At 60.1% G+C, this 55,630-nt stretch carries 60 protein-coding genes (2 of these 60 only partly in view); 47 read left to right on the top strand and 13 right to left on the bottom strand.

Going from position 1 to position 55,630, the window contains the following annotated elements; genetic code table 11:
- The 33 genes from rpoC to rplQ form a co-directional block, all read left to right on the top strand.
- Positions 1-3,823: the 3' portion of a DNA-directed RNA polymerase subunit beta' gene (gene rpoC, locus DKK67_RS20085; RefSeq protein WP_111498317.1), read on the top strand. It extends 392 nt beyond the left edge of the window; 3,823 of the gene's 4,215 nt are visible here — the last part of the coding sequence; its start codon lies beyond the left edge, outside the window; its stop codon occupies positions 3,821-3,823.
- Between the two features lie 140 nt (positions 3,824-3,963).
- Positions 3,964-4,338: a 30S ribosomal protein S12 gene (gene rpsL, locus DKK67_RS20080; protein ID WP_004580739.1), complete on the top strand. Its 375-nt coding sequence runs from the start codon at positions 3,964-3,966 to the stop codon at positions 4,336-4,338.
- A gap of 110 nt (positions 4,339-4,448) precedes the next feature.
- Complete coding sequence (gene rpsG / locus DKK67_RS20075) at positions 4,449-4,919, top strand: 30S ribosomal protein S7 (protein WP_111498316.1); 471 nt, start codon at positions 4,449-4,451, stop codon at positions 4,917-4,919.
- A gap of 18 nt (positions 4,920-4,937) precedes the next feature.
- Positions 4,938-7,043 (top strand): elongation factor G, encoded by a 2,106-nt coding sequence (fusA, locus tag DKK67_RS20070; protein WP_111498315.1) that lies wholly within the window; start codon positions 4,938-4,940, stop codon positions 7,041-7,043.
- Between the two features lie 33 nt (positions 7,044-7,076).
- Complete coding sequence (gene tuf / locus DKK67_RS20065; protein WP_111498314.1) at positions 7,077-8,273, top strand: elongation factor Tu; 1,197 nt, start codon at positions 7,077-7,079, stop codon at positions 8,271-8,273.
- A gap of 189 nt (positions 8,274-8,462) precedes the next feature.
- Positions 8,463-8,774 (top strand): 30S ribosomal protein S10, encoded by a 312-nt coding sequence (rpsJ, locus tag DKK67_RS20060; RefSeq protein ID WP_004580743.1) that lies wholly within the window; start codon positions 8,463-8,465, stop codon positions 8,772-8,774.
- Positions 8,775-8,849: 75 nt separating this feature from the next.
- A complete protein-coding gene (gene rplC, locus DKK67_RS20055) occupies positions 8,850-9,488 on the top strand; it encodes a 50S ribosomal protein L3 (RefSeq protein ID WP_111498313.1) in 639 nt (212 codons plus the stop codon).
- Between the two features lie 11 nt (positions 9,489-9,499).
- Positions 9,500-10,105 carry a 50S ribosomal protein L4 gene (rplD, locus tag DKK67_RS20050; protein WP_111498312.1) on the top strand — a complete coding sequence of 202 codons (606 nt, stop codon included), beginning with the start codon at positions 9,500-9,502 and terminating at the stop codon, positions 10,103-10,105.
- On the top strand, positions 10,102-10,395 hold the full coding sequence (rplW, locus tag DKK67_RS20045; RefSeq protein ID WP_111498311.1) for a 50S ribosomal protein L23: 294 nt from the start codon (positions 10,102-10,104) through the stop codon (positions 10,393-10,395). Before rplD ends, rplW begins: the two co-directional genes overlap by 4 nt.
- A gap of 17 nt (positions 10,396-10,412) precedes the next feature.
- Positions 10,413-11,240, top strand: a complete 828-nt coding sequence (gene rplB, locus DKK67_RS20040; protein ID WP_111498310.1) for a 50S ribosomal protein L2 — start codon at positions 10,413-10,415, stop codon at positions 11,238-11,240.
- Between the two features lie 23 nt (positions 11,241-11,263).
- Positions 11,264-11,539 (top strand): 30S ribosomal protein S19, encoded by a 276-nt coding sequence (gene rpsS, locus DKK67_RS20035; protein ID WP_111498309.1) that lies wholly within the window; start codon positions 11,264-11,266, stop codon positions 11,537-11,539.
- A 16-nt stretch (positions 11,540-11,555) separates the two neighbouring features.
- Entirely contained in the window at positions 11,556-11,888 is a 333-nt protein-coding gene (rplV, locus tag DKK67_RS20030; RefSeq protein ID WP_111498308.1) for a 50S ribosomal protein L22, read from the top strand.
- 11 nt (positions 11,889-11,899) lie between these two features.
- Complete coding sequence (rpsC, locus tag DKK67_RS20025) at positions 11,900-12,583, top strand: 30S ribosomal protein S3 (protein WP_111498307.1); 684 nt, start codon at positions 11,900-11,902, stop codon at positions 12,581-12,583.
- 12 nt (positions 12,584-12,595) lie between these two features.
- The gene (gene rplP / locus DKK67_RS20020) at positions 12,596-13,009 is read left to right on the top strand and encodes a 50S ribosomal protein L16 (protein WP_004580751.1); all 414 of its coding nucleotides are present in this window, start codon (positions 12,596-12,598) and stop codon (positions 13,007-13,009) included.
- Positions 13,009-13,197: a 50S ribosomal protein L29 gene (gene rpmC / locus DKK67_RS20015; RefSeq protein ID WP_111498306.1), complete on the top strand. Its 189-nt coding sequence runs from the start codon at positions 13,009-13,011 to the stop codon at positions 13,195-13,197. The genes rplP and rpmC overlap by 1 nt, the downstream gene beginning before the upstream one ends.
- Position 13,198: 1 nt before the next feature.
- A complete protein-coding gene (gene rpsQ / locus DKK67_RS20010) occupies positions 13,199-13,465 on the top strand; it encodes a 30S ribosomal protein S17 (RefSeq protein WP_111498305.1) in 267 nt (88 codons plus the stop codon).
- 58 nt (positions 13,466-13,523) lie between these two features.
- Entirely contained in the window at positions 13,524-13,892 is a 369-nt protein-coding gene (rplN, locus tag DKK67_RS20005) for a 50S ribosomal protein L14 (protein WP_111498304.1), read from the top strand.
- Positions 13,893-13,908: 16 nt separating this feature from the next.
- Positions 13,909-14,229, top strand: coding sequence for a 50S ribosomal protein L24 (gene rplX, locus DKK67_RS20000; RefSeq protein ID WP_111498303.1), 321 nt, complete (start codon positions 13,909-13,911; stop codon positions 14,227-14,229).
- Positions 14,230-14,244: 15 nt separating this feature from the next.
- Complete coding sequence (gene rplE / locus DKK67_RS19995) at positions 14,245-14,784, top strand: 50S ribosomal protein L5 (RefSeq protein ID WP_111498302.1); 540 nt, start codon at positions 14,245-14,247, stop codon at positions 14,782-14,784.
- Positions 14,785-14,796: 12 nt separating this feature from the next.
- Positions 14,797-15,102, top strand: a complete 306-nt coding sequence (gene rpsN / locus DKK67_RS19990) for a 30S ribosomal protein S14 (RefSeq protein WP_111498301.1) — start codon at positions 14,797-14,799, stop codon at positions 15,100-15,102.
- Between the two features lie 77 nt (positions 15,103-15,179).
- The gene (gene rpsH, locus DKK67_RS19985; protein ID WP_111498300.1) at positions 15,180-15,572 is read left to right on the top strand and encodes a 30S ribosomal protein S8; all 393 of its coding nucleotides are present in this window, start codon (positions 15,180-15,182) and stop codon (positions 15,570-15,572) included.
- 9 nt (positions 15,573-15,581) lie between these two features.
- Entirely contained in the window at positions 15,582-16,115 is a 534-nt protein-coding gene (rplF, locus tag DKK67_RS19980; protein WP_111498299.1) for a 50S ribosomal protein L6, read from the top strand.
- Between the two features lie 9 nt (positions 16,116-16,124).
- On the top strand, positions 16,125-16,472 hold the full coding sequence (rplR, locus tag DKK67_RS19975) for a 50S ribosomal protein L18 (RefSeq protein ID WP_111498298.1): 348 nt from the start codon (positions 16,125-16,127) through the stop codon (positions 16,470-16,472).
- Between the two features lie 12 nt (positions 16,473-16,484).
- Positions 16,485-16,985, top strand: coding sequence for a 30S ribosomal protein S5 (gene rpsE, locus DKK67_RS19970; protein WP_111498297.1), 501 nt, complete (start codon positions 16,485-16,487; stop codon positions 16,983-16,985).
- 4 nt (positions 16,986-16,989) lie between these two features.
- Positions 16,990-17,175: a 50S ribosomal protein L30 gene (rpmD, locus tag DKK67_RS19965; RefSeq protein WP_111498296.1), complete on the top strand. Its 186-nt coding sequence runs from the start codon at positions 16,990-16,992 to the stop codon at positions 17,173-17,175.
- Position 17,176: 1 nt separating this feature from the next.
- Entirely contained in the window at positions 17,177-17,611 is a 435-nt protein-coding gene (gene rplO, locus DKK67_RS19960) for a 50S ribosomal protein L15 (protein ID WP_111498295.1), read from the top strand.
- A 17-nt stretch (positions 17,612-17,628) separates the two neighbouring features.
- The gene (gene secY, locus DKK67_RS19955; protein WP_111498294.1) at positions 17,629-18,948 is read left to right on the top strand and encodes a preprotein translocase subunit SecY; all 1,320 of its coding nucleotides are present in this window, start codon (positions 17,629-17,631) and stop codon (positions 18,946-18,948) included.
- A 36-nt stretch (positions 18,949-18,984) separates the two neighbouring features.
- Complete coding sequence (rpmJ, locus tag DKK67_RS19950; protein ID WP_111498293.1) at positions 18,985-19,098, top strand: 50S ribosomal protein L36; 114 nt, start codon at positions 18,985-18,987, stop codon at positions 19,096-19,098.
- Between the two features lie 136 nt (positions 19,099-19,234).
- Positions 19,235-19,591, top strand: a complete 357-nt coding sequence (gene rpsM, locus DKK67_RS19945; RefSeq protein WP_111498292.1) for a 30S ribosomal protein S13 — start codon at positions 19,235-19,237, stop codon at positions 19,589-19,591.
- Between the two features lie 13 nt (positions 19,592-19,604).
- Entirely contained in the window at positions 19,605-19,994 is a 390-nt protein-coding gene (rpsK, locus tag DKK67_RS19940) for a 30S ribosomal protein S11 (protein WP_111498291.1), read from the top strand.
- Between the two features lie 18 nt (positions 19,995-20,012).
- The gene (gene rpsD, locus DKK67_RS19935) at positions 20,013-20,633 is read left to right on the top strand and encodes a 30S ribosomal protein S4 (protein WP_111498290.1); all 621 of its coding nucleotides are present in this window, start codon (positions 20,013-20,015) and stop codon (positions 20,631-20,633) included.
- A gap of 36 nt (positions 20,634-20,669) precedes the next feature.
- Positions 20,670-21,674, top strand: a complete 1,005-nt coding sequence (locus DKK67_RS19930; protein ID WP_111498289.1) for a DNA-directed RNA polymerase subunit alpha — start codon at positions 20,670-20,672, stop codon at positions 21,672-21,674.
- Between the two features lie 37 nt (positions 21,675-21,711).
- Entirely contained in the window at positions 21,712-22,101 is a 390-nt protein-coding gene (gene rplQ / locus DKK67_RS19925; protein ID WP_111498288.1) for a 50S ribosomal protein L17, read from the top strand.
- Positions 22,102-22,301: 200 nt separating this feature from the next.
- Here the strand turns inward: rplQ and uvrA are convergent, their stop codons facing one another.
- The 3 genes from uvrA to pomA all read right to left on the bottom strand — a co-directional run bounded on the left by uvrA (position 22,302) and on the right by pomA (position 27,033).
- Positions 22,302-25,169, bottom strand: coding sequence for an excinuclease ABC subunit UvrA (gene uvrA, locus DKK67_RS19920; RefSeq protein ID WP_111498287.1), 2,868 nt, complete (start codon positions 25,167-25,169; stop codon positions 22,302-22,304).
- 140 nt (positions 25,170-25,309) lie between these two features.
- Positions 25,310-26,248 (bottom strand): flagellar motor protein MotB, encoded by a 939-nt coding sequence (locus DKK67_RS19915; protein WP_111498286.1) that lies wholly within the window; start codon positions 26,246-26,248, stop codon positions 25,310-25,312.
- A gap of 11 nt (positions 26,249-26,259) precedes the next feature.
- Positions 26,260-27,033 (bottom strand): flagellar motor protein PomA, encoded by a 774-nt coding sequence (pomA, locus tag DKK67_RS19910; protein WP_111498285.1) that lies wholly within the window; start codon positions 27,031-27,033, stop codon positions 26,260-26,262.
- Positions 27,034-27,341: 308 nt separating this feature from the next.
- Between pomA and DKK67_RS19905 the strand changes: the two genes are divergently transcribed.
- Both DKK67_RS19905 and ssb read left to right on the top strand, forming a co-directional pair.
- Positions 27,342-28,700 (top strand): MFS transporter, encoded by a 1,359-nt coding sequence (locus tag DKK67_RS19905; protein ID WP_111498284.1) that lies wholly within the window; start codon positions 27,342-27,344, stop codon positions 28,698-28,700.
- A 71-nt stretch (positions 28,701-28,771) separates the two neighbouring features.
- Positions 28,772-29,320 (top strand): single-stranded DNA-binding protein, encoded by a 549-nt coding sequence (gene ssb / locus DKK67_RS19900; protein WP_111498283.1) that lies wholly within the window; start codon positions 28,772-28,774, stop codon positions 29,318-29,320.
- Positions 29,321-29,412: 92 nt separating this feature from the next.
- On the opposite strand, the gene ntrC is transcribed toward ssb, so the two are convergent.
- The 4 genes from ntrC to glnA all read right to left on the bottom strand — a co-directional run bounded on the left by ntrC (position 29,413) and on the right by glnA (position 34,496).
- A complete protein-coding gene (gene ntrC, locus DKK67_RS19895) occupies positions 29,413-30,846 on the bottom strand; it encodes a nitrogen regulation protein NR(I) (RefSeq protein WP_111498282.1) in 1,434 nt (477 codons plus the stop codon).
- On the bottom strand, positions 30,843-31,913 hold the full coding sequence (gene glnL / locus DKK67_RS19890) for a nitrogen regulation protein NR(II) (RefSeq protein ID WP_111498281.1): 1,071 nt from the start codon (positions 31,911-31,913) through the stop codon (positions 30,843-30,845). The genes ntrC and glnL overlap by 4 nt, the downstream gene beginning before the upstream one ends.
- A gap of 422 nt (positions 31,914-32,335) precedes the next feature.
- Positions 32,336-32,884 carry a DUF4124 domain-containing protein gene (locus DKK67_RS19885; protein ID WP_111498280.1) on the bottom strand — a complete coding sequence of 183 codons (549 nt, stop codon included), beginning with the start codon at positions 32,882-32,884 and terminating at the stop codon, positions 32,336-32,338.
- 208 nt (positions 32,885-33,092) lie between these two features.
- Positions 33,093-34,496, bottom strand: a complete 1,404-nt coding sequence (gene glnA, locus DKK67_RS19880; RefSeq protein ID WP_111498279.1) for a glutamate--ammonia ligase — start codon at positions 34,494-34,496, stop codon at positions 33,093-33,095.
- A 520-nt stretch (positions 34,497-35,016) separates the two neighbouring features.
- On the opposite strand from glnA, the gene typA reads away from it, so the two are divergent.
- The 5 genes from typA (at position 35,017) to DKK67_RS19855 (ending at position 41,309) form a co-directional block, all read left to right on the top strand.
- Positions 35,017-36,828 (top strand): translational GTPase TypA, encoded by a 1,812-nt coding sequence (gene typA, locus DKK67_RS19875; protein WP_111498278.1) that lies wholly within the window; start codon positions 35,017-35,019, stop codon positions 36,826-36,828.
- Between the two features lie 171 nt (positions 36,829-36,999).
- Entirely contained in the window at positions 37,000-37,971 is a 972-nt protein-coding gene (gene pip / locus DKK67_RS19870; protein WP_111498277.1) for a prolyl aminopeptidase, read from the top strand.
- Between the two features lie 241 nt (positions 37,972-38,212).
- On the top strand, positions 38,213-38,656 hold the full coding sequence (gene dtd / locus DKK67_RS19865; RefSeq protein ID WP_111498276.1) for a D-aminoacyl-tRNA deacylase: 444 nt from the start codon (positions 38,213-38,215) through the stop codon (positions 38,654-38,656).
- Between the two features lie 636 nt (positions 38,657-39,292).
- Positions 39,293-40,312 (top strand): porin, encoded by a 1,020-nt coding sequence (locus DKK67_RS19860; protein WP_111498275.1) that lies wholly within the window; start codon positions 39,293-39,295, stop codon positions 40,310-40,312.
- 139 nt (positions 40,313-40,451) lie between these two features.
- The gene (locus DKK67_RS19855) at positions 40,452-41,309 is read left to right on the top strand and encodes a CYTH domain-containing protein (RefSeq protein WP_111498274.1); all 858 of its coding nucleotides are present in this window, start codon (positions 40,452-40,454) and stop codon (positions 41,307-41,309) included.
- 22 nt (positions 41,310-41,331) lie between these two features.
- Here the strand turns inward: DKK67_RS19855 and DKK67_RS19850 are convergent, their stop codons facing one another.
- Positions 41,332-42,498, bottom strand: a complete 1,167-nt coding sequence (locus DKK67_RS19850; RefSeq protein ID WP_111498273.1) for an ion channel — start codon at positions 42,496-42,498, stop codon at positions 41,332-41,334.
- A gap of 121 nt (positions 42,499-42,619) precedes the next feature.
- On the opposite strand from DKK67_RS19850, the gene glnE reads away from it, so the two are divergent.
- The 3 genes from glnE (at position 42,620) to DKK67_RS19835 (ending at position 47,042) form a co-directional block, all read left to right on the top strand.
- On the top strand, positions 42,620-45,532 hold the full coding sequence (gene glnE / locus DKK67_RS19845) for a bifunctional [glutamate--ammonia ligase]-adenylyl-L-tyrosine phosphorylase/[glutamate--ammonia-ligase] adenylyltransferase (RefSeq protein ID WP_111498272.1): 2,913 nt from the start codon (positions 42,620-42,622) through the stop codon (positions 45,530-45,532).
- 112 nt (positions 45,533-45,644) lie between these two features.
- Positions 45,645-46,571, top strand: coding sequence for a branched-chain amino acid transaminase (locus DKK67_RS19840; protein ID WP_111498271.1), 927 nt, complete (start codon positions 45,645-45,647; stop codon positions 46,569-46,571).
- A gap of 66 nt (positions 46,572-46,637) precedes the next feature.
- The gene (locus DKK67_RS19835) at positions 46,638-47,042 is read left to right on the top strand and encodes a DUF6165 family protein (protein ID WP_111498270.1); all 405 of its coding nucleotides are present in this window, start codon (positions 46,638-46,640) and stop codon (positions 47,040-47,042) included.
- An 82-nt stretch (positions 47,043-47,124) separates the two neighbouring features.
- Here the strand turns inward: DKK67_RS19835 and DKK67_RS19830 are convergent, their stop codons facing one another.
- Entirely contained in the window at positions 47,125-48,186 is a 1,062-nt protein-coding gene (locus tag DKK67_RS19830; protein ID WP_111498269.1) for a glycosyltransferase family 9 protein, read from the bottom strand.
- 171 nt (positions 48,187-48,357) lie between these two features.
- On the opposite strand from DKK67_RS19830, the gene DKK67_RS19825 reads away from it, so the two are divergent.
- The 3 genes from DKK67_RS19825 to DKK67_RS19815 all read left to right on the top strand — a co-directional run bounded on the left by DKK67_RS19825 (position 48,358) and on the right by DKK67_RS19815 (position 51,252).
- Positions 48,358-49,125, top strand: coding sequence for a 3-deoxy-D-manno-octulosonic acid kinase (locus DKK67_RS19825; RefSeq protein WP_111498268.1), 768 nt, complete (start codon positions 48,358-48,360; stop codon positions 49,123-49,125).
- A gap of 28 nt (positions 49,126-49,153) precedes the next feature.
- Positions 49,154-49,837 (top strand): BUD32 family EKC/KEOPS complex subunit, encoded by a 684-nt coding sequence (locus DKK67_RS19820; RefSeq protein ID WP_162628890.1) that lies wholly within the window; start codon positions 49,154-49,156, stop codon positions 49,835-49,837.
- Between the two features lie 62 nt (positions 49,838-49,899).
- On the top strand, positions 49,900-51,252 hold the full coding sequence (locus tag DKK67_RS19815) for an O-antigen ligase family protein (RefSeq protein ID WP_228160723.1): 1,353 nt from the start codon (positions 49,900-49,902) through the stop codon (positions 51,250-51,252).
- Here the strand turns inward: DKK67_RS19815 and DKK67_RS19810 are convergent.
- The 4 genes from DKK67_RS19810 to DKK67_RS19795 all read right to left on the bottom strand — a co-directional run bounded on the left by DKK67_RS19810 (position 51,249) and on the right by DKK67_RS19795 (position 54,522).
- Positions 51,249-52,046, bottom strand: a complete 798-nt coding sequence (locus DKK67_RS19810) for a glycosyltransferase family 25 protein (protein ID WP_111498265.1) — start codon at positions 52,044-52,046, stop codon at positions 51,249-51,251. The two genes, DKK67_RS19815 and DKK67_RS19810, sit on opposite strands and share 4 nt — an antisense overlap.
- Before the next feature lie 43 nt (positions 52,047-52,089).
- A complete protein-coding gene (locus DKK67_RS19805; protein ID WP_111498264.1) occupies positions 52,090-52,773 on the bottom strand; it encodes a sulfotransferase family 2 domain-containing protein in 684 nt (227 codons plus the stop codon).
- Positions 52,770-53,699 (bottom strand): glycosyltransferase family 2 protein, encoded by a 930-nt coding sequence (locus DKK67_RS19800; protein ID WP_111498263.1) that lies wholly within the window; start codon positions 53,697-53,699, stop codon positions 52,770-52,772. Before DKK67_RS19800 ends, DKK67_RS19805 begins: the two co-directional genes overlap by 4 nt.
- Positions 53,700-53,847: 148 nt before the next feature.
- Positions 53,848-54,522 carry a hypothetical protein gene (locus tag DKK67_RS19795; RefSeq protein WP_111498262.1) on the bottom strand — a complete coding sequence of 225 codons (675 nt, stop codon included), beginning with the start codon at positions 54,520-54,522 and terminating at the stop codon, positions 53,848-53,850.
- Between the two features lie 442 nt (positions 54,523-54,964).
- On the opposite strand from DKK67_RS19795, the gene DKK67_RS19790 reads away from it, so the two are divergent.
- A protein-coding gene (locus DKK67_RS19790) for a stealth family protein (protein ID WP_111498261.1) crosses the window boundary here: on the top strand, positions 54,965-55,630 show its 5' portion. 312 nt of this gene lie beyond the right edge of the window; 666 of the gene's 978 nt are visible here — the first part of the coding sequence; the start codon lies at positions 54,965-54,967; its stop codon lies beyond the right edge, outside the window.

Here is a 55,630-nt window from a genome sequence, read left to right as displayed (position 1 = left end):
CCTGCGCGACATCGAGCGGGTTCTGTACTTCGAGTCCTTTATTGTGATCGATCCGGGCATGACCACGCTGGAGCGCGGTCAGCTGCTGAACGACGAGCAGTACTACGAAGCCCTGGAAGAGTTTGGTGACGAGTTCGACGCCCGTATGGGTGCCGAAGCGGTCAAGGCCCTGCTGGAAGACATTGACCTGCAGGCCGAAGTGGATCAACTGCGCGAGGAAATCCCGCAGACCAACTCCGAAACCAAGATCAAGAAGCTGAGTAAACGCCTCAAGCTGCTCGAAGCCTTCCTGTTCTCCGGCAACCGTCCGGGCGACATGATCATGACCGTGCTGCCGGTTCTGCCGCCGGACCTGCGTCCGTTGGTACCGCTGGACGGCGGCCGTTTCGCAACGTCCGACCTGAACGATCTGTACCGTCGCGTGATCAACCGGAACAACCGCCTCAAGCGTCTTCTGGAGCTCAACGCGCCGGACATCATCGTGCGTAACGAGAAGCGGATGCTGCAGGAAGCCGTGGATGCGCTGCTGGACAACGGTCGTCGCGGCCGTGCCATCACCGGCACCAACAAGCGCCCGCTGAAATCCCTGGCTGACATGATCAAGGGTAAGCAGGGTCGTTTCCGTCAGAACCTGCTGGGTAAGCGGGTCGACTACTCCGGCCGTTCCGTCATCGTGGTCGGTCCGTACCTGCGCCTGCACCAGTGCGGCCTGCCCAAGAAGATGGGCCTGGAGCTGTTCAAGCCGTTCATCTTTGCCAAGCTCGAGCACCGTGGACTGGCGACCACCATCAAGGCCGCCAAGAAGATGGTCGAGCGTGAGGAAGCCGTTGTCTGGGACATCCTGGACGAGGTCATCCGCGAGCACCCGATCCTGCTGAACCGGGCGCCGACCCTGCACCGTCTGGGCATCCAGGCATTTGAGCCGGTTCTGATCGAAGGTAAGGCCATCCAGCTGCACCCGCTGGTCTGTGCCGCCTACAACGCCGACTTCGACGGTGACCAGATGGCGGTCCACGTACCGCTGACCCTGGAAGCCCAGCTTGAAGCGCGCGCGCTGATGATGTCCACCAACAACGTGCTGTCTCCGGCGAACGGCGAGCCGATCATCGTACCGTCGCAGGACGTGGTACTGGGTCTGTACTACATGACCCGTGAGCGCAAGACCGCGTTGGGCGAAGGCCGCACGTTTGCTGACACCAAGGAAGTGCATCGCGCCTACGGTGCCGGCAAGGTCGATCTGCAGGCCAAGATCAAGGTCCGGGTCAAGGAAGTGGTGCGTGACGAGGACAGCGGTGAGCTGAACGAAAGTTACAACATCGTTGATACTACCGTCGGCCGAGCGCTGCTGTTTGACATCGTTCCGGATGGCATGCCGTTCGAAATCGTCAACAAGCCGATGGTCAAGAAGGCGATCTCCAACCTGATCAACGTGTGCTACCGCACCGTGGGTCTGAAGGAGTCCGTTATCTTCGCCGACCAACTGATGTACACCGGTTTCCACTACGCGACCGTGTCCGGTACGTCCATTGGTGTGAACGACTTCGAAATTCCGCCCGAGAAGTACGAGATGATCAGTGCGGCCGAGGACGAGGTTCTGGAGATTGAATCCCAGTATGCCTCTGGTCTGCTGACTCAGGGCGAGAAGTACAACAAGGTGATCGACATCTGGTCACGGGCCAACGACAAAGTGTCCAAGGCCATGATGGAGCGCCTGTCCCAGGAAGAGGTGTTCGACGCCGACGGCAACCTGGTCAAGGACGAAGGCGGCGAGCAGGTCTATCAGGAGTCGTTCAACTCCGTCTATATGATGGCGGACTCCGGTGCCCGGGGTTCCGCAGCCCAGATTCGTCAGCTGGCGGGTATGCGGGGTCTGATGGCCAAGCCGGATGGCTCGATCATCGAGACGCCGATCACGGCGAACTTCCGTGAGGGTCTGAACGTACTTCAGTACTTCATCTCGACCCACGGTGCTCGTAAAGGCCTGGCGGATACCGCCCTGAAGACGGCCAACTCCGGTTACCTGACCCGTCGTCTGGTCGACGTATCGCAGGATCTGGTTGTGACCGAGAACGACTGTGGTACGGCCGAAGGCCTGCTGATGACGCCGCACATCGAAGGTGGCGACGTTGTTGTGCCGCTGGGCGACCGTGTCCTGGGTCGAGTGACTGCGCGTGACGTGTTCACGCCGACCGACAAGGAAAACGCGGTAGTGTCCGCAGGCACCCTGCTGGACGAGAAGACCATCGAGATGGTCGAGAAGGCCGGTGTGGATGAGATCTGGGTGCGTTCCGCCATCACCTGTGACACCAAGCACGGCGTCTGCTCCATGTGCTACGGCCGTGATCTGGCCCGTGGTCACCAGGTGAACGTCGGAGAGGCTGTGGGTGTTATCGCGGCCCAGTCCATCGGTGAGCCGGGTACCCAGCTGACCATGCGGACCTTCCACATCGGGGGCGCGGCCAGCCGGGCGTCTGCCGTGGACAACATCCAGGTCAAGCACGGCGGCACGGTTCGTCTGCACAACCTGAAGTCCATCGAGAAGGCCGACGGCACCCTGGTGGTGGTTTCCCGTTCCTCCGCTCTGGCGATCGCCGACGAGCAGGGGCGTGAGCGTGAGTGGTACAAACTGCCGTACGGCGCGATGCTGTCCGTCAAGCAGGGCGACTCGGTTGATGCCGGTGCGGTGGTTGCCAAGTGGGATCCGCACACCCACCCGATCATCGCCGAAGGCGATGGCACGGCGAAGTTCGTAGGTATGGACCAGGGCATCACCGTCCGCACCCAGACCGACGAAATGACCGGCCTGTCCACCGTTCAGGTGATCGACCCGAAAGAGCGTCCGGCAGCGGGTAAGGACATCCGTCCGATGATCCAACTGGTGGACGACAAGGGCGAGGAAATCGTGCTGCCCGGCGGTAGTCCGGCCCAGTACTTCCTGCCGGCCAACGCGCTGGTCACCCTGAGCAACGGCGGTAAGGTCGAGATCGGTGATGTGGTCGCGCGTATTCCGCAGGAAAGCTCCAAGACCCGGGATATCACCGGTGGTCTGCCGCGGGTTGCCGACCTGTTCGAGGCGCGTCGTCCGAAAGAGCCGTCCATTCTGGCGGAAATCTCCGGTACCGTCTCCTTCGGTAAAGAGACCAAAGGTAAGAAGCGCCTGGTGATCACGCCGAAAGACGGCGATCCGTATGAGGTGCTGATTCCCAAGTATCGTCAGCTCAACGTGTTCGAAGGCGAAACGGTTGAGAAGGGTGAGGTGATTGCCGACGGTCCGTCCAACCCGCACGACATTCTGCGTCTGCTGGGCGTGGTCGAGCTGGCCAAGTACATCACCAACGAGATTCAGGACGTCTATCGTCTGCAGGGCGTTGTGATCAACGACAAGCACATCGAGGTGATCGTTCGCCAGATGCTGCGCAAGGTCGAAATCACGGACCCGGGCGATACCACCTTTATCTCCGGCGATACCGTCGAGTACCACCAGGTGGTCGAGGAAAATGCCCGGGTCGATGCAGAGGACAAGGAACCGGCGCGGTTCGAACGTCTGCTGCTGGGTATTACCAAAGCCTCGCTGGCAACGGACTCCTTCATCTCGGCGGCGTCGTTCCAGGAAACAACGCGTGTTCTGACCGAAGGCGCGGTGACAGGCAAGCGCGATTACCTGCGCGGCCTGAAGGAAAACGTTGTTGTAGGTCGCCTGATCCCGGCGGGTACCGGGTTGGCCTATCACAACGAACGCCGCCGCAAGCGTGACGCGACCGAAGGCCAGGGTGTTACGGCTGAAGATGTCGTCGAAGCGCTGAGCGCGGAGCTCAACCGCTAGGCCCGGTAAATACGGACTGGCAGTTGGTTAAAAAGGAAGCAGTCTTCTTGACTGCCCGGGGGCGCAGGCTTACACTTGCGTCCCTTAAATTTGCCCCTCGTGGGCAATGTCAATGATCCAGTATTTTGGAGTTTGCTTACATGGCAACGATTAATCAGTTGGTACGTAAGCCTCGTAAACGCAAAGTGGCGAAAAGCGACGTGCCGGCGCTTCAGAGCTGCCCGCAGCGTCGGGGTGTATGTACTCGTGTATACACCACCACGCCGAAGAAGCCGAACTCAGCACTGCGTAAAGTGTGCCGTGTTCGTCTGACCAACGGTTACGAGGTGTCTTCCTACATCGGTGGTGAAGGCCACAACCTGCAGGAGCACAGTGTTGTGCTGATCCGCGGCGGTCGTGTAAAGGACTTGCCGGGTGTTCGCTATCACACTGTTCGCGGTACTTTGGACACCCAGGGTGTTCAGAACCGTAAGCAGGGCCGTTCCAAGTACGGTACAAAACGACCCAAGTCCTGATTTCCCTAGCGGGTCTTTTATCGTTGCCTATCGACGATAAGAGTAAGGCTGAGTAGCCGGTCGGCTATCTCAGGGGTTCCTGAAGACCTTTTTTCACAGAGGGCTTATCGATGCCTAGAAGAAGAGTTGCAGCAAAACGGGAAATCATTCCTGATCCTAAGTTTGGCAGCCAGCGTCTGGCCAAATTCATCAACCACGTTATGGAAAGCGGCAAGAAAGCCGTAGCCGAGCGCATTGTTTATGGCGCGCTCGATATCGTGGCTGACAAGTCCAAAGAAGAGCCGATCGAGATGTTCGAAAAAGCTCTGGAAAACATCCAGCCGATGGTCGAGGTTAAGTCTCGCCGGGTTGGGGGTGCGACCTACCAGGTACCGGTAGAGGTTCGTCCTTCCCGTCAGAATGCTCTGGCAATGCGGTGGCTGGTTGAGTTCTCGCGCAAGCGTGGCGAAAAATCCATGGCCCAGCGTCTGGCCGGCGAAATTCTGGATGCTGCCGACAGCAAAGGTGCGGCAGTTAAGAAGCGCGAAGACGTTCATCGCATGGCAGAAGCCAACAAGGCGTTCTCTCACTTCCGTTTCTAATAAGCCGAGGTTTTTACTGTGGCACGCAAGACCCCAATTAAGCGCTATCGTAATATCGGGATTTGTGCGCACGTTGATGCGGGCAAAACCACGACCACCGAGCGCGTTCTGTTCTACACCGGTATCTCCCATAAGATCGGTGAGGTGCATGACGGTGCGGCGACCATGGACTGGATGGAGCAGGAGCAGGAGCGTGGTATCACCATCACCTCTGCTGCCACCACCTGTTTCTGGCGCGGTATGGACCAGCAGTACGATGAGCATCGCATCAACATCATCGATACCCCGGGACACGTTGACTTTACCATCGAGGTAGAGCGTTCCCTGCGGGTGCTGGATGGCGCTGTTGTCGTATTCTGCGGCTCTTCCGGTGTTGAGCCCCAGTCCGAAACCGTTTGGCGTCAGGCCAACAAGTACGAAGTTCCGCGCATGGTGTTCGTCAACAAGATGGACCGTGCCGGCGCGAACTTCCTGCGCGTTGTTGACCAGATCAAGAACCGTCTCGGAGCGAATGCGGTTCCCATTCAGCTGCCGATTGGCGCTGAAGACCAGTTCGAAGGCCTGGTTGACCTGATCCGTAACAAGGCCATCTACTGGAACGAAGCCGATGCCGGCGCGACCTATGAAGAGAAGGACGTGCCTGCGGAAATGGCGGACGAAGTCGCCATGTACCGCGAGCAGATGGTTGAAGCGGCTGCCGAGGCCAACGAAGAGTTGATGGAGAAGTACCTGGAAGAGGGTGAGCTGTCCATCGACGATATCAAGAAGGGTCTGCGCCTGCGCACGATTGCCAACGAGATCGTTGTGGCAACCTGTGGTTCTGCATTCAAGAACAAGGGCGTTCAGGCTGTTCTGGACTCTGTCATCGAATTCCTGCCGGCGCCGGACGAAGTCAAGGCGATCCGCGGTGAAATCGACGATGAGGGTACCGAAGACACGCGTCCGGCTAACGACGACGCGCCGTTCTCCGCTCTGGCCTTCAAGATCGCGACGGACCCGTTCGTGGGCACTCTGACGTTCTTCCGGGTTTACTCCGGTAAGCTGGAAAGCGGTAACGCGGTCTACAACTCGGTCAAGCAGAAGAAAGAGCGTGTTGGCCGTATGGTGCAGATGCACTCCAAAGAGCGTAAGGAAATCAAGGAAGTTCTCGCGGGCGATATTGCTGCGGCTATCGGCCTGAAGAGTGTGACCACGGGTGACACTCTGTGCGACGAGAACTCCAAGATTGTTCTGGAGCGCATGGAGTTCCCGGAGCCGGTTATCTCCGTGGCCGTTGAGCCCAAGTCCAAGGCGGATCAGGAAAAGATGAGCGTCGCGCTGGGCAAGCTGGCCCAGGAAGACCCTTCTTTCCGTGTTCGCACAGACGAGGAATCCGGTCAGACCATCATCTCCGGCATGGGTGAGCTGCACCTGGACATCATCGTCGACCGCATGCGTCGCGAGTTCAAAGTGGAAGCGAATATCGGTAAGCCTCAGGTGGCGTACCGTGAGTGCATCCGTAAGGCTGTTGACGTCGAAGGCAAGTTCGTGCGTCAGTCCGGTGGTCGTGGTCAGTACGGGCACGTCCATGTGAAGTTTGAGCCGATGCCGTTGGACGAAGAAGACGGGGATAACTTCGTTTTCGTCAACGAAATCGTTGGGGGTGTGGTTCCCAAGGAATACATTCCGGCGGTTTCCCAGGGCATTGAAGAGCAGATGCAGAACGGTATTATCGCTGGCTATCCGCTGCTGCGGATCAAGGCGACTCTGCATGACGGCTCTTACCACGATGTCGACTCGAACGAGATGGCGTTCAAGATCGCCGGTTCCATGGCGCTGAAAAAGGCCGCGGAACAGGCTAGTCCGGCGCTGCTCGAGCCGATGATGAAGGTTGAAGTCGTTACCCCGGAAGACTACATGGGTGATGTCGTTGGTGACCTGAACCGTCGTCGTGGTCTCGTTCAGGGTATGGAAGACGGCCCGTCGGGCAAGGTCATCCGTGCCGAGGTTCCGTTGTCGGAGATGTTCGGTTACGCCACCGATCTGCGTTCTGCCACGCAGGGTCGTGCGTCCTACGCGATGGAGTTCTCGCGCTACGCAGAAGCTCCTTCGAACATTGCCGAAGCGATCATCAACAAGGGTTGATACCCGGATTAAGAAACAGGAAGAGGTGTAACCGTGTCTAAAGAAAAATTTGAGCGTAGTAAACCGCACGTGAACGTGGGCACCATTGGTCACGTTGACCATGGTAAGACCACGCTGACAGCCGCTCTGACTCGTGTGTGTCACGAAGTATGGGGTACCGGTTCTGCAAGTGCTTTCGACCAGATCGATAACGCACCGGAAGAGAAGGCGCGTGGTATCACCATCGCGACCTCTCACGTTGAGTACGATTCCCCGACGCGTCACTACGCACACGTTGACTGCCCGGGCCACGCCGACTACGTGAAGAACATGATCACCGGTGCGGCGCAGATGGACGGCGCTATCCTGGTTTGCTCCGCAGCTGACGGCCCCATGCCGCAGACTCGCGAGCACATCCTGCTGTCTCGTCAGGTGGGCGTTCCGTTCATCGTTGTGTTCCTGAACAAGGCGGACATGGTCGATGACGAAGAGCTGCTGGAGCTGGTCGAGATGGAAGTTCGTGACCTGCTGAGCCAGTACGACTTCCCGGGCGACGACACTCCGATCGTCACCGGTTCCGCGCTGATGGCGCTGGAAGGCAAGGATGACAACGAAATGGGTACTACCGCTGTCAAGAAGCTGGTAGAAGCCTTGGACGAGTACATCCCTGAGCCGGAGCGTGCGATCGATCAGCCGTTCCTGATGCCGATCGAGGACGTCTTCTCCATCTCCGGTCGGGGTACTGTTGTGACCGGTCGTGTTGAGCGTGGCGTGATCAAGGTTGGTGACGAAGTGGAAATCGTGGGTATTCGCGACACCACCAAGACCACCTGTACCGGCGTTGAGATGTTCCGCAAGCTGCTCGACGAAGGTCGTGCCGGCGAGAACGTTGGTGTTCTGCTGCGTGGTACCAAGCGTGACGACGTTGAGCGTGGTCAGGTTCTGGCGGTACCGGGTTCCATTACCCCGCACACCAAGTTCGAGTCAGAAGTTTACGTTCTGAGCAAGGAAGAGGGTGGTCGTCACACCCCGTTCTTCAAAGGCTACCGTCCGCAGTTCTACTTCCGTACGACTGACGTGACCGGTTCCTGCGAACTGCCGGAAGGTGTAGAGATGGTTATGCCGGGTGACAACGTCAAGCTGGTTGCCACTCTGATTGCTCCGATCGCCATGGAAGAAGGTCTGCGCTTCGCGATTCGTGAAGGCGGCCGTACCGTTGGCGCCGGTGTTGTAGCCAAGATCATCGAGTGATCGATTGATCTGAGCGAAAAAGGGGCTGCCTCGTGCAGCCCCTTTTTCTATGAGGGTAGGTAATTATCCGACTGCCGGGGTAGCAAGGTGCGTGTGCCTGCTTGACAGAGTTGGGCGTTCTGCATACAATGCGGCTCCTTTTTTTAAGGTCGGCTAACAGTAGCTGCTACGAGTGGAGTTTGGTGCAACATGCAAAGCCAAAAAATCAGAATCCGGTTGAAGGCGTTTGATTATCGCCTGATCGACCAGTCCACGCAGGAGATCGTCGATACCGCCAAGCGGACCGGCGCCCAGGTGCGTGGCCCAATTCCTCTGCCGACGCGCAAGGAAAAGTACACCGTATTGATCTCTCCGCACGTCAATAAAGACGCGCGCGATCAGTATGAAATTCGCACGCATAAACGTCTGCTCGACATCGTTGAGCCGACGGAGAAGACAGTCGATGCATTGATGAAGCTTGATCTGGCAGCAGGTGTAGACGTTCAGATCAGCCTCGGCTAACGCGCAACGCGTTGGTCTGTGTAACTGTCCTAAGGCCATAGAGGGTGAGAGCCCCGTACACTTAAGAGGTGAAACATGGCAATTGGTGTGGTCGGCCGCAAGGCCGGTATGACCCGTATTTTTGCGGATGACGGGCGCGCAACGCCCGTAACAGTGATCGAGGTTGAACCCAACCGCATCACTCAACTCAAGACACTCGAATCTGACGGCTATCGCGCAGTCCAGGTGACTGTTGGCGAGCGTCGCGCTTCCCGTGTAACCAAGAGCGAATCCGGTCACTTTGCCAAGGCGGGTGTTGAAGCCGGTCGCGGGCTGTGGGAATTCCGTCTCGCCGATGGCGAAGGCGAAGATCTGCAGGCTGGTGGCGAGCTCGTGGTTTCCGCGTTTGAAGCCGGTCAGATGGTCGACGCTACTGCGACTTCCAAGGGTAAAGGCTTTGCCGGTACCGTTAAGCGCTGGAACTTCTCCACGCAAGACGCGACTCACGGTAACTCCCTGTCGCATCGCGCCCCTGGTTCGATCGGTCAGAACCAGTCTCCGGGTAAAGTTTTTAAAGGCAAGAAGATGGCTGGGCAGATGGGTAATGAGCGGGTGACCACTCAGAACCTGGAAGTGGTCCGCGTCGATGCTGAGCGCAACCTGCTGCTCGTCAAGGGCGCCGTTCCGGGCGCGACTGGCAGCGACGTTGTCATCAAGCCTGCAGTTAAAGCCTGAGGAGCGATGCGATGGAACTGAAAATTACTGGTAGCAGCGAAGGCGTTTCCGTTTCTGACGCTGCTTTCGCAAAAGATTTCAACGAGTCGCTGGTGCATCAGGTTGTTACAGCTTACCTGGCTGGCGGTCGTCAGGGCACTCGTGCCCAGAAGACACGCTCGGAAGTGAGCGGTGGCGGCAAGAAGCCCTGGCGTCAAAAGGGTACCGGTCGTGCCCGTGCGGGTACTATCCGTAGCCCTATCTGGCGTACCGGTGGCGTGACTTTCGCAGCCAAGCCGCAGGATCACGCACAGAAGGTCAATCGTAAGATGTACCGTGCCGCGCTGCGCTCTATCTTTTCAGAGCTGGTGCGTCAGGAACGTCTGGTTATCGTTGACGACGTCACCGTAGAGTCCCCCAAGACCAAGGCGTTCAGCGCCAAGCTGAAGGACCTGGGCGTCTCCAATGCGCTGATCCTGGCTGAGACCGTCGAGCAGAACCTGCACCTGGCTTCTCGCAACATTCCGCACGTTGATGTGCGCGACGTTGCTGGCCTGGATCCGGTGAGCCTGGTCGCTCATGAGAACGTTGTGGTTACCGTGCCGGCTCTGAAGAAGATTGAGGAGATGCTGGGATGAATCAGGAACGTATTTATAAGGTCCTGCTGGGGCCGCATGTTTCCGAGAAGGCCTCCTTGGTCGCCGAAAACAACCAGGTTGTATTTCGAGTCGCGGCTGACGCTACCAAGCCGGAGGTTAAACGCGCTGTTGAGCAACTGTTCAACGTCAAAGTCGAAGGTGTTCAGATCCTGAACCGCAAGGGCAAGTTGAAGCGCACTGTGCGTGGTTTCGGTAAGCGCGATGATCTTCGCAAAGCTTACGTTCGTCTTGCGGAAGGTCAGGAAATCGACTTTGTGGATGTGGAATAAGGTAAAGGGGTCGTAAAATGCCGATCGTCAAAACCAAGCCAACATCGCCCGGCCGCCGTCACGTTGTAAAGACTTACAACCCTGACCTGCACAAAGGCAAGCCTTTCGAGCCGTTGGTTGAATCTCTGAGCCGTACCGGTGGTCGTAACCACTTCGGTCGGATCACTACTCGTCACGTTGGTGGTGGCCACAAGCGTCATTACCGTGTGATCGATTTCAAGCGGACCAAAGATGGTATCCCGGCCGTAGTTGAGCGCCTGGAATACGATCCGAATCGCTCTGCGCACATTGCGCTGCTGAAGTACGCCGATGGCGAGCGTCGTTACATCATCGCTCCCAAGGGCATCGTTGCAGGGCAGGAAGTGCGCTCCGGTATCGACGCGCCGATCAAGTTGGGTAGCACGCTGCCGCTCCGGAACATTCCGGTCGGCTCCGTCATCCACTGCGTCGAACTCAAGCCTGGAAAGGGTGCTCAGCTGGCTCGCAGTGCGGGCGCATCCGTACAGCTGGTTGCTCGTGAAGGTGCGTATGCAACGCTGCGCCTTCGTTCAGGTGAAATGCGTAAGGTGCTTGTTGAGTGCCGTGCCACGCTGGGTGAAGTATCCAACAGCGAGCACACTCTCAAGCAGCTTGGTAAAGCGGGTGCATCACGTTGGCGCGGCAAACGCCCAACAGTACGTGGTGTTGCTATGAACCCAGTTGACCACCCGCATGGTGGTGGTGAAGGGCGTACCTCTGGCGGGCGTCACCCGGTTACTCCGTGGGGTGTTCCGACCAAAGGGCATAAGACTCGTAAGAACAAGCGTACTGACCGAATGATAGTACGTCGTCGTTCAGCCAAGTAAACGACTACATAGAGGTATTTGCTGTGCCACGTTCTTTGAAGAAAGGTCCTTTTATTGACCTGCATCTGTTGAAGAAGGTTGAGGCAGCTCTGGAAGCCAACGACAAGCGGCCGATCAAGACCTGGTCGCGTCGTTCGACGGTTTTCCCGGAGATGGTAGGCCTGACCATTGCCATTCATAACGGCAAGCAACACGTGCCGGTCCATGTCACCGAAGACATGGTTGGCCACAAGCTGGGTGAGTTCGCTGCCACGCGTACTTACCGCGGTCATGCTGCCGACAAGAAAGCAAAACGCTGATTGAGGGTATAGAGAAATGGAAGTAGCGGCTAAGTACAAGGGCGCTCGCCTCTCTGCTCAGAAAGCGCGTCTTGTCGCAGATCAGGTCCGCGGCAAGGCGGTAGAGGACGCCCTGAACATTCTGACTTTCAGCCCGAAAAAGGCGGCGGTGGTTATCAAGAAAGCCTTGGAATCCGCCATTGCCAATGCTGAGCATAACGAAGGTCTGGACATTGACGAGTTGCGGGTCGCCACCATCATGGTGGACGAAGGTCCGACGCTCAAGCGTATCAAGGCTCGAGCCAAGGGGCGCGCTGATCGTATTTTCAAGCGCACCTGTCATATCACCGTCAAGGTCGCCGACAAGTAGGAGATGCTCAGATGGGTCATAAAGTAAATCCAACCGGTATTCGGCTGGGTGTGATTAAAGAGCACAACTCAGTCTGGTATGCCGAAAAAGGGGAATACGCCAAGAACCTGCTTAACGATATCCAGGTTCGTGAATTCCTCGAAAAGCGTCTGGTGAAGGCGTCTGTAAGCAAGATTGTGATCGAGCGCCCTGCTCAGAACGCCCGTATCACGATCCATACCGCCCGCCCGGGGATTGTTATCGGGAAGAAGGGTGAAGATGTTGACCGTCTGCGTCGCGAAGTCAGCGAGATGATGGGCGTGCCTGTGCACATCAACATCGAAGAGGTCCGTAAGCCGGATCTGGATGCCAAACTGGTTGCCCAGAACGTGGCTGGCCAGCTGGAGCGTCGTGTGATGTTCCGTCGCGCCATGAAGCGCGCGGTTCAGAACGCCATGCGCCAGGGCGCAAAAGGTATCAAGATCCAGGTCGGCGGCCGTCTGGGTGGTGCGGAAATCGCACGCTCCGAATGGTATCGCGAAGGCCGTGTTCCGCTGCACACCCTGCGTGCGGACATCGACTACGCAACCTACGAAGCGCAGACCACCTACGGCATCATCGGCGTCAAGGTATGGATCTTCAAGGGCGAGATTCTTGGCGGCATGGAGCAGGTCCGTGCTGAGAAGGATGCCTCTCGCAAGAAAGGTTCTAAGTAAAGGGGCACTCGTATGCTGCAGCCAAAACGCACGAAGTTTCGCAAGGTAATGAAGGGCCGTAACACCGGTCTTGCTCACCGCGGTAACAAGGTGAGCTTCGGTGAGTACGGATTGAAAGCGACAAGCCGCGGGCGTATAACAGCTCGCCAGATTGAGGCGGCTCGTCGGACAATGACCCGGCGCATCAAGCGGGGCGGTAAGATCTGGATCCGGGTTTTCCCGGACAAGCCGATCACCGGTAAGCCGCTGGAAGTTCGTATGGGTAAAGGTAAGGGTTCTGTCGAGTACTGGGTGGCTGAAATTCAGCCCGGTAAGATGCTGTACGAGATGGAAGGCGTTCCTGAGGAAGTCGCGCGTGAAGCGTTCACACTGGCGGCTGCCAAGCTGCCCGTGGCGACAACCTTTGTTACGAGGACGGTGATGTGATGAAAGCAACAGAGCTGCGTGAAAAGTCAGTCGAGGAGCTGAACCAAGAGCTGATCGACCTCCTGAAGGAGCAGTTCAACCTGCGCATGCGTAAGGCGACAGGTCAGCTGAATCAGTCTCACCTCCTCAGCAAGGTTAAGCGCGACATCGCTCGTGTGAAAACAGTATTGAACGAAAAGGCAGAGTGACATGACTGAAGCTACCAAGACTGCCAGAACCCTGAGCGGCAAGGTCGTGAGCAACAAGATGGAGAAGTCCATCGTGGTGCTGGTTGAGCGCCAGGTTAAGCATCCGCTGTACGGCAAGTACATCAAGCGCTCAACCAAGATTCAGGCTCACGACGAGAACAATCAGTGCAACATCGGCGATACCGTTCGGATCGAGGAAACTCGTCCGATCTCCAAGTCCAAAAGCTGGGCTCTGGTGGATATCGTCGAACGCGCATCGAAGGTGTAACTCGCCCGGACGGTGAGTCTTGTCGTAACGGCAAAGTGGTTTCTGCTGGAGAACAACCATGATTCAGACTCAAACAATGCTTGAGGTCGCGGACAACAGTGGTGCCCGTCGGGTGATGTGCATCAAGGTCCTGGGCGGTTCACACCGGCGTTACGCCAGCGTGGGAGACATTATTAAGGTGACCGTAAAGGAAGCCATCCCCCGCGGGAAAGTGCGCAAAGGCCAGGTCCTCAAGGCTGTTGTAGTGCGTACCAGCAAGGGCGTTCGTCGCCCGGACGGTTCGCTTATTCGTTTTGACGGTAACGCGGCCGTACTTCTGAACAACCAGGACGCGCCCATCGGTACCCGGATCTTCGGACCGGTAACCCGTGAGCTGCGTAGCGAAAAGTTCATGAAGATTATTTCACTGGCACCCGAAGTACTGTAAGGACTAGAGGCCGGTTATGAAGAAACTCAAACGAGATGACGAAGTCATCGTTACTACGGGTAAAGACAAGGGTAAGCGCGGCAAGGTCCTCAAGGTCCAGGCCGACGGTAAGGTGCTTGTTTCCGGGATCAACATGATCAAGAAGCACACCAAACCCAACCCGATGGTCGGCACCCCGGGTGGCATCGTCGAGAAAGAAGCACCTATCCAGGCTTCCAACGTGGCTATTTTTAATCCGCAGACCGGCAAGGCCGATCGCGTCGGCTTCCAGAACAAGGAAGACGGCAGTAAGATGCGGATTTTTAAGTCCACGAAAGAAGCAGTCGATAACCAGTAAGTGGTGGTGGTTACGATGCTTAACATGAAAGAGATGTACAAGCAGGACGTGGCGCCCGCGCTGCAAAAGGAGTTCTCCTACGAGAACCCGATGCAGGTGCCGCGTATTGAAAAAATCACCCTGAATATGGGTGTGGGCGAAGCCGTTGGTGACAAGAAGCTGATCGAGAACGCCGTGGCGGATCTCGAGCGTCTGTCCGGCCAAAAGCCGGTAGTTACCAAAGCGCGCAAGTCTGTTGCGGGTTTCAAGATCCGTGAAGGTTGGCCGATTGGCTGCAAGGTAACGCTGCGTGGCGAGCGCATGTGGGATTTCTTTGATCGCCTGGTGCACATTGCGATTCCCCGTGTTCGCGACTTCCGTGGCCTGAACCCGAAGTCATTCGACGGTCGTGGCAACTACAGCATGGGTGTGCGTGAGCAGATCATCTTTCCGGAAATCGACTATGACAAAGTCGACAAAATCCGGGGTCTGGATATCACCATCACCACCAGTGCCGGCACCGACGACGAAGGCCGTGAACTGCTGAAAGCCTTTGGCTTTCCGTTCAAGAAATAAGGAACGAGCGTAATGGCTAAGGTATCGATGAAGAATCGTGAGCTGAAGCGCCAGAAGACTGTTGAGAAATACGCAGTCAAGCGTGCAGAGCTCAAAGCGATTATCAAGAACCCGAACACCAGCGACGAAGAACGTTGGGATGCGCAGATGAAACTGCAGCAGCTTCCCCGTAATGCCAGCCCGGCACGTCTTCGTAACCGCTGCCAGGTGACCGGTCGCCCTCACGGCGTCCTGCGGAAGTTCCAGCTCTCACGCATCAAGCTGCGTGAAGCGGGCATGCGTGGCGACGTTCCGGGTCTGACCAAGTCCAGCTGGTAAGGTAGGCACTTCGGTGCCTGTTGGTAAGCGGTGCGGCAAGCCGCTGCACAACTGAAAAGATCAGGAGCCTCATACCAATGAGTATGCAAGACACGCTTGCGGATATGATTACTCGCATCCGCAATGCACAGATGGCATCAAAAGCTGATGTGACGATGCCGTCTTCCAAGATGAAGGTCTCCGTAGCCCAGGTCCTGAAGGACGAAGGCTACGTCGAAGATTTCTCCGTCTCAGCTGACGCCAAGCCGGAACTCACGGTCAACCTCAAGTATTTCGAGGGCAAGCCGGTTATCGAGTCCATCAAGCGCGTTAGTCGTCCGAGTCTGCGCCAGTACAACGGCGCTGGGGAACTGCCGAAGGTAGCCGGTGGTTTGGGTATCGCCATCGTGTCAACGTCCAAGGGCGTTATGACCGATCGCGCCGCGCGTCAAGCGGGCGTGGGTGGCGAAGTCATCTGCACCGTATTTTAGGAGTTACACATGTCCAGGGTTGCCAATAATCCTGTCGTGCTGCCTTCCGGTGTTGAGGTGAAGCTGAGCGGACAGGATATCAACGTGAAGGGCTCCAAGGGAGCGCTTCAATTCACCATCCACGATGCAGTTGAAGTGAAGCAGGAAGAAAACGTTCTGCGTTTCGCTGCACGTGATGGCGCCAAACAGTCTCGTGCACTTGCCGGTACAACCCGTGCACTGGTGAACAACATGGTCACCGGCGTCAGCAACGGCTTTGAGCGCAAGCTCCAGCTGGTCGGCGTCGGTTACCGTGCCCAGGCACAGGGCAAGAAGCTCAATCTGACACTGGGTTTTTCACACCCGGTTGAGTACGAGCTGCCCGAAGGCGTCACGGCCGAAACACCGTCACCGACGGAAGTCGTGATTCGGGGTATCGATAAGCAACAGGTTGGCCAGGTCGCAGCTGAAATTCGCGGCTATCGTCCGCCCGAGCCTTATAAGGGCAAGGGTGTTCGTTACGCGGATGAGCTGGTCAGACGTAAAGAAGCCAAGAAGAAATAGGGCGAGACTATGAGCGCGAATAACCAAAGATTGCGTCGCGCACGCAAAGTGCGCATGAAGATTCGTGAGCTGGGCGCCAATCGTCTCTGCGTACATCGTACGCCGCGGCATATGTACGCCCAGGTCACCACTGCCGACGGCAGTAAAGTTCTGGCTTCTGCCTCCACGCTGGACAAAGAATTGCGCCAGGGTGCGACCGGCAACGTGGAAGCTGCCAAACAGGTTGGCAAGCTCATCGCAGAGCGTGCCAAGGCAGCCGGCATCGAAGAGGTTGCATTCGACCGTTCCGGCTATCGCTATCACGGACGCATCCAGGCTCTGGCCGATGCGGCGCGTGAAGCTGGCCTGCAATTCTAAGAGGTGGAGAAGATGAGCGTTAACGAACAGAAGGCGCCTGAGCTCCAGGAAAAGCTGGTTCAGGTCAACCGCGTCGCGAAGGTTGTGAAGGGCGGTCGTATTTTCGCTTTCACAGCGCTGACCGTCGTTGGTGATGGTAAAGGTCGTGTTGGTTTCGGTCGCGGCAAGGCGCGTGAAGTGCCGGTCGCTATCCAGAAAGCGATGGAAGCAGCACGTAAGAACATGGTCGATGTGCCGCTGAAGGGCAACACCCTGCAGTACCCGGTTCAGGCCACTCATGGCGGTTCCAAGGTGTACATGCAGCCGGCCTCTGAAGGTACTGGTATCATCGCCGGTGGTGCGATGCGTGCGGTGCTCGAAGTTGCGGGTGTTCAGAACGTCCTGTCCAAGTGTTACGGCTCGACCAATCCGGTCAACGTGGTCCGTTCCACTATCAAGGGTCTGCAGGCCATGAAAGCGCCTGAAGACGTTGCAGCCAAGCGCGGCAAGACCGTGGAAGATATTCTGGGTTGAAGTCATGGCGAACAAGACAATGAAAGTCACACTGACCCGCAGCCCGATCGGCTGCCAGCCCAAGCACAAAGAGTGTGTCAAGGGCCTGGGTCTGCGCAAGATCGGTCACACCGTCGAGGTGGAGGATACTGCTTCCACCCGTGGTATGGTGAACCGCATTAATTACCTGGTACGGGTGGAGGATAACTAAGATGCGTCTTAACGAACTTAGTCCGGAACCCGGTTCACGCCCGGCAGCCAAGCGCGTCGGTCGCGGTATCGGTAGCGGTCTCGGTAAAACCGGCGGCCGTGGTCACAAAGGTCTGAAGTCCCGCTCCGGTGGTTCCGTAGCGCCGGGCTTCGAGGGTGGTCAGCAGCCGCTGGCCCGCCGTCTGCCGAAGTACGGCTTCACTTCGCGTCAGCAACGGTTCGAGGCGGAAATCCGCCTGAACGAGCTGGCCAAGGTTGAAGGCGACGTTGCAGATCTGGCAGCCCTGAAAAAAGCAGACATCATCCGCGAAGAAATTCGCGCCGCCAAGGTGATCCTGTCCGGCGAGCTGACCCGTGCGGTCACCGTCAAGGGACTGAAAGTCACCAAAGGTGCGCGTGAAGCCATTACGGCTGCAGGCGGTAAAATCGAAGAATAAGGCGAGTCGGGGACATAATGGCCAAGACAGCATCAATGCCGGCAGGAGCCGGGAAGGGATTAGCAGAGCTGCGTTCGCGGCTCTGGTTCGTATTCCTGGCGCTACTGGTGTACCGCATCGGTGCCCACATTCCGGTACCGGGTATTAATCCTGATCGCTTGGCAGCACTGTTTGATCAGAACCAGGGCACGATCCTGGGTCTGTTCAATATGTTCTCCGGTGGTGCCCTGGAGCGGATGAGTATCTTCGCTCTGGGCATCATGCCTTACATCTCGGCCTCGATCATCATGCAGCTGATGACTGCTGTCAGTCCGCAGCTGGAGCAGTTGAAGAAAGAGGGCGAAGCCGGACGTCGCAAGATCAGTCAGTACACGCGTTACGGTACGGTTCTGCTGGCCCTGGTTCAGGGTCTTGGTATTTCCGTAGGGCTGGCATCCCAGGGTGTCACCTTCAACGATAGCTTCAGTTTCCACTTTGTGGCCGTCGTGTCCTTCGTGTGTGGTGCCGTCTTCATGATGTGGCTGGGTGAGCAGATCACTGAGCGCGGCATCGGCAACGGCATCTCGCTGCTTATCTTCGCCGGTATCGTGGCCGGTCTGCCCGGCGCGATCGGTCAGACCCTGGAACAGGCCCGCAGCGGCGAAATGAGTCTGCTGGTGGTTCTGGGTATCGCGATCCTCGCGGTGGCCGTGATTGGCTTCGTGGTCTTCATGGAGCGTGGCCAACGCCGGCTGACGATCAATTACGCCAAGCGTCAGCAGGGCCGCCGGGTGTTTGCCCAGCAGTCCAGCCATCTGCCGCTGAAGGTCAATATGGCCGGTGTGATTCCGCCGATTTTCGCGTCGTCCATTCTGCTGTTCCCGGCATCCCTGGGGCAGTGGTTCGGGCAGGGTGAAGGCATGGAGTGGCTGAGCAGTGTTTCCCAGGCGCTCGCGCCGAGCCAGCCGCTGTACATCATTCTGTTCGCGGCAGCCGTGATTTTCTTCTGCTTCTTCTACACCGCGCTGATGTATAACCCGCGGGAAGTGGCAGACAACCTCAAGCGTTCCGGTGCATTTATCCCCGGTATCCGTCCGGGGGAGCAGACTGCCAAGTACATCGATGGTGTGCTGACGCGTCTGACTCTGTTCGGTGCGCTTTACATCACAGCGGTATCCCTCTTCCCTCAGTTCCTGATGGTTGCGGGTAACGTGCCCTTCTACCTGGGCGGTACGTCGCTGCTGATCGTGGTTGTCGTCGTGATGGATTTCATGGCACAGGTTCAGTCTCATCTGATGTCGCATCAGTATGAGTCGCTGATGAAAAAGTCCAATCTCAAGGGCTATGGTCGGGGCTGATCCTGGATCGGTCCCCCGGTAACACTGGAGTCGACAATGAAAGTACGCGCTTCGGTAAAGAAAATTTGCCGTAACTGCAAAGTCATTCGTCGCAATGGCTCGATTCGAGTCATCTGCACGGAGCCTCGTCACAAGCAGCGTCAAGGCTGATATCCCAAGCGATATCACCAGAAACGCAGGGGCGAAATGGTAGTGCTTGATCTTTTTGTGATCAGGGGCTATCATTTCGCGCCGTTTTTGTGGCGGAAAATTCACACAGCAAAGCTTTGAACGCGGAGTAATTTGGATGGCACGTATAGCCGGTGTCAATATACCCGACAACAAACATGCTGTTATCTCACTGACTTACATTTTTGGAGTCGGTAAGACAACAGCTCAGAAGCTTTGCGATGCAGCTGGTGTCCAGCAGGACATCAAGATCAAAGACCTCAGCGATGAGCAGGTTGAGTCACTTCGTACCGAAGTGGGCAAGCTGTCTGTCGAAGGTGATCTGCGTCGTGAAGTTCAGATGAACATTAAGCGTTTGAAGGATCTGGGCTGCTTCCGTGGTCTGCGTCATCGTCATGGGCTTCCGCTCCGTGGCCAGCGCACCAAGACCAACGCTCGCACCCGCAAAGGTCCTCGCAAACCGATTCGCAAGTAACAGGTAGGCAAACATGGCAAAGCCAGGTACACGTACCCGTAAAAAGGTGAAAAAGACGGTTGTTGATGGCGTCGCGCACATCCACGCGTCCTTCAACAACACGATCGTGACCATTTCCGACCGCCAGGGCAATGTCCTGTCATGGGCTACTGCCGGTGGTTCTGGTTTCCGTGGGTCACGCAAGAGCACACCTTTTGCTGCGCAGGTAGCAGCTGAAAGAGCCGGTAACGCGGCTGCTGAATACGGCCTTAAAAACCTGGATGTAGAGGTTAAGGGTCCTGGGCCCGGACGTGAATCCGCTGTACGCGCGCTGAATGGTTGCGGGTACAAGATCACTAACATCACTGATGTGACGCCGATTCCGCATAACGGCTGTCGTCCGCCCAAGAAGCGCCGCGTGTAAGACAGGAGACAGTGAAGTATGGCACGTTACATAGGTCCAAAATGTAAGCTGTCTCGTCGTGAAGGGACAGATCTTTTTCTGAAGAGCGGCGTCCGCGCACTCGACTCCAAGTGCAACATCGAAACCCCTCCGGGGATGCACGGTGCGCGCCGCGGTCGTTTGTCTGAATACGGCGTACAGCTCCGTGAAAAGCAAAAAGTTCGTCGTATCTACGGCGTACTCGAGAAACAGTTCCGGAACTACTACAAGGAAGCTGCGCGCATCAAGGGCGCAACAGGTGAGAACCTGCTCCAGCTTCTGGAAGGTCGTCTGGACAATGTCGTATACCGCATGGGTTTTGGTTCGACCCGTGCAGAAGCCCGTCAGCTTGTGTCTCACAAGGCCATTCTGGTGAATGATAGCGTCGTGAACATTCCGTCCTATCAGGTCAAGCCGGGTGACGTGGTGAGCATTCGCGAGAAAGCGAAAAACCAGCTGCGTGTTAAAGGCGCCCTGGATCTCGCGGGCAATCGCGCCCCTGTAAACTGGGTAGAGGTCGACGCCAACAAGATGTCCGGCGTTTACAAGTCAATCCCTGAGCGGACTGAACTGCCGGCCGACATCAACGAGAACCTCATCGTCGAGCTTTACTCCAAGTAAGGCCTGAGTTAGCAACGAGAGCAGATAGGGGCGTCTATGCAGCGTTCAGTACATGAGTTATTGACACCTCGTACCATCGACGTAAAAGAATTGGGCAAGACGCACGCCAAGGTTACCCTGGAGCCGCTTGAACGCGGCTTCGGTCATACCCTGGGAAGTGCACTTCGCCGCATACTCTTGTCGTCCATGCCGGGCTGCGCCATCACTGAGGCGCAGATCGACGGTGTGCTGCACGAGTACAGCGCGATTGAAGGTGTCCAGGAAGACGTCATCGAGATTCTGCTGAATCTCAAGGGCGTCGCCGTCAAGATGGGCAGCCGTGACGAAGCGGAACTGACCGTCACCAAGAAAGGTCCAGGTGTTGTAACCGCCGCTGACATCCAGCTGGATCACGACATCGAGATCGCCAACCCGGAGCATGTGATCTGTCACCTTAGCGAAAAGGGTGAACTGAACATGCGTCTGAAGGTGGCTCGCGGTCGTGGCTACGAAGCTGCTGACCAGCGTGGTCTGGATGACGACGAGACGCGTGCGATTGGCCGCCTTCAGCTGGACGCTACATACAGCCCCGTGCGTCGTGTTTCCTACGCCGTAGAAAACGCGCGTGTAGAGCAGCGTACGGATCTGGACAAGCTGGTTATTGACCTGGAAACCAACGGTACGATCGATCCCGAAGAAGCGATTCGTCGGGCGGCGACCATTCTCCAGCAGCAACTGGCTGTGTTCGTCGACTTTGATCATGAGAAAGAGCCTGAGCGTGTAGAGGAAGAGGAAGAAGTTGATCCGATCCTGCTGCGCCCGGTAGATGATCTCGAGTTGACTGTGCGTTCAGCAAACTGCCTGAAAGCTGAAAACATTTACTACATCGGCGATCTCATTCAGCGCACCGAAGTTGAGCTGCTGAAGACGCCTAACCTGGGTAAGAAGTCGCTTACCGAGATCAAGGACGTACTGGCCTCTCGCGGTCTGTCCCTGGGTATGCGACTCGACAACTGGCCGCCGGCTAGCCTTCGTGGCGATGACCGGGTTCTGGGCGGTTGATCGCCGTATTGGTAGTTTAAGGTAAGGAATCAGAGCAATGCGTCATCGTAAGAGTGGTCGTAAGTTCAGCCGGACCAGCGCGCATCGCAAGGCCATGTTCCGTAACATGACCGCGTCGCTGGTCGAGCACGAATTGATCAAAACCACTCTGCCCAAAGCGAAGGAACTTCGTCGCGTGGCAGAGCCTTTGATCACACTGTCGAAAACCGATTCAGTCGCTAACCGTCGTCTGGCGTTCGCACGCCTGCGCGACGACGCGGCTGTCGCCAAGCTCTTCAACGAGCTGGGCCCGCGTTACGCCGAGCGTCCGGGCGGCTATCTCCGCATCCTCAAGTGCGGATTCCGGGCCGGTGACAACGCGCCTATGGCTTTCGTGGAACTGGTTGACCGTCCGGTCGATCTGGAAGCGGAAGAGCTGGACGATTAATCGGTCGTTCGGTCAGTAAAAGAACCGGAGCCATAGGCTCCGGTTTTTTTATGTCTGAAGGAAAGTGGCGTGACAGTAGTGAGCAGGCTGCAGGAAGCGACTGGACATCGAGGGATGCCGTCGCAATGCCGGCGGGTAAGACTCCCAGGCGAGTAGGTGCGCGCCTGGCGCGCACCTCTGGAAAGGCTGGTTGGTGACGGTCAGTTGGCGGTCGCGGCTTCGGCCGCCGATGACGAACTCTGTCGGCGCTTGCCAAGCAGCGGCTTGAGGTAGCGACCGGTGTGGGAACGTTTGTTGTCCGCAACTTGCTCCGGGGTGCCCTCGGCGATGATCTCGCCGCCTCCGACACCGCCTTCAGGGCCCAGGTCGACGATCCAGTCGGCGGTCTTGATCACATCCAGGTTGTGTTCGATGACGACGATCGTGTTGCCGTGGGAGCGCAGCCGTTCCAGGACATTCAACAGCTGCTGGATGTCGTAGAAGTGCAGGCCGGTGGTCGGCTCGTCGAGAATGTAGAGCGTCTTGCCGGTGTCTCGCTTGGAGAGCTCCCGCGCCAGCTTGACCCGCTGCGCCTCGCCTCCGGAGAGGGTCACCGCCGACTGCCCGAGGCGGATGTAAGACAGCCCCACATCGATCAGCGTTTGCAGCTTGCGGGCCAGGAAAGGCACCGAGTCGAAGAACTCGCGAGCTTCCTCGACGGTCATCTCCAGCACTTCGTGGATATTCTTGCCCTTGTACTGGATCTCCAGGGTTTCCCGGTTGTAGCGCTTGCCCTTGCACACGTCACAGGGCACGTAGATGTCCGGAAGGAAGTGCATTTCCACCTTGATCACGCCATCGCCCTGGCAGGCTTCGCAGCGCCCGCCCTTGACGTTGAACGAGAAGCGGCCGGGCTTGTAGCCCCTCGAACGCGCTTCCTGGGTGCCGGCGAAGAGCTCGCGGATCGGTGTGAACAGCCCGGTGTAGGTGGCCGGGTTGGAGCGCGGTGTGCGGCCGATCGGACTCTGGTCGATGTCGATGACCTTGTCCAGCTGGTCGAGGCCCTCCAGTTTCTTGTAGGGCCCGTGGGACAGGGTGGTGGCCTTGTTCAGGCGGCTGGCCGCAACCGGATAGAGTGTACCGTTGATCAGCGTCGACTTGCCCGAGCCGGACACGCCGGTGATGCAGGTCATCACGCCCAGCGGCAGATTGAGGTCGGCCGATTTGAGGTTGTTGCCGGTGGCCCCGGTCAGGCGCAGGGTTTTGCCTGAGCCCGTGGCCCGTTGCTCGGGCACGGCAATCTCGCGAGAGCCGCTGAGGTATTGCCCGGTCAGCGATTCTGGCGTGTCGATGATGTCCTGTGGCGTGCCGGCGGCGATAACCTGGCCGCCATGCACGCCGGCGCCGGGGCCGATGTCGATCAGGTGGTCCGCGGCGCGAATGGCATCCTCGTCGTGCTCCACCACGATGACCGTGTTGCCCAGGTTGCGCAGGTGGGTGAGGGTGGCCAGCAGGCGATCGTTGTCGCGCTGGTGCAGGCCGATGGACGGCTCGTCGAGGATGTACATCACGCCCACCAGCCCGGCGCCGATCTGGCTGGCCAGGCGGATGCGCTGTGCCTCGCCGCCGGACAGGGTGTCCGCGCTGCGCTCCAGGGTGAGGTACTCCAGCCCGACGTTAACCAGGAATTCCAGGCGCTGACGGATTTCCTTGAGGATCTTCTCGGCGATTTCCCCGCGACGGCCCGGCAGTGCCAGGTGACCGAAATAGTCGCAGGCTTCCCCCACCGGCAGGGTCGTCACCTCGGGCAGGGTGCGCTCCTCGATGAAAACGTGGCGGGCGCTGCGGCGCAGGCGTGACCCGCCACAGGCCTTGCAGGGCTGCTGACTCAGGTGCTTGGCAAGCTCCTCGCGCATGCTCTGGGATTCGGTTTCCCGATAGCGGCGCTCCAGGTTGGGCAGGACGCCCTCGAACGGATGCGCCTTCTCCATGATATGACCGCGGGAGTTGACGTATTTGAAACTGATCTCTTCCTTGCCGGAACCGTTCAGGACGACGTCCTGGAATGCCTGGGGCAGATCGACGAAAGGCGTGTCCATGTCAACGCCATAGTGTTCCGCGACGCTGTTGAGCAACTGGAAGTAGTAGACCGCGCGGCGGTCCCAGCCGCGGATGGCGCCTTCGGCGAGGGTTGCCTCCGGGTGCTGGACGATCTTGTCCGGGTCGAAGAACTGCCGCACGCCCAGGCCGTCGCAGGTGGGGCAGGCGCCGGCCGGGTTGTTGAACGAGAACAGGCGCGGCTCTAGCTCGCTCAGCGAATAGCCGCACTGGGTACAGGCGTAGAGCGCGGAAAAGGTGTGCTCTTCGCCATCGCCGTCCAGGGGCGCCACCAGGGCGATACCGCTGGCCAGTTCGAGGGCGGTCTCGAAACTTTCCGCAAGGCGCTGTTCCAGGCCGGGTTTGACCTTGAACCGGTCCACCACGACCTCGATGGTGTGCTTTCGCTTCTTGTCCAGCTCCGGCAGATCGTCGATGTCGTAGACGCGGCCGTCCACACGCAGACGAATGAAGCCCTGGGCCCGCATGTTGTCAAAGATCTGCAGGTGCTCGCCCTTACGGTCACGGATGACGGGAGCCAGGATCATCAGCCGGCTGCCTTCTTCCATCGCCAGCACCTGGTCGACCATCTCGCTGACGGTCTGTGCTTCCAGCGGCTGGCCGTGATCCGGGCAGCGGGGTTCGCCGGCTCGGGCGAACAGGAGGCGCAGGTAGTCGTAGATCTCGGTGATGGTGCCGACCGTCGAACGCGGGTTGTGCGACGTTGATTTCTGTTCGATGGAGATGGCCGGGGACAGGCCTTCAATATGGTCCACGTCCGGCTTTTCCATCATCGACAGGAACTGTCGGGCGTAGGTGGAGAGCGATTCCACGTAGCGCCGCTGCCCCTCGGCGTACAGCGTATCGAAGGCCAGCGAGGACTTGCCCGACCCCGACAGGCCTGTGATGACGATGAGTTGGTCCCTGGGGATATCGAGATCGATATTCTTCAGGTTGTGGGTGCGAGCCCCTTTGATCTGGATGGAATCCATGACACTCCTCGAACGGGAATTGGCGAGTCGAGACGGGCCGGGCGGCCCGGAAATTCACCAGTATACCGCGTTGGCTGCCGTGCAACGAAGCCCGACAAACCAACGAGATCATTGGAATGGACTATCGTCCGGAGGGATCACTACCACTCAAGCTGGCCGGCGGCGCCGTCGTCCTGTCCGGCGTCGGCAGGCTCTGGCTCAGGTTCGGCGAAGTCCCCCGTATCGGTATCGTCCATCAGGTCCTGCAAACGCATGCGGGTTTCCTCATGGGATTCCGACAGGTCGATGCTGATTTCTACGCGCCGGTTAAGCGCGCGGTTTTCCGGGCTGGCGTTGGGGACGCGGGGATGGGTATCAGCAAAGCCCTGGACTGTCACGCGACCGGAGTCGATGCCGCCGCCCTGGATCAGTACGTTGGCCACAGCGGCGGCCCGATCGGCGGACAGGTTCCAGTTCGAGTTGTAGCGGGAACTGCTGATGGGGACATCGTCGGTATGGCCTTCGATGGTCAGGTCACCCGGGATACCCTTGAGGACATCCGCCATGCGATACAGCATGTCCTCGAAGCTGTAGGTCAGCTGCGCGGAACCGGAGGGGAAGGAGCCCTTTTCCTCAATCCGGATGACGATGCGGTCGCTGTCCTTGCGCAAGTCCAGCTGGCCGTTGTCCAGCTCGTCCCGAAGTACCTGTTGGAGTTCCTGTAGGTGGCTTTCCACCACTTCCTGCTGGGCCTGCTGGATGCGCGCTTCGGCTTCCGACTGGCTGGTGTTGGTCTCCAGTTCCGGCTCTTCGCGGGTGGTTTGCTGGCGCACCTGGTCCAGTACTGTGGGCTCCGGCTTGCCGGCCGAGAAATGGTCGAAGATCGGGGTGGTGCCCTTGGGGATCTCCAGGGCCGCGACGTCGCGCTGGACCCCGAAGGCCTTGGACAGTTCTTCGGCGATCTGTTTGAACTTGTTGGCGTCGATCTCCGAGAACGACAGCAGCAACACGAAGAAACACATCAGCAGGGACATCAGGTCGGCGAAGGTGACGACCCAGGCCGGGACCCCGGGCTGATCCTCTTCTGGCAGTTCATCCATCGCAGGAACTCCTAGGACGCGGTTTCCGCTTCGCCGTTCTGCTCACGCTTCGAGGGTGGCAGGTAGCTCGACAGCATCTGTTCGATGACGCGCGGGTTGCGGCCTTCCTGGATAGCGATGACGGCATCAATGATCAGCGCCTGCATGCGCGCTTCCTCGGTCATGCGCAGTTCCAGCTTGTCGGCGATGGGGCTGGCGAACATGGTGGCGAGGATGGCGCCGTAGAGCGTCGTGAGCAGGGCCACCGCCATGGCCGGGCCGATGGATTTCGGGTCTTCCATATTGGAGAGCATCTGCACCAGGCCCACAATCGTGCCGATCATGCCCATGGCCGGGCCCACGTCGGCCAGTGCCCGGAACACCTTGGCGCCCATCCGGTTGCGGTCCAGCGTGAGCAGTCGTTCCTTCTGCATGAGTTTTTCGATGGTTTCCGCCGGCTGGCTTTCCAGCAGGAACTGGATGCCCTGTCTGAGGAACGTGGCGCTGACTTCTTTTTCCTCCAGGGCCAGCACGCCCTGTTTGCGGGCAATGTTCGCGATGTCGACGACTTCGTTGATCAGGGCCTCTGTGTCCGGCAGCTTGAAGGAAAAGGCTCTGGAGGCCGCCTTGAACGCACCCAGGAACTGGCCGAAGCTGAACTTGGCCATCACCACGCAGAAGCTGCCCACCAGAACGATGAGGACGGACGGCATGTTGAGGAAGACCTGGCTCGATGCGCCCAGCACGATCGCTGAGCCAATGACCAGCGTGGCGCCGACGAGACCAAAAAGCGTTGCGAAATCCACGGTAAGCCCCTAATTCTGCGTATTTTCGGGTGATGACTCGACCGCTTCGGAAAGCGGCGCTGTAAATGGCAGCAGCGTAGTGCACGCCGGGCTATAGTACGTCGAGAAGCGAACAGACTGAATGCTGTTATGCTTTCCGGACGATCTATTTTGTCAGTAAGCGTAGCTTAACGTAATGGCTCGTTGCGTTTTTCCTGAGCGGTTGACTGAATGACCTGGGCCGTTTGATTTCACCTGCCGGCGGACGGGTTTTTGGTACAATTTCGCGACGTTTCCAAGTCCGATGATTCCAGGTTGATCCTTTCTTTATGAATTCACTCGAAAAACGCTCTATTGCAGCCCTCGCGTCCGTGTATGCCATGCGCATGCTGGGGCTGTTTATGGTGCTGCCGGTCTTCATGCTGCTCGGGGACAAGCTCGAGGCGGCAACGCCGGCTCTGCTGGGGCTGGCCATCGGGGCCTACGGCCTGAGCCAGGCGCTGCTGCAGATTCCCTTCGGCATGCTGTCCGACCGGCTGGGGCGTAAGCGCCTGATCTACATCGGTCTGTTCCTGTTTGCCGCGGGCAGTTTCATCGCCGGTGCGGCGGACAGCGTCTACGGCGTCATCATCGGCCGCGCCCTGCAGGGTGGCGGAGCCATTGCGAGTGTCCTGATGGCGCTGCTCAGTGACCTGACCCGTGAAGAGCACCGCACCAAGGCCATGGCGCTGGTCGGCCTGTCCATCGGTATGGCGTTTTCCGCCTCGTTGTTCCTGGGGCCGTTGCTGGGTTCGGCTATCGGGCTGTCGGGCATCTTTTTCGTGACCGGGGCGTTGGCCCTGGTCGGTATGGTGCTGGTGTTTGGTGTGGTACCCAACCCGGCTGGCCATGCGACTCACCTGGACGCCCAGCCGGCGCGCGAGAAGCTGCGTCAGGTCCTGACCGACGGACGACTATTGCGCCTGGATTTCGGTATCGCCGCGCTGCATCTGGTTCTCACGGCCGCGTTCCTGGTCATTCCGGTACTGCTGCGTGACAAGGTGGGACTGCCGGCCGAGCATCACTGGTGGGTGTATCTGTCGGTGATGGCGGTGGCTTTCTTCTCGATGGTGCCGTTCATCATCATTGGCGAGAAACGGCGCATGATGAAACCGGTGCTGTGTGGCGCCATTGCGATTCTGGCGTTAGCCACCATGGCTCTGGCAGAGTTTCCGCACACCCTGGCGGTGATGTGGATCTGTCTGTTCTTCTTTTTCATGGCGTTCAATCTGCTGGAGGCCTGTCTGCCTTCGCTGATCAGCAAGGAAAGCCCGGCAGCCGCCAAGGGCACGGCCATGGGCGTCTATTCCACGTCCCAGTTCTTCGGTGCCTTCCTCGGCGGCACCATTGGCGGAAGCCTGCTGGAGAGCGTTGGCCCCAACGGCGTTTTCGGAATGATGGTGGCCGTTCTGGTCGTCTGGCTGGGGCTGGCGATCACCATGAAGAGGCCGAGCCATACTTCCAGTTTCGTGGTACAGTTGGTCGATGTTCAGGGGCGTGGTATTGCGGCCGTGGATCAGGCTTTGCGGGGGGTGCCCGGTGTTGAGGATGTGGTCATCCTGACCGATGCCGAGACCGCCTACCTGAAGGTCGATCACAAGCGTTTCGACGCGGCCAACCTGGGGCAGTTTGCCTTTATCAGGCCCTGATAATCACCGTTGAATTCCTAAAGTTGGCCAGGGAAGGCTGGCGACGACAGAGACAGAGTTGGGAGTGGAGCATGGCAAGAGGCGTAAACAAGGTCATCCTGATTGGCAACCTGGGCAACGACCCGGAAACCCGCTACACACCGAACGGTAACGCGGTCACCAATCTGAACCTGGCCACGGACGAGAGTTACAAGGATCGCCAGACCGGCCAGATGGTGCCCAAGACCGAATGGCACCGGGTGGTGATGTTCGGCAAGATCGCCGAGGTGGCCGGCCAGTACCTGCGTAAAGGCTCCAAGGTCTACATCGAAGGCAAACTGCAGACCCGTAAGTGGCAGGGGCAGGATGGCCAGGACCGTTACACCACGGAAGTGGTGGTCGACATCAACGGCCAGATGCAGATGCTGGACAGCCGCGGTGGTGGCGACAACCAGGGCATGAATCAGGGCGCGCCGTCGCGTCCCCAGCAGCAGCCCCAGCCCCAGTCGCAGCCGCAGCCCAACTACGGTAACCAGGGGCAGGCGTCCGGCGGCTACAGCCAGCCGCCTCAGAACCAGGGCAACCAGGGTGGCGGTATGCCGGAGCCTGTGGACGATTTCGACGACGATATCCCGTTCTGAAACGGAGCGCGCCTCGTCGCAGCAAAAAGGGCCCGCCAGTCAATGGCGGGCCCTTTTTTGTGGGCAATGGTTAGCGTCCGAAGCGGACGGGGTTAATCCTCGTCGTCATCCGACGGGCCGTCGGCCATGCCCAGTTCCTTGATCTTGCGGGTCAGGGTGTTGCGGCCCCAGCCCAGCAGTACGGCGGCGTCCCGGCGGCGTCCGCCGGTGTGCTTGAGGGCGGTCTCGATCATCACCTGCTCGAACTCCGGCACGGCCACGTCGAGAATACCCTGCTTGCCGCGCTTGAGCTCCTGCTCCGCCCAGGCGCGCAGGCCTTCCTGCCAGGTCTGGCCGGTCGGTGGGGTGTCCGCCTGGTCGAGCAGTTCCGGCGGCAGGTCGCTGACGTGGATTTCGCGCCCGCTGGCCATGACCGTCAGCCAGCGGCAGGTGTTCTCCAGCTGGCGGACGTTGCCCGGCCAGGGCAGTGTGGTCAGGTATTCCTCCGCCTCGGGGCGCAGCAGTTTGGGTTCGACGGAGAGTTCCCGCGCCGCGCGCTTGAGGAAATGCCCCATCAGGCGCGGAATGTCTTCGCGTCGCTCAGCCAGCTTGGGCAGGTGCACGCGAATGACGTTGAGGCGGTGGAACAGGTCTTCCCGGAAGGTGCCGGCCTGCACCAGTTTCTCCAGGTTCTGGTGGGTGGCGGCGATGATGCGCACGTCCACCTTGATCGGCGTGGTACCACCGACCCGGTAGAATTCACCGTCGGCCAGTACCCGCAGCAGGCGGGTCTGGGTGTCCGCCGGCATGTCGCCGATCTCGTCCAGGAACAGGGTGCCGCCGTTGGACTGTTCGAAGCGCCCCTGACGGGCCGCGCCGGCGCCGGTGAAGGCGCCTTTTTCATGGCCGAACAGTTCGGACTCGATCAGGTCCTTGGGGATGGCGGCCATGTTCAGGGCGATGAACGGATGGCTGGCGCGCGGACTGTGATTGTGCAGCGCCTGCGCCACGAGCTCTTTACCCGTCCCGCTTTCGCCGTTGATCAGCACGGTGATGTTGGAGTGGGACAGCCGTCCGATGGCCCGGAAAACCTCCTGCATGGCCGGCGCTTCGCCGATGATCTCGGTGTGGCGGGTGGCGGCGTCGCTTTGCGGCTCGCTGCTGGCCCGGCGTTCGCGGCTGTGGTCCACCGCCCGTTTGACCAGTTCCACCGCGTCGTCCACGTCGAACGGCTTGGGCAGGTACTCGAAGGCCCCGGTCTGATAGCTGGCGACCGCGCTTTCCAGGTCCGAGTGCGCCGTCATGATGATCACCGGGATGTCCGGGTGATCCTGCACGATCTGTGAGAGCAGGGCGATGCCGTCGATGCCCGGCATGCGGATGTCGCTGATGATGGCGTCGGGCTGTTCCCGGTCGAGACGCATCATGATGCCCTCGCCATTCTCGAACACACGCGTCTGCATGTTGGCCTGCGACAGGGCCCGTTCCAGGACCCAGCGAATACTCCGATCATCGTCGATTATCCAGACGTTGGCCGATTGGCTCATGCTTTCAGCTCCAGAGGCAGGAAAATGATGAAATCGGTCCAGCCAGGGGAGCTCTCGCATTCGACGAGGCCCTGGTGTTGGCCGATGATGCTTTGTGTGATCGACAGCCCCAGGCCCGTTCCGTTGGCCCGGCCGCTGATCATGGGATAGAAGATGTTCTGCAACAGGTCCTGGGGAATGCCCGGGCCGTTATCGATGATGTCGACGCGGCACACCAGCCGGTAGCGGCGGTGGCCGATGGTGAACTGCCGCAGCGCCCGGGTGCGGAAGGTGATGCACGGGGTTTCGTCGTTGCTGTGGTCGGCGGCGGCTTCCATGGCGTTGCGGGCGACGTTGAGGAAAGCCTGGATGAGCTGTTCCTTGTCGCCGGGGAATTCCGGCAGGCTGGGGTCGTAGTCCCGCTCCAGCTTCACGCGGCCCTTGCTTTCGGCTTCCAGCAGCGTGCGCACCCGCTCCAGCACTTCATGGATGTTGGTCGAGCTGAACTGCGGTGCCTTATTGGGGCCGAGCATCCGGTCCACCAGGCTACGCAGCCGGTCCGCCTCGTCGATGATGACCTGGGTGTATTCCTTCTGGCCCTCATCGGACAGTTCGCGGTCCAGCAACTGGGCCGCACCGCGAATGCCGCCGAGGGGGTTCTTGATCTCGTGGGCCATGCCGCGCACCAGGATCCGCGTGGTTTCCTGCTGGGTAAGCATGTCCTCTTCCCGGGTGATGCGCAGCAGGCGATCACGCGGCTGGAGTTCCAGTAGCAGGGTGGCGTCGTCGGCCCCGATCTGCGAGACCGAGTAATCGACTGTGAACCGCGAACCGGACAGCAGGGTGAACTCGGCTTCCCGTTTGGTGAAGGGCTGGCCGGTGCGGCAGGCTTCATCCAGGGTTTCGAAGGCTTCCGCCGAGCCGATGAACCATTCGGTCAGGCGCGTGCCGACCATGCGCGGTCCGCTGGCTTCGAGCAGGTATTCGGCCGCGGCGTTGATGTACTGGATGCGCAGTTCCGCATCCAGCACGAGCGTGGCCGTGGTGAGATGATCCAGTATCTGCCGGTAGACGAGTTCGTTTGACATGATGCCCCTCTTGTTCGGTGCATTAACTGCAAAAAGCGAACCAGTTACGAACGCGGGAGAAGGCGCTGCGCCTTTTTGGTTAGCTCCGGCGCGTCGGGTTGTCGCACGAATGCCGTGTTTCGGTGCCTGGCGGTGGCGGCAATCGGCGTTATCGGTGCAGGCTGATGAGTCGGGAGGCCGTTTCGGCCGTCCCGGTGCGAGCCAGCGGCCTGAATCGACGGCAAATCAGGCCCTGGACGCGCTTTTGGCGCATGGGCGCAGCCGGGTGTTCAGATTGGTTCCCTTATCGGCTGAGGCACCGGGTCAGGTGCTCAGGCATCGACGTCTGAGTCCAGGAGCGCCCTGCTTTAGTACGAATGGTAGGATCTTTTTGGTGCTCATGCACCAAAATAGTGCCCGGTGGTGGCCGGGCACGGGGCGTGTCAGTTGTTGCGGTTGCGGTTAAGAACGGAGGGGCGATGAATGGTGAACGTAATGCTCTGGCCGGACTGGACGATGCGCCCGTCCCGGTCGATCACGTTGACCGAGGCATTGTGGGTTCCGCGGAAGACATTCTGCAGGGCAAATTGTCCGGAGGCATTCTGGCCAATGGGCTGGCCGTCCAGGGATACCTCGAACAGGTGCCCGTTGCGCAGGGCCGGCTGGCTGGAGACCGCGAAGGTCATATCGCCGTTGCCGCTGTGGAAGGCGGTGTCATCTTCTGGTGCATCGAAACCGACACGGCTGTAGGGCTTGGCCGGCGTCTGGTCGTCGACGGACGGCTTTTCCTGCTGTGCTTCGAGCTGGCGCACGTCCTCGGCGTCGGGCAGCGTGACCGTGGTGACCGGCTTGACGTTCACTTCCTCGCCGCCCGACGACGCCTGGTCGGTAAACGTCACGTTGCCCTGTTCGTCGACGCTCCGGTAAACCTGCGCCTGCACGCTGGAGGCGGCCAGGGCCAGCAGACTCAGTACTACAATGCCTCTGTTCACGGGATTCTCCCTGTTCTCGTATTTTTCCCGATTATTGGTCGTTGTTCACCGGCAATGCAACTTCCTAATGTATCTGTGATATGACGAAGATTTCAGAATGTGCGCCGGTCTGCGGACACGGTCTTCCCGGCCGCGCGCTGGCCGGATAAACGGACAGATACAAAAAAGCCCCGCCGGGGCGGGGCTTCTTCTGCAGGCGCGGGAGCGCTTAGCAGGAGTAGTACAGGTCGAACTCGACCGGGTGAGTCGTCATGTTCAGACGCTCGACCTCGGCACGCTTCAGCTCGACGTAGCCGGAGATCATGTCTTCGGTGAAGACGCCACCGCGGGTCAGGAACTCGTGGTCCTTCTCCAGGGTGTCCAGGGCTTCCTGGAAGGTCTCGGCAACGGTCGGGATTTCCAGCGCTTCTTCCTTCGGCAGGTCGTACAGATCCTTGTCCATGGCATCGCCCGGGTGGATCTTGTTCTGGATGCCGTCAAGGCCGGCCATCAGCATGGCGGCAAACGCCAGGTACGGGTTGGCGGACGGATCCGGGAAACGGACCTCGATACGACGCGCTTTCGGGCTGTTCACGTACGGGATCCGGATGGAAGCGGAGCGGTTACGGGCGGAGTAGGCCAGCATAACCGGAGCTTCAAAGCCCGGAACCAGACGCTTGTAGCTGTTGGTGGACGCGTTGGTGAACGCGTTGATGGTCTTGGCGTGCTTGATGATACCGCCGATGTAGTACAGGGCGGTTTCGCTCAGGCCGGCGTAGCCGTCGCCGGCGAAGGCGTTCTTGCCGTCCTTGCTCAGGGACATGTGGACGTGCATGCCGGAACCGTTGTCACCGACCACCGGCTTGGGCATGAAGGTGGCGGTCTTGCCGTAGGCGTGAGCCACGTTGTGGACGCAGTACTTCAGGATCTGTACTTCGTCGGCTTTCTTGGTCAGGGTGTTGGCGCCAACACCGATTTCACACTGGCCGGCGGTACCCACTTCGTGGTGGTGAACCTCGATTTCCAGACCCATGGACTCCATGGCCGCGCACATGGCGCCACGCAGGTCGTGCAGGCTGTCTACCGGCGGAACCGGGAAGTAGCCGCCTTTAACGCCCGGACGGTGACCGATGTTGTTGCGGTCGAAATCCTCGCCGGAAACCCAGGCGGCTTCTTCGGAGTAGATTTCGTACATGGAACCCTGCATGTCGGTGTTCCACTTGACGGAGTCGAATACGAAGAATTCCGGCTCCGGGCCGAACAGGGCGCCGTCGGCGATGCCGGTGGACTTCAGGTATTCCTCGGCGCGACGCGCAACGGAGCGTGGATCACGCTCGTAGCCCTGCATGGTGGAGGGCTCGACGATGTCGCAGGTCAGGTTCAGCGTGGTTTCTTCGGTGAACGGGTCGATGACGCCGGTTTCGTCGTCCGGCATCAGGATCATGTCGGACTCGTTGATGCCTTTCCAGCCGGCGATGGAAGAGCCGTCAAACATCTTACCGTCGCTGAAAAAGTCTTCATCAACCTCGGAAGCGGGCAGGGTCACGTGCTGCTCTTTGCCGCGGCTGTCGGTAAACCGCAGGTCAATCCACTTCACTTCGTGTTCTTTGATCAGGTCAAGCGTCTTGGACATTACGCATACTCCGTCAGTTTATGTCTTATTTGGAGCCGGTTCGGCTGGTCGACCTCACTCAGCGTCCGATTCATTCGACAGGCGCAGGCAGCTTAGCAAAAACAGCTGCGGCCGTGCCCGAAATTTCGGCTGCAACAGGTTAAGCAAAGCGCTTGCCAATCGCGGCGAATTCGGTCGATGCTGGTGCAGTGTGGGCATTTAGAGGGCGATTTCAGGGAGCGGTTCCGCGACTCTGGCAGGGTGTCTGGTGCTTTTTGTGTTCTTAAATGGTGCGCAAGCAGGTGTTGTTGCACCAAATGTGTGCGGTAGATCTGGAGGCCAGGGATCCGGCGAGAGCGTTGCTCACAATTTGAACGTAGTTACGGTCACCGGTTTTCGATATACTGCGCGCGCCTGACGTCCGGCTGCCGTATCATGGTGGCCTGGACCCCTACATTTCCCGATTTGAGATGGCATGCCGGGCGGCTCGACCGCCTTTTATGATCCTTCTCAGGTCATACGCATGTCTCAGGATTGTTTTGTGATCGAAAAACGTCGAAATATTGCCATCATTGCCCACGTCGACCACGGTAAGACGACGCTGGTCGATAAGCTGCTGGACCAGTCCGGCACACTGGACCGCAAGGAAACCGGTTCCGAGCGGATCATGGATTCCAACGACCAGGAAAAAGAGCGGGGCATCACCATCCTCGCCAAGAACACCGCCATCCGTTGGAACGAATACCAGATCAACATCGTGGACACCCCGGGCCACGCCGACTTCGGCGGCGAGGTTGAGCGGGTCATGTCCATGGTCGATTCCGTGCTGCTGCTGGTGGATGCCGTCGACGGCCCCATGCCGCAGACCCGCTTCGTCACCCAGAAAGCCTTCGACCAGGGCCTGCGTCCGATTGTCGTGGTGAACAAGGTGGATCGTCCCGGCGCGCGTCCGGACTGGGTCATCAACGAAGTGTTCGACCTTTTCGACCGCCTCGGCGCAACCGACGAACAGCTGGATTTCCCGATCATCTATGCCTCCGCCATTAACGGCATCGCCGGCCCGGAAGCCGACGAGCTGGCGGACGACATGACACCGCTGTTCGAAGCGATCGCCGCAAATGTGCCGGCGCCGGATGTCGATGTCGAAGCGCCGTTCCAGATGCAGATCTCCCAGCTGGACTACGACAGCTACGTGGGCGTTATTGGCATCGGTCGCATCACCCGCGGTACGCTGCGCCCGGGCCAGCAGGTGGCGGTTGTGGACCGCAATGGCGACAAGCGCAACGCCAAGGTTCTGGAAGTGAAAGGCTTCCACGGCCTGCAGCGTATTCCGGTCGACCAGGCCAGTGCTGGCGACATCGTCTGCATCAGCGGCATCAGTGAACTGTTCATCTCGGACACCCTGTGCGATCCGCAGAATCCGGAAGCCCTGCCGGCCCTGACCGTCGACGAGCCCACCGTGAGCATGACGTTCCAGGTGAACGATTCTCCGTTCGCCGGCAAGGAAGGCAAGTTCGTCACCAGCCGCAACATCAAAGAGCGCCTGGACAAGGAGCTGCTGCACAACGTGGCGCTGCGCGTGGAACCGGGTGACACGGCCGAGAAATTCAAGGTCAGCGGCCGCGGCGAGCTGCACCTGTCGGTGCTGATCGAGAACATGCGCCGGGAAGGTTTCGAGCTGGGTGTGTCCCGGCCGGAAGTGGTCCAGCGCGAAATCGACGGTGAGTTGCAGGAGCCGTACGAGTTTGTCGTGATCGACGTCCAGGATGAGCACCAGGGCTCGATCATGGAAGTCATGGGGCTGCGCCGCGCCGAGCTGAAGAACATGGTGCCGGACGGTCGCGGCCGTACCCGCCTCGAGTTCATCATGCCGGCCCGCGGTCTGATCGGTTTCCGTAACCAGTTCCTGACCATGACGTCAGGCTCCGGCATCCTGACCAACGTCTTCGACCACTACGGTCCGGTCAAGGGCGGTGACATCGAACACCGCAACAACGGCGTGCTGGTGTCCATGGTCGACGGCAAGGTCCTGGGCTACGCCCTGATGACCCTGCAGGAGCGCGGTCGCCTGTTCGTTGAGCCGGGTACCGAAGTCTACGAAGGTATGATCATCGGCATCCATAACCGGGACAACGACCTGGTGGTGAATCCGACCAAGGCCAAACAGCTGACCAACGTCCGTGCCTCCGGTACCGATGAAAACGTCATGCTGACGCCGCCGGTCCGCCAGACGCTGGAACAGGCGCTGGAGTTCATCGACGACGATGAGCTGGTGGAAGTGACGCCGGAATCCCTGCGCATCCGCAAGAAGCTGCTCAAGGAAAACGAGCGCCGTCGCGCCCACAAGAAGTAAGTCCGGCCCGATGGGCTGAGCATCATGCCCGTCGAATGCGGAGCCGGCATCGACCGGCTTTGCTGACCACCCTCCCGCGCTCGCGGTGAGGGTGGCATTTCCCGCCTGTATCCCCTAAATTCAGACCATTCGTAGCATCCCTTTTGTTAGCCCGTCACGAGCAGGTGCGCCATGCTGTCGCTGTATCCCGAGATCAAGCCCTACGCCGAACACCGACTCAAGGTCGATCCGCCTCACGAACTCTATATAGAGGAAAGCGGCAATCCCGATGGCATTCCGGTGGTGGTGGTCCACGGCGGGCCAGGTGGTGGCTGCGAGGATTACTATCGGCGTTTCTTCGATGCCGAGCGCTTCCGCATCATTCTGTTCGACCAGCGCGGCGCCGGTCGCTCGACGCCGCTGGCTGAGCTGGAGGGCAATGACACCCAGGCGCTGGTAGCCGACATGGAGTGCATTCGCCAGTTCCTGGGGATCGAGCAATGGGCGCTGTTCGGTGGCAGTTGGGGATCGACGCTCAGTCTGGCGTACGCGCAAACCCATCCGGAATGCGTGCTTGGGCTGATTCTGCGCGGCATTTTCCTGTGCCGTCCGCAGGACATCCGCTGGTTCTACCAGGAAGGGGCCGGGCGCATCTTCCCGGATTACTGGGAGGACTACGTTTCGCTTATTCCTGAGGCTGAGCGCGGTGATATGGTGGGCGCCTACTATCGCCGGCTGACCAGCGTCAATGAGCTCGAGCAGATGCAGGCGGCCAAGGCCTGGTCCGTGTGGGAAGGGCGTTGCGCGACGCTGCACCCCAATCCGCGAGTGGTGGAGCATTTCGGACACCCGCACGTTGCCATCGCCCTGGCCCGGATCGAGTGTCATTACTTCATGAACAATGCTTTCCTGGAGCCGGATCAACTGGTGCGCGATGCCGGTCGGCTGGCGGGTATTCCCGGCTATATTGTCCACGGACGCTACGACATGGTGTGCCCGCTGGACAACGCCCACGCCCTGCAGCAGGCATGGCCGGACGCCGAGTACTCGATTATCCGCGATGCCGGGCACTCGGCTTCGGAACCGGCCATCGTCGATGCCCTGATGCGGGCCTGTGAGAAGCTGGCCGAACGTTATGCGGAACGGCACGAGCGGCCCGTCTGACAGTCCGGCGCGGATTCCCTTGGCGGCCGGGTGCCGGGCCCCGGCGCCGGGGCCTGGAAGGTGGCTGGTTGGTCTTTGTGCAGTGCGGCTCTTTTGTCTAAATATGTAAACGCAGCTTGCCCACCCGAATCCCGGTAATTAGAATCCACAGCTGTTTGATGTCGTTTCTGTCACGGGTCTGTCACAATAAATCCCCGGACAGGAATGTTACCGGCCGAAGGCAAAGGGAACAGGCGTCGCTTTGAAAGCTCTTATCCAGCGGGTCAATCACGCCAATGTGGATGTGGACGGTTGCTCCGTCGGCCGCATTGGTAGCGGCATCCTTGTTTTCCTGGGCGTCGAGCACGACGACACCGACCAGACGGCCGAGCGACTTGGCCAGCGCATCCTCAACTACCGCATATTTGCCGACGCCTCCGGGCGCATGAATCTCAGCCTGCTGGACGCCGGCGGCAGTCTCCTCGTGGTTCCCCAGTTTACACTGGCCGCCGATACCCGGAAGGGCCAGCGCCCCAGCTTCTCCTCCGCGGCGGTGCCTGAGCAGGGGCGGGCGCTTTTCCGCCAGTTTGTCGACTGTGCCCGGAAAATCCTGGGTGACGAGCGCGTGGCAACGGGCGAATTCGGTGCGGATATGGCTGTGAGCCTGGAGAACGACGGGCCGGTCACCTTTATGCTTGAGGCCTGAGAGCATGCTGTCGTGAGCTGAAGCAAGTGGTGGTGGCGCTGTCACGCGAATGTCACGATCGACGTGATTCAATGCGGCGCAGCCGAGTGTGGTTAGTCGGATGGTAGTACTTGAATGACTCAACAATTGTGCTACTTTTCGGGACTTTCGGGTGATGAGCTTAAACGGTGCGCACAAAATGGTAATGCTTCACGGTGAAGCAGCCTGAAAAGCGCCGGGATTCAGGTCTTTTGGTTAAGTTTATGAAAATAATTCGGTTTTTCGAGTTGGCCTGAAACTTGTTGGCGAGCGTTAAAAATGGGCTCGGCGGGATGCCTAAAAAATCGCCAAGAAAAATTTGCAAAATAAGATTGAGTGTATTAAAACCTTGTCATCATGCGACGCTTTAACTAAGCGGCGTAAGTGACTGACCTTGAAGGTGTAGCGTGTATCTGACTTCGGCAGGAGCTGATGCGATGCAAGGCCGCCGTCAGGGAGCGAAATCAACACATGTCCAACGCTTTGATTCTGAAGTCATTCGGGATTAACAGAACTGACATGTTTGATTCACATAATGGGTCCGTCCAAGGGTCCAACACTAAAAACGGGTCAAACCCGCGGCTAAAACCTGAGTTAACTCAAGAAGGAAGACGCAACATGAAAAAGACTCTGATCGCATCTGCTGTAGCGGCGGCTACGTTCACCTCCGGTGCAGCGATGGCACAGGAATCCAACCTGCCGACCGTTTACGGTAACATCCAGCTGGTTGAGCGCTACGTTGACTCCGACGTAAGCGGCCACAACCACTACGGCATCGACGACAACGGTTCCACCATCGGCGTGAAGCACAGCGCCGAAATCGTACCGGGCATCGAAGCCTTCGGTAAGATCGAACTGGAAGGCATCGACGCGGACAACAAAGACACTGGCGGCGACAACGCTGGCGCTACCGAGCTGGACGAAGCCTACATCGGTATCCGTGGCGACAGCTTCGGTCAGGTCTGGGTCGGCTCTGACGACTCCCAGTACGAAGCCCTGATCGGCGACTACAGCAACTGGATCTACGAAGTAGGTGCCAACAACCTGGCCGCTGACTTCACCACTGGCGAAGGCGACCTGATCCAGTACGTGACCCCGAGCTTCGGCGGCTTCACCTTCCACTCTGCCGTTCAGGTTCGCGCTGACTCTGACGACGTAACCGGTAACGGTGAAAACGAATACCCGTACCAGCTGGCCGTCCAGTACGCCATGGACAACCTGACCGTTGCCGTTGCGATGGACTCCAACGACAGCTCCGCTGACGAAAGCAACGAAAACACCTACGGTGTTAGCGCGACTTACGTCATCGACAACCTGGCCCTGAACGCGTTCTACAGCTCTCGTAAGGGTGTAGACCTGGGTGACGACGCTACTAGCGACTTCGGTGCCGAAGGTCAGGACCTGCTGGGTGTAATGGGTACCTACACTCTGGGCGCCAACAGCTTCCGTGCTTCCTACGAGTACGGTGAAGAAGACGAAGGCAGCCTGGAAAGCGACGTTATCACTCTGCAAGCTATCCACAACCTGAACGACAACATGTACGTTTACGTTGAAGCCCTGCAGCGCAACAACGAAGCTGACTACCAGGACGACGAAGAAATCAACGAACTGAACGTTGGTGCTGTTTACTACTTCTAATATCGCTTAGAAGCAGTACTTCGTACGGAAACCGGCAACCTTCGGGTTGCCGGTTTTTTTGTGCCCGGAGAAAACCGGCGATATCCTGATAACCACCTTTGTCGAACACCTTGTGATTGAGCAAACGCAGTGGAGCCCTATGGCCGAAGAGCTGGAAATCAAACTGACCCTCGGTAACGGGGGCGAGCAGGCCGTCCTGGATTGGCTTGCCGGGCAGGGCGGCGCCGAGCCTGGCCGCAAGCACCTGGTCAACCGTTATTACGACACGCTGGACCAGGCCCTGAACGGTGAGCGGGCGGCCTTGCGGGTGCGCCAGGCCGACACCCATTACATCCAGACCCTGAAAACCCAGGGCCACTTTGTCGACGGCGCCCATCGCCGGGAAGAGTGGGAGTGGCCGCTGCCGGGCCCCGATCTGAATCTCGGTCTGCTGGCGGACACGCCGGTGGCGGAGCGGGTGAATCTGGCGGCGCTGGCGGTGGTGTTCGAGACCAATTTCGATCGCCGCATCCAGATGCTGGATTCAGAACAGGCGTCGGTGGAGTGCGCCCTGGATATCGGCCGTATCCTGGCCGGAGACCGGCATCGACCGCTGGCGGAAGTGGAGTTTGAACTGAAGTCAGGCTCAAGCAGCGCTCTGCTGGCCTGGGCTGAGCGCCTGGCGCAACGGGTACCGCTGTTCCTGAACCTGGTCAGCAAGGCGGAGCAGGGCTACTGGTTGGCGGGGCTGGGCACACCGAATGCCGAGGCGGTGGGGGACGATTCCCTGACCGCGTTCCTGCGGGCGCTGAGTGTGCACTGGCTGACCGGTGAGGCCGGGGATGCTCTGACCCGATCGCTGGCGGGCATCAGGCAGGATGCTGCAGAGGCGGGGCTGGAGGCCGAATGGCGCTGGCTGGAGGGCGCGTTGAAGCAGCCGGCCCGCGAATGGTTGTTCGAGCCCGGTTTGATCCGGCTCCAGTTGGGCCTGTTGGCGAGGCAGGTGGCGGTCGGCTGACCGCCAATGCCGGCGGCGCGCTTTATTCCACCTTCGACGTATCGGCGCTTTCGGGGTCGGACTGCAGCTTGTGCCAGCGTTCCAGGAAGCTGCGGTACCGGCCCAGGGCGTCGATCAGCTCTTCCACCGGCGGCGTATGGCTGGATTTCACCAGCACGATCAGACCTCGCCCTTCCACTTCCTCTTCCGGTTCCGGGTGGCACACGGTCTGGTCCTCGTTATCGATGTAGGCCAGTGCGGTGCCGATGCCGTGGCGGATCAGGGCGCTGACGATGTCCGCCCAGGTCAGGTCGTCGAGATCCAGCTCGTAACGGTGCGGGTGGTCGTGCTGATAGTTGAACAGATCCTCCAGCACCTTTTCCGATCCCGGCGAGATGACCGCCCGCACCATGATTTCCGGATAAGTGCGCACCGGCCGGATCACGGTGCGAATCCCCAGCTCGGTGTAACGGGAGCGGTCCTCGTCGCGTACGCATTCCAGAGTGACCCGGTGCCCCAATTGCAGGTCGCTGAGCCGGTGGGCGATGTTGAACGTCACGCTGTCTGAATCCGGGTCCGCCTCGTCCGGTGCCAGCACGATGATATAGCGCGCGTCGATCACATTGACCGCCCGCAGGGCCTGGGGATCGTTGCCGGAGCCGTGGTAGTGCACCAGCCCCGCGTCGCGCAGCTCCGGCGGCAGGCCTTCGGGAAATTTCTGGGTGAGGATCTGGATCGGAATGCTCTCGTAGCCGGGCACCGCTCGAATCTGGCTCGACAGCCGCATGAAGTACTGGTGCCCGCCGTGCATCGGGGTGTTGATGATGACGATGTGGTTCTTCATTTTGTACCTCCAGCGGCCGGTCAGGATGCGTTCGCGGCGATAGAACCGGTATTCGATGTAGTCGCTGACGATCAGTGTCAGCACCGTGATGGCCATGATGTACATCACGGCGATGGTAATCAGGCGGCCGGCGGGTGTGGCCGGTGAGATGTCGCCGTAGCCCACCGTCGCCAGGGTGGTGAAGGACAGCCAGACCGCGTCGATCAGGGGCAGGCCCTCGGCAAGCATCATCGACAGGATATGGATTACTACCAGCGCGAGGAGCAGGGAGACCAGCCGCTTGAGCCGTTGGCGGATCACGCCCGACATGGGAAGATGGGTGAAATGGTGCTCAGCGGTAATGGCTCGTCTGTCTTTATTGAGCATTGTGGGAGGATCCGGTTCGTTGGTCGGGCCTGTTCAGTCTAAACGCTATCCCGGACACCCCCAAGGATAAGTCCACGAATTTCCTGACAAAGACAAGATCTGGCGATTTGGAAGTATGGTAATGACAAACGTTCAGCGCGAAGGATTGCCCATCCCCGACACCCTGGCGCGGGATGCGGACGACGTCGACCGGCTGTTGGCCGACAGCGGCATCAGTGATGGCACCCCGGGTATCTCGCCCTCGGCCTGGCGCCAGGCGCTGGTGTGCAGCCCTTTCCTGCGAGAGCGGGTGCAACTGGATGGTGACCGACTGCGCAGCTGGCTGGCGCAGTGCGCCCTGGACAAGCCCGTGACCCGTGAGCTGCTGGAGGCCCGCTGGGCCGCCCACGCCGCCGAGGTCAGCGACGAGAACTCGCTGCACCGGGCGTTGCGACTGTTCCGCCGGGAAAGCATGTTTCGCATCCTGTTCCGCGATTTCGTGCGCCTGGGCGACCTGCACGAAACCATGACGGCCGCCAGCGCCCTGGCCGACGTGGCCATCGATGCCGCCCTGGACTGGCTCCACGCCGATGCCTGTCAGCAGTGGGGCACCCCCTATGGTGCTGACCCCTTCGACGGCGGGGAAGTGCCCCAGCACCTGGTGGTGCTGGGCATGGGCAAGCTTGGGGGGCGTGAGCTGAACGTGTCATCCGACATCGACCTGATCTTCGGCTTTCCCAGCAACGGCGAGACCCGTGGCGGTCGTCGCCCCATCGACAACCAGCAGTTTTTTACCCGCCTGGGCCAGCGCCTGATCCAGGCCCTCGACCAGATGACCGCGGATGGCTTCGTGTTCCGCGTCGACATGCGCCTGCGCCCCTACGGCCAGAGCGGCGCCCTGGCACTCAGCTTCGGCGCCCTGGAAGCCTACTACCAGGATCAGGGGCGGGAGTGGGAACGCTACGCCATGGTCAAGGCGCGGGTGGTGGCCGGCGATCAGCGGGCCGGAACCGTGTTGATGGATGCGCTGCGCCCGTTCGTCTACCGCAAGTACATCGATTTCAGCGCGTTCGAGTCCCTGCGCAGCATGAAGTCCATGATCAACCGCGAAGTGCGCCGCAAGGGCATGGAGAACAACATCAAGCTGGGCAGCGGTGGCATCCGCGAGGTGGAGTTCATCGTCCAGGCGTTCCAGCTGATCCGCGGTGGCCGCGACCGCGAGCTGCAGCAGCGCGAACTGCTGACCATCCTGCCGGAGCTGGTACAACTGGAGCTGCTGCCCCAGGCCGTGGCTGGCGAGCTGTCCGAGGCCTACGTGTTCCTGCGCAATCTCGAGCACGCCCTGCAGGGCATGGCCGACCAGCAGACCCAGGAGTTGCCGGACACCGCCGAGGCCCAGGCCCGTGTGGCGCTGGTGATGGGGTTCGACGACTGGGCGGGCTGCAAACAAGCGCTGGATAGTCACCGGGAGCGGGTGGCCCATCATTTCGCTGACATCATTGCATCGGAAGACGACGAAGCCGAGGAGCAGGAAGCCAGCGCCCGCTGGCAGGAAATATGGCTGGCGGAGCTGGAGCCCGAGGTGGCGCAGAAACGCCTGGCCCGTGCCGGCTTTGAGCGGGCGGAGGCGTCCCTGGAGCTGCTCGCGACCCTGCGCCGGAGTCGCTCTGCCCAGATGATGCAGACCGAAGGTCGACGCCGGCTCAACCGGTTTATGCCCGTGCTGCTGGAAGCGCTGAGCCAGGTGGAGGCACCGTCCCAGACCCTGGAGCGCGTGTTGCAACTGGTGGAAGCCGTGCTGCGCCGCACCGCCTACCTGTTGCTGTTGCTGGAAAATCCGGCGGCCCTGCGCGAGCTGGTACGGCTATGTAGCGAAAGTCCGTGGATCGCTTCCCAGTTGGCGGAAACGCCGCTGCTGCTGGACGAACTGCTCAATGCGGCGAGTCTCTATCACCCGCCCACCAAGCAGGAACTGGAAGATGACCTGCGCCAGCAACTGCTGCGCATCCCGCTGGAGGATCTGGAAGAGCAGATGGAGGTGCTGCGCCATTTCAAGAAAGCGCACATCCTGCGGGTCGCCGCTTCCGAGCTGCGCGGCACCCTGCCGTTGATGAAGGTCAGCGATTACCTCACCTGGATTGCCGAGGTGGTGCTGGACCATGTGGTGGAGGTGGCTTTCTCCAACCTGGTCAGCCGTCACGGCTATCCGCGCGAAGAGGACGGCAGCGCCTGTGACTCGGATTTCGCCATTATCGGTTATGGCAAGCTCGGGGGCATCGAGCTGGGCTACACCTCTGACCTGGATCTGGTGTTCATCCACACCGCCGACCCCAACGGCGCCACCAACGGCGACAAGCCCATCGACAACGCGGTGTTCTTCACCCGGCTGGGGCAGCGCATTGTCCACATTCTCAGCACCCAGACGCCGTCGGGTCAGCTCTACGAGGTGGACATGCGGCTGCGGCCGTCCGGCAACTCCGGCCTGCTGGTGAGCAGTCTGGCGGCGTTCGAGAAATACCAGCGCGAGGATGCCTGGACCTGGGAGCATCAGGCGCTGGTGCGGGCCCGCGGTGTGGCCGGCAGCCGTCCGGCCCTGGCGGCGTTCGAGCGCCTGCGCCATGACCTGCTCTGCCAGGCGCGGGACCGCGAGGCGCTGCGGCAGTCGGTAGTGGACATGCGCGAGAAGATGCGCGCTAACCTGGGCACGCCCGACGCCAACGGGTCACCGGCGGTGTTCCACATCAAGCAGGACCGGGGCGGCATCGTCGACATGGAGTTCATGGTGCAGTACCTGATGCTGGCCTATTGCGCGGATCATCCGGAGCTGACCCGCTGGTCCGACAACATCCGCCAGATGGAAGCGCTGGGCGAGGCGGGCGTGCTGCCGCCGGAGGAAGCCGAACAGCTGCGGGAGGTGTTCATCACGCTGCGCTCGACGATTCACCGGCGCGCGCTGCAGACGTTGAACAGCCGGGTGGAGGCGGACGCGTTCCCGGACGAGCGGGCCTATATCGAGACGGTGTGGAACCGCGTCATGGCTGCGCCTGACGCCTGAAGCGGTGCTTCGCGGACTTCGACCGTGCCGCAATTCCTGCTAGAATGCCGGCTTTTCCAAGGTGTCCCAAGGCCCGGGTAGTCGGCCTTTCTCTGTTTCTAGGAGCAAAACGATGTCGATGGCGGATCGTGACGGCCTGATCTGGCTGGATGGTGAAATGGTACCCTGGCGCGAGTCCAAGGTGCATGTGCTGACCCACACCCTGCACTATGGCCTGGGCTGTTTCGAAGGCGTGCGAGCCTACAGCACCGACCAGGGACCGGCGATTTTCCGTTTGCAGGAGCATACCGACCGTCTGTTTCGCTCCGCTCACATCCTCAACATGAAGCTGCCGTTCACCAAAGAACAGGTGAATGAGGCCCAGCGTCAGGCAGTGCGGGAAAACGGCCTGGACGAAGCCTACATCCGTCCCATGGTGTTTCTGGGGTCCGAGGGCATGGGACTGCGCGCTGACAACCTCAAGGTGCACCTGATGGTCGCCGCCTGGAGTTGGCCGTCCTATATGGCGCCGGAAGCCCGCGAGCTGGGTATCAAGGTGCGCACCTCGTCCTACACCCGTCACCATGTGAACATCACCATGTGCAAGGCGAAGGCCAACGGCAACTACATCAACTCCATGCTGGCGTTGAATGAAGCTGTGGCCAGTGGCTGTGAGGAAGCGCTGCTGCTCGACAACGAGGGCTATGTGGCGGAAGGCTCCGGTGAGAACATTTTCATCCTGCGCGACGGCGTGCTGCACACACCGGAACTGACCTCCTGCCTGGAAGGGATCACTCGTCAGACGATCCTCGATTTCTGTCAGGAACTCGACGTACCGGTGCGTGAGCGCCGTATCACCCGGGACGAGGTTTACATCGCCGACGAGGCCTTCTTCACCGGTACTGCCGCCGAAGTCCTGCCCATCCGCGAGCTGGATGGCCGTACCATCGGTGCCGGCAAGCGTGGCCCGCTGACCGAGAAACTGCAGTCGATGTATTTCGATGCGGTCAAGGGCAAGCGCCCGGAAAACGCCAGCTGGCTGACCGCAGTCAAGGACTGAAACCGGCCCGGCCGTCGCCGGGCACCCGATCCAACCTGTTATCCATACCAAAGCCGGGATCACATTATGGCCGACGTTATCAAAGTACCTGTCTCCTTCGGCGAGGTACTCGACAAGATCACCATCCTCGAGATCAAATCCGAGCGCATTCAAGACGAAGACAAGGTGCGCAACGTGCGTCTGGAGCTCAACGAGCTCAGCGAGACCTGGAATGAGGCGGTGGACGATGTGTCCAAGGTCGCCGACCTGCGCCAGCAGCTCAAGGCCGTCAACGAACAGCTGTGGGAAATCGAGGACGACATCCGCGACCAGGAAGCGGCCCAGGATTTCGGTCCGCGTTTCATCGAGCTGGCCCGCGCCGTCTATGTCACCAACGACAAGCGTGCCGCGATCAAGAAAGAGGTCAATCTGGCCCTGGGGTCGCGCTTCGTCGAAGAGAAGTCCTATCAGGACTACACCGCCAGGACGTAAGCGCTTGCGCCGTGTGTTGCGATGTTTGATACGGCATCGTGTGGCAAAAAGGCTGGCCCTTCGGGGGCCAGCCTTTTTTGTGTCAGGCGGTTTCTTCCGGGGCCGGCTGTTGGCGGCGTGAGTGGGCGAACCAGCGGTCCAGTGCCGCGCAGGCCTCTTCCACGCTGATCAGCTCCATCGCGCCCGGGTACTCGGCCTTGGCGCCCCAGCGGGCGGTCTTCACGTCCTTGCTGCCGAACACGTCCAGCGCTTCGGGATAGCGGTTCACGCACCATTCCAGCGAATTATACGGGCCGGAGCGATCCGGGTTGCTGGCCGCATACAGGCCCAGCACATCGGTGCCCATGGCGTTGGCGATGTGGGTGGGGCCGGTATCCGGTGCCACCACCAGATCTGCCGCGCCGAGCAGGGCAGCCAGTTGTTTCAGGGTGTCCTGGCCGCAGAGGTTGAGGGCGGACTCTTTCATCGCTTGCTCGATGCTGGCGCAGTATGCCTGCTCGAACGGCGCCGGGCTGCCGACGAGAATCACCTGCGCGCCGTGCTGGCGGACCGCGTGATCGGCGAGCAGGGCGTAGCGCTCCGCCGGCCAGTTGCGCAGCTTATGGCTGGCGCAGGGACTGATAACGACGTTGGGGCGATCCGGCGCCAGGTGCTGGCGGGCGAAGTCGTGATCGGCGTCGGTCAGCGGGATGCTCCAGCGGGCCGGAGCGGCCTCCAGGCCCAGGGGTTCGAGGAAGCTGGCCAGGCAGTCGCGCACGTGCTGGCGCGGTGTGGCGGCGATGCGCCGGTTTATGAACAGGCTGTGGAGGTCTTTGCTGCGCGCGCGATCGTAGCCGACCCGAACCCTCGCCGGAATCAGCGCCGCTGCCAGGTTGGCGCGGAACGCCACCTGCATGTGCAGGAGCGCGTCGAAGCGGCGCCCCTGCATCTTCCGACGCAGCTCTCGGTAGCCATCGAGACCGGCTTTCTTGTCGAAGACGATGAATTCCACGCCGGGCAGATCACCGATCAGCTTGGCTTCGATCTTGCCGATCACCCAGGTGATCTTTACCCCGGGGAGCTGCTCCTGGAGGCTCAGGACCACCGGGACGACGTGGGTAATGTCGCCAATCGCGGAAAGGCGCAGAATGCAAATGGACTTCATGAAACGTTCCGTAAACTAAACCCGCGGACGGCCAGTGGAGCTCATCCGCATTTCATTGATAAACTTGTGTTAAGGAACACGAGCATTATTCTATCGTAACGCGTCCAATCCGTCGTTGGTCTCCTCCGACGCTGCACGCCTTTGTCACAGCAGGCAGGTTTTAAGCCATCCATGGCTGAGTCCAAATCCCCGAATGCCACAAGCTCAATTGACACAGACCAGAGTGCCGACCAGAGTGCCGACCAGAGCGCCGTGAGAATCCACCCCGATTTTGGTGACGACGTCACTGCACAATGGTTTGATCCCGCATTCTGGTCCGACCGGGCCGTGCCTGTTGGCAGCGGCGGGCGAGGCAGCGCCTGGTTTGTTGAGTCGCCGGTAGGCCCGCTGGTCCTGCGTTTCTATCGCCGGGGCGGCATGGTGGCGGCGGTATCCGATTCCAGCTACCTGTTTACCGGTGAACAGCGGGTGCGTTCATTCGCCGAGTTCGAGTTGCTCAAGACCCTGTCGGAAGATGGGCTGCCGGTTCCCAAACCCGTGGCGGCGACCTATCGCCGGCGCAATCACCTCTGGTATCAGGCATCGATCCTGATTGAACGCATCGTCGACGCGGTTCCCATGCCCGATGCCGATGCTCTGGACTCAACCGAGCTGTGGACCGCCGTCGGCCAGACCATTCGCCGCTTCCACGATCACGGCGTCGATCATGTCGACCTGAACTGCGACAACATCCTGATCCGCGGCGATTCGGTGACCCTGATCGATTTCGACCGTTGCCGCCTGCGCAAAACGGCAGGCGGCGGCGACTGGCGGCAGGGCAATCTGGACCGCCTGCGGCGTTCGGTCGACAAGCGCTGTGGACGTTTCAGCGACGCCCGCCGTGATGCGCTCTGGTCGGCGCTGGTGGACGGATACCGCAACGGTGCCCCGGCGTCGTGAGCGGCTGCGTTCCAGGGATGAGGAACTGATGGCGTTGATCGAGCTGTTGACCGAGATCCATTCCAACACCCGTCGTACCCGGATAACCTATCTCGCCCGGATTGATGAGGCCCTCGCTGCGATCAAATGTTACCGGCGCCCGCTGTTTGGCCTGGTGCACTGGCTGCGGGCAGAGCGCCGCGGGCGCCGGCTGCGCAAGGTGGGAGCACCTGTCCCGCCAGTTGCCTATTCGGGTTGGGTGCCCGGGAAGCGCTGCTTTGGTTTTGCCACCGAGTTCCTGGACGGTTACCGTCCCATGCGTCAGGTGTTGCGCGAGGCGGAATCGCCCGAGGTGCTGCAGCATCTGATTGGCGTGCTGGGGCGGACCGTCGCCGATCTCCACCAGCGTGGTGTCGAGCAGCCCGACGGCAATCTGACCAATTTCCTGGTCGACGAACGCGACCGGGTTGCTATGGTGGATGAAGACGATATCAGGGTTTTCCGCGGCGGCTTGCCCATCGGCGTGGAAATATCCAACCTGGCGAACATTGCGTCGCGGCTGCCGGACGAGCGGGCCGTGGAAGTGCTGCTGAACGCCTATATGGATGCCCGGGCTCCGACCGACGAAAACGTTTGGGATCAGGCGGCGTTCTGGGCGCAAGTGAACGGCTGGCGTGAACTGTTCCGCGCCAAGCGGGCCAAGCGCAATATTGCCGATCGACGGTTTGACTGAAGGCCACCGGGTTGGTCACGGGGAAGACGTTATTGTATGGAGAGGAAGCGAATTTGAACGACATGACATCCCGTTGGCCCAGCCTGTTCAACAACCCCCTGACACCCCGGTGTCCGCCGGCAATCAATGGATTGCTGCTCGTCCTGTCGGTTCTGTTCGTTGCCCAGATGCTTCTGCCGTTCGGCAAGGTCAAGGCCATCGACATCGCCTTCTACCTGTTCGGCCTCATCGTCTTCTTCGGTTACGCGGGATCGCTGCGGCGCTCCCTTCCGGCCTGGGCCATGCTGGCGGCTATCGTGCAGTTGACGGTGACCTGGCTGTTCCTGCTCAAGGATTTTCCGGATATCGCGCGCAGCGGGCCATCCCTGGAGGATTACCTCGACAAGTTCGGCTTCATTTTTATCGCGGTGGTGCTTGCCGGGCGTGATCGTTGGGCGATGACGTATCTGGGAGTGCTGGGTGGCCTGGTCATTGCGATGCCGTGGATTCTGGGCGGCGGTTTGACGGACTTTACCCGGGGGCTGGAGTCGGCCATCCGGGTGGGTTTCGGCGTGAACCCGATCCGGGCGGCCATGTACTATTCCCTGGCCTTGCTCGGCCTGCTGGCGTTTGCGCCGCGGATTTTCCTGCGCCCCCGGTTCCGCTGGGGACGCTTTGTCCTGTGGGGCCTGGTGGTGGCCTACTGTCTGCTGTGCATCGTCACCACGCAGACGCGGGGCGTGTTCCTGGCCTTGTCCGTAGTGCTGGTGTTGGGCTTTATCCTGCTGATCACCCTGGGGCGGGCGAGCCGGGGCACCAAGGCGGTCATCGTCGGCCTGTTTGCCGGCGTGGTACTGGTGCCAACGCTCGTGGCCACGAGCACCGGCGTCCTCGACAAGACCATGAACCGGGTCGCCAGCGAGATGGTGGTCTTCGACAAGATGGAAGCGGGGAACTTCGAGGCCATGCCGGATTCCAGCTGGGGGCTGCGCGCCCAGTTCCTGAATATCGGCCTGGAGCGCATCGCCGAACGACCCCTGGTGGGCTGGGGCTACCGCGCCGGGCGCATGGTCCTTTCGGAAGCGGGGGAGGATGAAGCGGTGCTGGGGCATTACCGGCAGCTCCACAATTCCTACCTGGAGACCACGCTGCAGTACGGTCTCGGTGGCCTGCTGATCATTCTCGCCCTGTTCGCATGGGCCGTGCGGGGCGGTTACCGGGCCTGGCGCGCCGGGGTCATGGCCGGCGATATTTTCGCGTTTGCCGTCAGCTCGATCACCTTCTTCATGATCTGCGCGTTGTTCTACGGCCTTTTCTTCGACGACGACCCCGGTTTGATGATGATCTCCGTCCTGCTGGGCGTGCCGGCGTCGTTTATCTTCAGCCACACCCATGGCCGCAAGGTCATGCAGGCCCAGGCCGCGACGGGGCGCTAGCGCCGCCGCGGCAGGACCCGCCGGTACCCGGCCATCAGGCACATCAGCGCTCCGAGCTTTCTATGGATGCGCTGGATGCGCCGTGTCAGGCGATCCCAAAGGGTCTTCCGGAAAGCGTCCGAGTTGTGCCCGAACAGCGCACGTTCCTGCTGCAGGTGGCTGCTGTCCAGTTCCTCCGGATGCTGCAGGAGGTTGGCGAAGTAGATCGATACCGGCGACGACTGGAAAAAACGGCCCCAGGCATCCGCCAGTTGCAGCGCCTTGTCGTGCCCGGCCAGTATGTCGGCGGCACTCCGGCGGGTGACGACGTAGCAGCAGGTGCGGAACACGTGCCGGTTGGAAAAGTCGGCCAGCCGGAACAGCCCTTCGCGCCCGGTCGGCTTGCCGAACAGGAACTTGCGGGCCGGCATGCCTTCCTGTCCGCCGCAGATCAGCAGGGCTGATTCGGGCAGTGCGGGAATCAGCGACATGATCCTCGCCACAGCCTCGTCGTCGCCGATCACGTCATCCTCCAGAATCAGAGCCGCCGGCGCTTCGCTGTCCAGGAACTGCCGGAGCGCCTTGATATGGCTCAGGCTGCAGCCAACCTCGCCCGGCAGCATCAAACGGTGGCCGTTCATACACGCCGGCAGGATGTGGCCGAAGAAATCCTTGGCCGTCAGTTCCCGGCCGTCGACCGCTTCGACATGGGTTATGCGGGCTGCGAATTCGGGAAAGCGCCGTTTCAGGGCGTCCCGGCGAGTGCTGTCTTTCGGCAGGGAGACGAGATAGATCGGATACGGGCTGTGACTCATTTCAGGGCCTGGTCGGGAGCGGTGATGCTGCTGGGCGCGCGGTTCAGATGGACTCGGGGTAGTCCAGCGTCTCGAAATCGTCGCGGTAGTAGTCGTGGACGATCCGGCGAACCTGCTCGTTGTCGTAGAACGATTGGTAGGGCTGGCGATTGGCGGTACGGTTGCTCTCGCGCAGGTCCTTGCCCTCGCCGATAAAACTGGCGATGTACTTGAAGTCCTTCTCCAGGTTCTCGTAACGGCCGACAAAGTCGACGCAGAGTTGGCCGCCCACCGTGATGAAATCCACCTGCTTGCGGAAATGGAAGAATTTGCGGATCTCCGGATCCTTGTCGAAGCCGTTGATGACGAAGTCCTCGAAATCGTTGAAGCCGGCCATCTTCCGTTCGCTGAACGAGCGGTCATAGGAATTGTTGCCGCCGGCGGCCAGGTACTGGTAGGCGGAGACAAAGCGGTCGTAGGGATTGCGCACGAAGGTGAACTTGAACTTGGCGTTGTACGCGGCGAGCCCGTATATCTTCATGTATTTTTCGGCGGAGGCGTGGCCCAGACCCGATACGCGACCAAACAGGGACTCATGGATGGCCGTTCCCGCCGCCTTGGGAATATGCACAAAAATGGTGTCGTATTCCTCGAACTTGCGGTTGCGGTAGGAACAGCGGATCTCACGGTGGTAGCGACGTTTTGCCAGGTGCTTGTACTGGATCTTGATTTTCTGCGTCAGATTCATTGGGCGACGGCGGTCCTTATTTGAAGCTTCCTGCCGGAACGGAACAGGGCGGCAACATGCCAGAGTACGTTGCGCTTGATGGTACGCGAGGACCAGGGTTGAAGTCGCCAATGCATTCGGGAAACCCGCAGCGCCTCGGCGCAGTAGCCGGAAGACCACAGGCGTTTGGCAACGCGCCCCAGGAACTTGTCGGCGATGGCCGGGTGGTTCTTCAGGAAAGCGCGGTGGGTATCGATGACGCTCAGGTCGTCCCGGGCCTGTACGGCTTTCTTGTCCGAATTGGACAGCCGGGGGCCATCGTGTATCCGGAAGAACAGGTCGGCATCAGGTACGTTCCGGGCACTGACCCCCTGCTGCAGCAGACGGAAAACCAGGTCGCGGTCCTCGGAAACGCACAGCGATTCGTTGAAGCCTCCGCAGCGGACAAAGCGTTCGGCGTTGAACAGCATGCCACTGCAGGACACCTGCATCAGCTGCTCAAGCGCCTGATCGTTGCTGTTCGAGTGGTCGAGCGAGGCGGGGCCCAGGTTCTTCGATGCCTGCCTGTCGCTGTAGACATCGACCCGGTTACTCCAGAGAAACGCGGGCATCCCGGCGGCGGAATCCAGCGCCTGCGTCATGTTCTCCAGGAAGGCCGTTCCCAGCCAGTCATCGTCGTCCAGAAACAGCACCCACTCAGCGATGGCGGCCTCCGCGCCCTGGTTGCGGGCCGCCGAGACTCCCTTGCTGACGTCGTTTCGGACAAAACGGATCGGGATCGTGGCCGTGGCCATGTCGACCGCTGATTCGGCAGGCATGCGACTGCCGTCGTCGACCACGATGATTTCGGTGGCTTTTCGGCTCTGGGAATCGATGGATTCCAGGGCATGCCGGAGAAAGTGGGGGCGATCCTTGGTCGTGACGATGACGGATACTGCGGCAGTCATGGCTGATCTGGGCCTCAATGGTCTGAAGGCAACGGTCGGTCTCCGTCCCGAAAGTGGAGTGGGGCGGACGCGTCACCGGTGTAAAACACAACCAGGCGCCTGGAAGTGCACTCTTGGACAGGATGATCCATATAAGTTGCAATTGAATTTAAGCCGGTTGGCGTTGATCGATTCCTGGCTCGCATGACCGCAACCGCATCAGTCCGGACAATCCATCGACATGCACCACGCCCAGTTGCGCGGGCAGGTAATCCAGGTTGCCAGCCAGGGCGATGGCCAGCCGATGATGCCCCTTGCGGCCGAAATAGGGGGCGCCGTCCGGGCCGATGTGGACCAGGGGGCCGCCTTCTTCGCGAACGTTGCCGGCGATCAGATCCTGTCGAGGGGACAACTGGCCGGCCCGGATGACCGACTCGAACAGTCGGTCCAACTCGTCATAGCGCGCATCGACCTGGGCCAGTGTGCGGAGACGGTCGACTTTTCCGTGCTCGCGGATGTGGCGCATCATGCGCTCGATAATGCCGGTGTCCTCCCAACTGACGCCGTCGCGCCAGTGCTGCAGGCAGGCCCGTATGGTGTCGATGTCGATGACCCGGATAACGCGGTTGGCAGGCCACTGATCGATCACTCTGGCGGAGTCTTTGGAGCTGCCGGCCTTGACCGCGTACTGGAGTTCGGCGGTCGGCACCCACAGGCGCTCGGCAAACTGGGGGGCGTGCGGACCATAGAGGGTCTGGTTGCGGGCATCGATCCGGCGGGCGCGGATGCGACTGTTGAGGTTTCTTCGCCACTGCTGGAAGCCGTTTTTCTCGGTAATGCTCATGCCGACGGCGGTCTCTTATTTTTATGCGAACCGGCAGCCCTGGCTCCTGTTGCAGGTGGTTGCATGCCGGAATGGGTCGGGGCGCAACATAACACGGTTGAAGCGGCGAAAGTTTGACGTATTTCTAATAATGATAATTGTTATTGATTATGGAGTGGCATGAAAGACGGTTGGAATCGGGAGGTTGCATCGGCTCGACCGCCTTTGGGCTTTGGTCTGGCGCATTGGCAGGCTATCATAGCCTCCGTGAATGCTTCCGGGGATCCTGGAGCGTTGTCGGTCTGCCCATCGATTACAAGGATGAAACAATGGCACCGCATAGACGTCAGCATTTCCTTGTATAATACCGCCGCCTGTTTTCGCGAGGCACACGGGTGTCGTCGGTGAGCGGGGCGTTTCCTTTATTGGCAACACATGAAACGATGAGGCCCGATTCCGCCGCATGTCTGCACGAACAACCGATGCGCCGATCGATGCCGTGATCACCTGGGTGGACGGTGATGACCCGGCCCACCGACAGAAACTGGAGCAGTGTCTGGGTTGGCGCGCCCGCTGGAAGCCCAAGGCCGCAGCCCGGACGCGCTACGCTGATAGCGGGGAACTGGAATACTGCGTGTCTTCCCTGCTGCGTTTTGCCCCCTGGTTGCGGCACATTTTTATCGTCACCGATGAACAGACCCCGGCTTTTCTGAATAATCTGCCGGCCGATCTGGCGGATCGGGTGAGTGTCGTGGATCACACGGCGATTTTTGCCGGTTACGAGGATCTGCTTCCCACGTTCAACAGTTTGTCGATTGAGACGATGCTTTGGCGGGTGCCGGGGCTGGCGGATCGTTTCATCTATTTCAACGACGACTGTTTTCTCGTCAAGCCGGTGGCGCCGTCGGACTTTTTTGATGACGGCAAGGTCGTCCTTCGCGGTGACTTCCGCCCCCTGGCCGCGGAGCCCCCTGACAAGCGGCTGAAGCGTTTTCTGGGGCTTGGGCGGCCCAGTCTGCGCACGCTGCAATCTGAGGCCGCACGCCTAGCCGGTGTTGGATTTCGTTATCTGGCCGTGGGGCACGTGCCGCACCCTATGCGGACTAGCACGTTACGACGCTACTTTGCC

The organism is Marinobacter bohaiensis (assembly GCF_003258515.1).
GTDB classification, from domain to species: domain Bacteria; phylum Pseudomonadota; class Gammaproteobacteria; order Pseudomonadales; family Oleiphilaceae; genus Marinobacter_A; species Marinobacter_A bohaiensis.
Note: the sequence above shows the minus strand (reverse complement) of the source record. Positions and strands in the feature narration are given on the sequence as shown.

What these genes read in the sequence shown, in the direction of transcription:
- rplR (WP_111498298.1), top strand. Translation starts at nt 16,125, where the DNA reads ATGAGCGCGAATAACCAAAGATTGCGTCGCGCACGCAAAGTGCGCATG.
- rpmJ (WP_111498293.1), top strand. Translation starts at nt 18,985, where the DNA reads ATGAAAGTACGCGCTTCGGTAAAGAAAATTTGCCGTAACTGCAAAGTC.
- DKK67_RS19815 (WP_228160723.1), top strand. Translation starts at nt 49,900, where the DNA reads ATGACATCCCGTTGGCCCAGCCTGTTCAACAACCCCCTGACACCCCGG.
- DKK67_RS19835 (WP_111498270.1), top strand. Translation starts at nt 46,638, where the DNA reads ATGGCCGACGTTATCAAAGTACCTGTCTCCTTCGGCGAGGTACTCGAC.
- DKK67_RS19915 (WP_111498286.1), bottom strand. Translation starts at nt 26,248, where the DNA reads ATGGATGAACTGCCAGAAGAGGATCAGCCCGGGGTCCCGGCCTGGGTC.
- DKK67_RS19850 (WP_111498273.1), bottom strand. Translation starts at nt 42,498, where the DNA reads ATGCTCAATAAAGACAGACGAGCCATTACCGCTGAGCACCATTTCACC.
- rplW (WP_111498311.1), top strand. Translation starts at nt 10,102, where the DNA reads ATGAATCAGGAACGTATTTATAAGGTCCTGCTGGGGCCGCATGTTTCC.
- rpsC (WP_111498307.1), top strand. Translation starts at nt 11,900, where the DNA reads ATGGGTCATAAAGTAAATCCAACCGGTATTCGGCTGGGTGTGATTAAA.
- rplB (WP_111498310.1), top strand. Translation starts at nt 10,413, where the DNA reads ATGCCGATCGTCAAAACCAAGCCAACATCGCCCGGCCGCCGTCACGTT.
- rpsJ (WP_004580743.1), top strand. Translation starts at nt 8,463, where the DNA reads ATGCAAAGCCAAAAAATCAGAATCCGGTTGAAGGCGTTTGATTATCGC.
- DKK67_RS19855 (WP_111498274.1), top strand. Translation starts at nt 40,452, where the DNA reads ATGGCCGAAGAGCTGGAAATCAAACTGACCCTCGGTAACGGGGGCGAG.
- DKK67_RS19905 (WP_111498284.1), top strand. Translation starts at nt 27,342, where the DNA reads ATGAATTCACTCGAAAAACGCTCTATTGCAGCCCTCGCGTCCGTGTAT.
- rpsH (WP_111498300.1), top strand. Translation starts at nt 15,180, where the DNA reads ATGAGTATGCAAGACACGCTTGCGGATATGATTACTCGCATCCGCAAT.
- glnA (WP_111498279.1), bottom strand. Translation starts at nt 34,496, where the DNA reads ATGTCCAAGACGCTTGACCTGATCAAAGAACACGAAGTGAAGTGGATT.
- rpsD (WP_111498290.1), top strand. Translation starts at nt 20,013, where the DNA reads ATGGCACGTTACATAGGTCCAAAATGTAAGCTGTCTCGTCGTGAAGGG.
- glnE (WP_111498272.1), top strand. Translation starts at nt 42,620, where the DNA reads ATGACAAACGTTCAGCGCGAAGGATTGCCCATCCCCGACACCCTGGCG.
- uvrA (WP_111498287.1), bottom strand. Translation starts at nt 25,169, where the DNA reads ATGGATTCCATCCAGATCAAAGGGGCTCGCACCCACAACCTGAAGAAT.
- DKK67_RS19830 (WP_111498269.1), bottom strand. Translation starts at nt 48,186, where the DNA reads ATGAAGTCCATTTGCATTCTGCGCCTTTCCGCGATTGGCGACATTACC.
- rpsG (WP_111498316.1), top strand. Translation starts at nt 4,449, where the DNA reads ATGCCTAGAAGAAGAGTTGCAGCAAAACGGGAAATCATTCCTGATCCT.
- rplD (WP_111498312.1), top strand. Translation starts at nt 9,500, where the DNA reads ATGGAACTGAAAATTACTGGTAGCAGCGAAGGCGTTTCCGTTTCTGAC.
- rplX (WP_111498303.1), top strand. Translation starts at nt 13,909, where the DNA reads ATGAAGAAACTCAAACGAGATGACGAAGTCATCGTTACTACGGGTAAA.
- rplC (WP_111498313.1), top strand. Translation starts at nt 8,850, where the DNA reads ATGGCAATTGGTGTGGTCGGCCGCAAGGCCGGTATGACCCGTATTTTT.
- rplO (WP_111498295.1), top strand. Translation starts at nt 17,177, where the DNA reads ATGCGTCTTAACGAACTTAGTCCGGAACCCGGTTCACGCCCGGCAGCC.
- rpsM (WP_111498292.1), top strand. Translation starts at nt 19,235, where the DNA reads ATGGCACGTATAGCCGGTGTCAATATACCCGACAACAAACATGCTGTT.
- rpmC (WP_111498306.1), top strand. Translation starts at nt 13,009, where the DNA reads ATGAAAGCAACAGAGCTGCGTGAAAAGTCAGTCGAGGAGCTGAACCAA.
- DKK67_RS19810 (WP_111498265.1), bottom strand. Translation starts at nt 52,046, where the DNA reads ATGAGTCACAGCCCGTATCCGATCTATCTCGTCTCCCTGCCGAAAGAC.
- DKK67_RS19840 (WP_111498271.1), top strand. Translation starts at nt 45,645, where the DNA reads ATGTCGATGGCGGATCGTGACGGCCTGATCTGGCTGGATGGTGAAATG.
- pip (WP_111498277.1), top strand. Translation starts at nt 37,000, where the DNA reads ATGCTGTCGCTGTATCCCGAGATCAAGCCCTACGCCGAACACCGACTC.
- DKK67_RS19860 (WP_111498275.1), top strand. Translation starts at nt 39,293, where the DNA reads ATGAAAAAGACTCTGATCGCATCTGCTGTAGCGGCGGCTACGTTCACC.
- secY (WP_111498294.1), top strand. Translation starts at nt 17,629, where the DNA reads ATGGCCAAGACAGCATCAATGCCGGCAGGAGCCGGGAAGGGATTAGCA.
- rpsQ (WP_111498305.1), top strand. Translation starts at nt 13,199, where the DNA reads ATGACTGAAGCTACCAAGACTGCCAGAACCCTGAGCGGCAAGGTCGTG.
- DKK67_RS19795 (WP_111498262.1), bottom strand. Translation starts at nt 54,522, where the DNA reads ATGAGCATTACCGAGAAAAACGGCTTCCAGCAGTGGCGAAGAAACCTC.
- glnL (WP_111498281.1), bottom strand. Translation starts at nt 31,913, where the DNA reads ATGTCAAACGAACTCGTCTACCGGCAGATACTGGATCATCTCACCACG.
- DKK67_RS19930 (WP_111498289.1), top strand. Translation starts at nt 20,670, where the DNA reads ATGCAGCGTTCAGTACATGAGTTATTGACACCTCGTACCATCGACGTA.
- rplP (WP_004580751.1), top strand. Translation starts at nt 12,596, where the DNA reads ATGCTGCAGCCAAAACGCACGAAGTTTCGCAAGGTAATGAAGGGCCGT.
- rplF (WP_111498299.1), top strand. Translation starts at nt 15,582, where the DNA reads ATGTCCAGGGTTGCCAATAATCCTGTCGTGCTGCCTTCCGGTGTTGAG.
- DKK67_RS19825 (WP_111498268.1), top strand. Translation starts at nt 48,358, where the DNA reads ATGGCTGAGTCCAAATCCCCGAATGCCACAAGCTCAATTGACACAGAC.
- rpsN (WP_111498301.1), top strand. Translation starts at nt 14,797, where the DNA reads ATGGCTAAGGTATCGATGAAGAATCGTGAGCTGAAGCGCCAGAAGACT.
- rpsL (WP_004580739.1), top strand. Translation starts at nt 3,964, where the DNA reads ATGGCAACGATTAATCAGTTGGTACGTAAGCCTCGTAAACGCAAAGTG.
- DKK67_RS19800 (WP_111498263.1), bottom strand. Translation starts at nt 53,699, where the DNA reads ATGACTGCCGCAGTATCCGTCATCGTCACGACCAAGGATCGCCCCCAC.
- rpmD (WP_111498296.1), top strand. Translation starts at nt 16,990, where the DNA reads ATGGCGAACAAGACAATGAAAGTCACACTGACCCGCAGCCCGATCGGC.
- DKK67_RS19805 (WP_111498264.1), bottom strand. Translation starts at nt 52,773, where the DNA reads ATGAATCTGACGCAGAAAATCAAGATCCAGTACAAGCACCTGGCAAAA.
- ssb (WP_111498283.1), top strand. Translation starts at nt 28,772, where the DNA reads ATGGCAAGAGGCGTAAACAAGGTCATCCTGATTGGCAACCTGGGCAAC.
- rplE (WP_111498302.1), top strand. Translation starts at nt 14,245, where the DNA reads ATGCTTAACATGAAAGAGATGTACAAGCAGGACGTGGCGCCCGCGCTG.
- rplN (WP_111498304.1), top strand. Translation starts at nt 13,524, where the DNA reads ATGATTCAGACTCAAACAATGCTTGAGGTCGCGGACAACAGTGGTGCC.
- rplQ (WP_111498288.1), top strand. Translation starts at nt 21,712, where the DNA reads ATGCGTCATCGTAAGAGTGGTCGTAAGTTCAGCCGGACCAGCGCGCAT.
- rplV (WP_111498308.1), top strand. Translation starts at nt 11,556, where the DNA reads ATGGAAGTAGCGGCTAAGTACAAGGGCGCTCGCCTCTCTGCTCAGAAA.
- DKK67_RS19820 (WP_162628890.1), top strand. Translation starts at nt 49,154, where the DNA reads ATGGCGTTGATCGAGCTGTTGACCGAGATCCATTCCAACACCCGTCGT.
- rpsK (WP_111498291.1), top strand. Translation starts at nt 19,605, where the DNA reads ATGGCAAAGCCAGGTACACGTACCCGTAAAAAGGTGAAAAAGACGGTT.
- ntrC (WP_111498282.1), bottom strand. Translation starts at nt 30,846, where the DNA reads ATGAGCCAATCGGCCAACGTCTGGATAATCGACGATGATCGGAGTATT.
- rpsE (WP_111498297.1), top strand. Translation starts at nt 16,485, where the DNA reads ATGAGCGTTAACGAACAGAAGGCGCCTGAGCTCCAGGAAAAGCTGGTT.